Source organism: Paracoccus sp. 08 (genome assembly GCF_024105395.1).
In the GTDB taxonomy this organism is placed as follows: Bacteria; Pseudomonadota; Alphaproteobacteria; order Rhodobacterales; family Rhodobacteraceae; genus Paracoccus; species Paracoccus marcusii.
The window spans coordinates 1-49,088 of sequence record NZ_WEKR01000027.1; the positions used below are offsets into that span (position 1 = coordinate 1).

Here is a 49,088-nt window from a genome sequence, read left to right on the forward strand (position 1 = left end):
ACCTTCACGGCGCTCGATCTCTCGCAACAGCATCAGCCCGGCATCCGAACTCATCCTGGCACCGTCAAATCCGAGCAGGACCTGCTTGCCATCGACCGGTGACAAACACAGACGAGAGGGTGTAGAAACATCCATGGTGAGGCGCGGCATCCTGATAAACTGCGGTTTTTGGCGTAGGAACCATAAAACTACAGTTCTTCAAGTGGTTAAGCCAGCCTCACCAACCCCTCACGAATAATCCGGGTTAAATCAAGCTCTCTTCCACAACCGTTACTTCATCTACTCATAAAGCTGCCTTGATAAGCGGCCGGATCTGGCTGAGTGAAACAGCGGTTGCCCTTGATCTGCTATTCTCCTGGATAAAGAATAGCAGTGACGCCGGTTTCGACTTGCTCGTAAAGATCGTTGATATGCGCCATCACCATGCGAACGCATCCCGAACTTGCTCGACTTCCAATGGACGTGGGGACTGGCGTCCCGTGAATGCGCAAATAGGTATCACGGTTTCCGACATAAAGATAAAGCGCCCGCGAACCGAGCGCATTTGAAGGTCCGGGCTCCATGCCATTGGCGTATTGCGCGTAAGCTTCCGGTTCCCGTGCGATCATACTTGGCGTTGGAGTCCAGTGCGGCCACTTTGCTTTGCGCTGGACCGTGTAGGTTCCTGGCTCATAAAGATCGCCACGTCCAATGGCTACTCCGTAACGCATTGCCGTGCCATCATTTTGAATATGATAAAGATAGCGCGCGACCGCATCGACGTGAATGTCACCGGGCGTTAGACCGTCATTGGCTTCGACACGCTGCGGCAAGAACCTCGGATGCAGTCCCCAAGGATTTGAAGTGGCTGGATCATAGGCTGCCGGGGTGATCTCCGCATCCCAAGCAGCCATTTGCGCCTCGCTCGGCCACGACATTGCAAAGCCGGGTGAAGCAATTGCCGGCGAGAACAGGGCGCCGGTTGTCAGGATGAAATGGCGACGTGTCAGCATTCTTCTCTCGCGATTATTCTTGAGACGGTCTTCCGTTCCGTGTCTCTGATATCATGAGAAGACACAAGCTTGGGTGGGTAAAACCTAGGTGTTAAGCAGCCATGCTCTCTTCCACTTGCTCAACCATGACCTCGCATAAGGGCACAGCACCTAACAAGCCCGTGAACTCTGAAATTGTGACTTGAACCTCTAGCAGCTTGAGGTTGCTTGTTGTCACAAGCATCAATCCGGCAAGTGCCGGAAGAGGGACGGATCATGATGGAATTGACACGGCGAGCCGTGCTTCTTGCCGCTGCCGCAAGCGCACTGCCGACACTCGGACTGTCGGAAAATGCCCCCACGATCCATGTTGTCGAGGGAAGCGGCTGCGAGTGCTGCAAGCAGTGGACGAACTATCTTCGAGAGAACGGCTTCCAGGTGACGAGCGAAGAGCGGTTCGGCACCCTTCTCATGCAGCACAAGATCGATCTTGGCGTGCCTGTCGAACTGACGTCCTGCCATACCGGATCGATTGAAGGGTACTTCCTGGAAGGGCATGTTCCGGTCGCCGATATCCGCAAGCTGTTGCAGGATCGTCCGGACGCTTTGGGGATCACTGTTCCGGGAATGCCTTTCGGAAGCCCGGGAATGGGTCCGGAAAGCCAGCGCGTGGCTTACGACGTCCTGCTGATCGGCAAGGACGGCAGCAGTGAAGTCTTCAACAGCTATCCCGCTGCATAAATCAGCCGAACGCCTTCTGCAGGAACCCTCGTCATGTCCCATTTCACCCGCCGCCATGCCTCACTGGCCATGATTGCAGCTTTGGCAGCCTGCGGACGTTCCGGCTCATCCGGCGTGAACACTCAAGCCGCAGCCAGACCGATACCGGAGTTCAAGCGCTATTTCGGACCACCCGTGACGCAGGTGGTGGTCTACAAGAGCCAGCGCAGAATGCATCTCATCAGCGGCACGACCCTGCTGAAGTCGTATGACTTCGGGTTGGGCAATCAGCCGATCGGCCACAAGCAGTTCGAGGGTGACGGGAAGACCCCTGAGGGTCTGTATTTTGTTGACCGCTTCAATCCACGCAGCCGCTATCACCTGTCGGTGGGCATTTCCTACCCGAACGATCAGGACAAGGCCTACGCCGCACAGTTCGGCCGACAGGCAGGGGGAGACATCATGTTCCATGGCCGGGGGCCTGAAGGAAATGTCTTTGCCCCCAAGAACCGAGACTGGACGGCAGGCTGCCTTGCGCTGACAGACCAGGAGATCGAGGACGTCTACGCCATGCTCCAGCCAAGAACGCCGGTGATGATCTACGCGTAGTTCCGGGGGACTTCCTTTTTATCTGAGAGGCCGTGGCCTGTTGCAGATTGTCCGAAACGAACCAAAAATTCTCTGGATCATCTTGGTCCAAGCCCGGCGCTCGGTTATTGCTTTGGGAAAAGCTGTCGAAAACGAAAAGAGGGAGGCAGGAGCATGTCCAGGGACCGCAGAACCTTTTTGCAGGGGCTTGTTGCAGCAAGCGTCATCCTCCCGACCACCTCTGCCCTTGGGCAGAACCTGCAGCCCAACGCAGGCCAAACCTCTCTGAACGGTGGACCGCAGCGCAACCTTTCCTCGTTTCGGGAACGGCATTGGCGCGACTACTACCCGTCGCTCGGTAAGGGCGTCATCCTGGCCGATGTCACCTCCCGCGCAGTCCATTACTGGTCGGGCGATGAGAGCGTCCATTTTGTCTTCCCGTGCTCCATTCCGATGACCGAGGATCTGACGCGCCGTGGCCAGACCGAGGTTGTCAGGAAAGTGAAGCACCCGCCTTGGACGCCCACGCCAAGCATGCGTGAAAAGGACCCCAACCTGCCGCAGCGCGTGGAAGGCGGGGCTCCCGAAAATCCGTTGGGAGAGTACGGCCTGTACCTGGCCTGGCCTGCCTACCTTGTTCACGGCACCCATGACACCCGCAAGATCGGCCGTAAATCCTCGTCCGGTTGCTACGGACTTTACAATGAGCATGTGGCTCGGCTGTTCGCGGTGGCTGAAATCGGAACACAGGTCACTGTGTTCTGATCGACCGGGCCGTGTCCCAACGATTGGTGTAGGAGGCCGCGCGCGGAGCCCCCGGCGTAGCGCGAGCCGCGCGGCCGGTGGTGAGGCTGGCGGCCTTCAAGTCGATGACCCTGCGCCGCGTCCTTGGCCGCTTTGCGGGACATGGACGAAGCGGGCTTTCATCGGACTTGGGCAAATGGCGGCCTAACCGTCTCGTCCGGGATCGTCTGGATTGTTGGAATAAAGCGCGATCTTGTTTCCCTGAGGGTCCCGGAGATAGCCAACGTAGAAATGAGGGCCATACGCATCGCGGAAACCAGGTTGTCCTTCGTCCCGGCCGTTAGCAGCGAGCGCTGCCGAATGAAGTTCACGGACTTCTTGTTGGCTCCGTGCCTGGAACGCGACCATCGAGCCATTGCCGACCGATGCCGGACGTCCGTCAAATGGGGGTTTGACGTAAAATGCGGGCAAGACGGCAGGTTCATCAAGAAGCTCGGGGAGCTCGTAGCTCAGACCTTCCTGGCCTTCTACCAGTTCGTAGCCGAGGGCAGGCAGGAATGCAGAGTAAAATCGCTTCGCGCGCGGGATGTCATCGGCACCAATGGTGATATAGCTGATCATACGACAGGTCCATTGTCAGAGGATGATAGGCGATTGTGCCGAGTTTCATCTGCGATCCATAGGACAGAATACTTCACGGCTTCCAGAAATTGGGGCGCGATTTTACAAAAATTCAGTGATTTAGGCATAGCGCGCCATTTAGAAGTAAACGCTCGCCCCGTCGATGCCTGCCTGATGCACGGGCGGTAGCTATGGGGGACGGAGCTGCCGTTGAATCTTTCTCACTGTTGGCTTCTTATCTCCGCATCACAGGAGGGTAGGACCGTGAAACTTTGGCCGGACATCTCGGATGAAGAAGACTTCGAGCGATGGCGGTCCGGCTCACACCGCTGGTTGCCCCTCGTCATCGAGATTGCGCGAAGGGCAAATATGGATGCCATCTCGCCTACCTCATTTAAGAATGGCACCAACCTCGTCGTCGACTTGAATGGCAGCGCCATCTTAAAGATTTTCCCGCCGATTTACGCTGCACAGTTCGCAGTCGAACGACTTACGCTGCGCCAACTCGATGGCCGTTTGTCCGTCCCAATCCCTCGGATACTGGCAGAAGGGGAGGACAGCGGATGGTCATGGCTGATCATCACCAAGCTGCCCGGGACAGTAGGGTCCGAGGTCTGGCCGGTATTATCTGAGCAAGAACGCCTCGCCATTCTAGGCGACATCGGGCGCACGATTGCAGAGGTCCAAGCCGTCGATCCCGGAGAGTTGCTTGAGATGCAGCCGGCCTGGCCAGACTTCATCAAGCGTCAGACCGAAGGCTGCATCGAGCGGCATAGACGTCAGGGCTTAGAGGAGTCCCTGTTAGCCGATCTGCCAGCCCTTCTACACGTTGCGCCCTCAGTGCTGCCCGCGGAAGTGCAGCCTGTTATCCTGACCGGGGAATGGATTCCAGAAAATTTGCTTCTGACAGAAACGTCCGATGGCTGGCAGTTGGCGGCGGTCATCGACTTCGGTGACGTGATGACGGGCTGGCGCGAATACGATCTCTTGGGCCCAAGTACCTTCATGTGCGCAGGCGTCCCCGACCGCCTCCGGGCATTTCTTGAAGGCTATGGTGTGCCCGCAGAGGACTATAACAATGCAATGCGCCGACGCTTGACGACGCTGATGATGCTCCACGGGGCGAGTGACATGCGCGGCATCGCCATCTGCGACTGGCAGGCTTCCGTCAGAAAGCTAGAGGATCTTGAAGACCTGATCTGGCCCAAAGCCCTATAGGACTCGATCCTCACGAAAGGCAGCTTTGGGATCTCCGCGTCGATCTGCGGTATGGCGGTAGGGGTAGCTATCTGACGCGGGGAAGTCGTCTGCAAAGCAGAAAAACTGGCTTTCTCTGCGGTATCATATGTTGTCACCAAATTAAAATGTCGCGTGTTCCGCCATTTAGAAATGTCGCTTGCCGTGCAGCGAGGCGGCGAGCCGGCCTCGGCCCGCTCTCTCCATCAAGGGCCGTAGGGACGGGGCCGGCGGCTTTGGTCTTTGTCGCGTTACCCCTAATTCCGGCACACGGCGCATTGGGCAGCGTTTGTTGCCCTTAAATATAACATTCAGACGCCAGCTCGTGGAAGTTATTCCCTTTCCGCAGGACAATACGATCAACCGCTGCAAGAAGACGGGGCTACAGTTCGAACGCACGAAGCATGGCAACTCTGGCGTCCCAATCGAGACCAGTGCTGAACATTGTCGCCTTGACCAGTGGACGTAACTTCGCCACGGCGAAGGCAGAAAGGCAGAAAGGCAGAAAGGCAGAAAGGCAGAAAGGCAGAAAGGCAGAAAGGCAGAAGAGTTTCACGTCGGGTTTGAGCCTATAAAAGGCAAAGGCCGTATGCGCGTGAACGGACTTAAGCGCGTTGGCGTAGACAGCTTTACAAGCGATCAAGGGACCGATGCCCGGCGCAGCGGCTCAGCACCAGCACCGCCACAGTCTGCGTCATTACCTTCCATCGCTGCCAACCGTCCAAATCCGCGCACCCTATGTCAGATTTAACAGCAAGAATGTCGAGTTTAATGGCAAGATACCGTTGTTAATGGCAAAGCCGACCCATTGATTTAGTTGACTTTTCTATACCGCATTTAAGGGCTACGCGACAATATGATTGAACCCTGTAATAGGTTTTATCGGCGTGGCTACAGGCGCTGGCACGGATCGGTTCGGAATTGCAGCGTTTCACCGGCTGTCCCTGATCATGATGGGCCTTGGGCTTGCCAGCCTCGCGGCAGGATCCTGGACGCCGATCCTGCCGTTTCTGGCGATGGGGGTGTTCGGGGCCGGCTATATCATCTCATGCGGGGCCTTGCTGTTTTGGGGCATCACGCTGTTTCCAGAGCGTTCGGACCTAGGGCTCGGCCTGCCCTTCTGGATGATTGCGGTCCGTGAGGCTCTACACGCCTGATACCTCACTACAGGTCGCATATGCCCATAGCGGTGTCGAACGACGTGTCTGATGCCGACAGCTCTCCACTATCGATGTCGATTGGCCGAAACGGCGGAAGTTCTTGGGCGGCGGGTTGGACCTGGCTGAGACGATAGCAGCCGGTGTACACGGTGGTCCCGTCGGTGATCACCGCTTCGATCGCAACTGGAACAGCGAAGTGCAGCGTACCAGCAGCCCCATCGGCGATGACCTCTCCCTGGCGCAGACGGACGCTTTGGGTGGTGGCGTAGCCCTCACGGAAGGCGGCCAGGTCCGGAGCAGTTCTGGGATCAAAGTAGCTGTGCGCGCGAAGGTACTCCTGCCTGTTTATGGCATTATAAAGCGACGCCACCACCCGGTCTGCAGTAGACCGATCATCGAGATAGGGGGCGACCTCTTGCGTATATGAAAGCGTCGACGGCAAGGCAGCAAGCACTGCGAAGGTAAGGGTGCGGATCATGCCAAGAGCCTCGATCTGATACTGATGATAAAGAGGTGGATTGCTTGGTGTCGCGGCAGTGCAGCGCGGTGTGGCTACACCTCTTCCACTGAACTGGTGCGCGCGATGTTCATCAGCGGCAAGAGTAGCTGAACAGGTACCGCCCATCGCCTCCTGGACGACCGGGGCCAACCGAGCATACGCGCTGATTGCTGAGGAGGTAGTCGCGGGCAGCCCCTCGATACTCGGTCTCCGGATCCTCGATGCTGGCAGCCATCAAGGCGACCTCCAGTTGGCCGCGGCGATCGGCGATGTACCAGGCATTCCCCTTGTAGAAATGTTCATCGGCAGTGCCGAAATCGGAGACGGGCGGTGTTGCGCATCCCCCGAGAACAAGTAAGCCGATCAATGCGTATTTCATGCCGAGCTCAGTCCCTTACGATCACGCAGTCATGCCGCGCCTTTGATATAAAGACGAACCTTCGTTGGCAGCGTGGGTTCCGCGGCAAGCATCGGTCTTCTTGTTCTACCGGCGCGCGTTCTCCGGTGAGAGATCATTGATGCCGGCAAACTTACGGTCAGGGGTGCAGGCGAACGGATCAAGAAGCCAGGCCTCCAGACCGAGCACGTCTGGCACTGCGATTTCCGATAGGGCCTGGATGCAGAAAGATACCGGGCAAATGTCAGGATAATAGTCGGACTAAGCAAACCACCTTGCGGAACACTGGATCCTGCCAGCGGTTAAGGTCCAGGAGGACCATGTCATGACGCAAGACCAACCGAAACCAACCCCCACCAATCAGGTTCAAGAGGCCGCGAAAACAGAGCGACACCCTGAAGTGCCTGACCATGCCATAGATAAGAAGAACCCAGCTGTCCCCGGCGGCAACCGTCCTGACGCCGCAGTCGCGGAAGACCCAGCCAAGCCCGGCCTTATCGACAAGAGCAAGACTTGACCTGAGCGACAATGCATTGACGTCAAGGCCCGCCCGCTCGGCGGGCCTTCGAGTAGGAAAGCGTGTCGATACAATTTAAGGGATCGCGGGATTGTCGATGCTCCTATAGGTTGAATCCAACAGCATTCCCTGTTGTCACTTGGCCCCGCTCGGCAACTCCCTCCAGTCGAGCGGGGCATTTTCCCTCAATAGCTGTTCCGAAACCGTCCGCTACCAAGGCTGACAGATGAGCGTCCTCTAGAACACCGACGCGTGTCGACGCTTCTGATCTGAAGGTGGGAGTTCGCGCAGTTCAACGCAAACTTCAGACTCTGGATCTTACACCATTGTTCGAAGTCCTTGCGCGTTGCGATGCGGTCGGTCGCCCGCCCCAGATCTATCCACTTTGGCATCAATCGCAGTTCGCGACGCCTCGGTTCAGGCCGGCGGCGAAATCGGTAGCTTGCCCGATCGCGCGTGATCGCCGAATGTCGCCGCATCAGAAATCGTCTTGGAGAATGAAATGCCCAGAGGAACGGTCAAGTGGTTCAATGCGGACAAAGGCTTCGGCTTCATCCAACCGGAAGGCGGCGCGCAGGATGTCTTCGTCCACATCTCGGCCGTTGAGCGCGCCGGCTTGCAGACCCTGAAGGACGGTGCAGCCGTGTCCTACGAACTGGAAACAGGTCGCGGCGGCAAGACCAGCGCGATCGACCTTCGGTTGGTATGAAGACTGCCGACCACACCGGTGGGGTATTAGCTAACTTTGCCGCTCGGCTGAAATCGCTTGTAGGCGACCCGTGTTCGGGTCGCCCCTTTGTCTGCACCGGGTCACCCCTGGCCTGTCGCGTGTTTATTGTCGGCCAGAACCCGGCCAGGGAGACTGCCAACTTCTGGCGCTATTGGTCGGATGATGATGGTATGAACCGCGCCGCGTGGCGCGAGCGCTACCTCGCCAAAAATGCATTGAGCCCCACCAGAAAGCGGATCGAGCGCCTGGCCGACCTCATCAGTGCACCTGTTCTTGAGACAAACATCTGGTGCGTTGAGGCTGGGAGCGGCAAGCACCTGACACGCGCGGACAGAAGCACTGCCGTCTTTGAAATGTTGCTCGAGCAGATCCGACCGGCTGTCGTCGTCGCACATGGATCGAAGTCGATCTCCCTGCTTGATCAGTTAAGCACCGGCGCGCAGGTGATCGCCGTGCCTCACCTGTCCGGATTGGGAAGCCCGAAAGGCTTCGGCTGGAACGACGAAAGGCTCCAGCAACTGGCGGCACGCGTAAACGGTGCAGTATCATGACCAGGTGGCACGCCGCGCCATAGAAGAGCCTAATCTCATGGGCCTCAGCCAGGTTCAGATCATCCGCTCGCTGGCAGAAGCCTTGCAATGGTTCGAGAAGGAGCTGTCCTGGGGCGCCGAAGTTGCCGAGTTGCGCCACCTGACGGGCCGCATCGGCGAGCTATACACCGCGATGATCACCCGCGGGCAGATGGCGGTCGCCGTGAACCAGGTTGGCTAAGATGTCGTCTCGGCCGAGGGCGACAAGATTTCGGTTAAGACGTTTACCACGTCCACAAGGGTCGACTTCAAGGCGAGCACCTTGCACCACGCGACCCGGGTCATGGTTCTGCAGATCCTGGTCGAGGAGGGTGAACCCTCGATACGAGAGGCGCTCGACTGCTCGGTCGAGGAGTTGAGGCCAATGTTACGCGACGTCGGCGGCCAGCTGTATCTGCCGGTGAACAGGATCCGTGCATCGCCTGAGGAGCTTCCAAGGAACCTGGCTGATCTACAGGTCGTCGCGTCCGCCAACTGGCGCAACCTCCAAATCGTTCGTCTCGTGAACGGCACAATCCTGGTCAAGGACGAAGGCGGGACGCTCCCGCAAGCTCTGCCCGTGCTCCTCCAGGTCGCTCGCGACCTTAATGTCGATGTTCTGAACCCGATGGGCAACCCAAAGAACACCAGGACCCTCGGTGCGGATATCATCAAGTCGCTAGCCTGATGTAACTGCCTGACTCGACGCAACTGTCGCGTAGCCGTTAAGGCGGAGACGCCAAGGCAGACAGCTCAGGACGTTTCAGCACTTCGCGCTATTGCCCGGCGCCGGATGAGCGGCTCCAGTATTGCGGCGAAGACGTGGTCCCGACACTGGAACAGATCTTCGCCAAAATCAGCTCCCTGCCGCCTGTGTCGCGGAGCTGTCAGTTCCGGTGAACTAAAGCTGGTATAATTGATGACATATCCACAGTGAGACAGACCATGTGCGCCGTTGCGGTAGTCCCTGTCCCATTTCCGCTCGACTTCGATGTCGAGGAAGATCCCTGTCTGGTCTGCAAAAGCGAGCTCAACGCCGACTGGATCTGTACGAGGTGTCATGCCGATCACTTTGAGGGCGTTATGCTCCTGATCGGATATGGATCGCCGAGGAGGGGCGCGCCGGGCATCCAAGATTTCGCGCAAGGTGCCGGTAGAACGGGGCCCAGCTAATTCGTCTTGCCCCCGCTTCACCGGACACGCGGGCAGTTGTAGTTCGAGGCGCCTTACTCCTCTTTCCGCTGCCGGCCTCCCGCGCGGCGCACGACATCATCCACGCCCGACATCGCGGTATCTAGATCGGCCATGATCCGGTCAAGTTGGCCCTCGTCTCGCTCTTCCATCAGACGATCCAATTGACCGCTTGGCTTCAGGTTTCCGCGTGGTCCTTCCCGGCCAGCGAACACACCGCCACGAACGGCCCCTGCCCTTCCCGCATGGCCCATCCGCGCGGCGAGGGAGGGCAGCGCCCAGAACCGGGAGGTGCTGCGGGCGGTGAGGTTGCTGAGGCAGCCGGCATCGACCAGCTCGCCGATCAGCGACAGGGCCGTCCGGCGTGTCACGCCCAGATGATCCATGACCATCGCCGAGCTGACGACCGGCTGCGCTCTCAAATAGGTAATCAGATCGGCAAGGCGCGACCGCCCATGCGCAGAAGACGTCATGGTCGTGAGACGTGCCAGCTCATGGCGCAGAGTCCCCAGGTGGCCGAGATCGTGAGAGAGGCTCCGCGTGGCTGCTTCCAGGAACGTGGCCAGCCCGGTCATCGGCGACCAGATCCGGAACCCATTGCGGGTCAGCGACACGGATGGCGGTACGATCCATCCAGCGGTCGCCGGCATCAGCAACCCCCCTGCCCTCTCGTCCAAGTCATCGCGGCCATCCTTCTGAGCGGGAGACAGTCCCTGCAGGTGCCGCGCGGCACCTTTCACGGCCATGAAGACGAGCCGCTCGGCCACAGGGCTACTGCGCCGGGAACGGAAGGCATAGCTGGCCGCCGCACGCCATCCTGCCAGGATCGGAACATGGGACCAGGTGCGACCGGCCTCCACGACCAGGGGCAGCTCCGCATCCTCGAGACGATCGCCCTCGTCGCGTGTCTGGCCGATGGGTGCAGAGGCCGCTTCGATCCGGCGCAGTGCCGCGACCGGCGCGCCGAACGGATCTCCAGGCCGCCGGATGACGGTCAGAACCTTCAGGGCCATCTCGACCGCCCGGGCATCCTCGTCCATCGCGGTGCCGCCGCTGGTCAGACGCAGCACCATCCCCTACGTCGATGTACCCTGCGTTGATGCAGCCCTAATTATGTTGCCAGAAACCGATAACTAAAATGGGGCAAACTCAACCTTGATGCGCCCTGCACTCCGGAAACGCCTCAGTTGCTCCAGCTTCTCTGCATTGTCCTCAGCCTCCTTAGACAGGCGATCGATGACCATGCGGTTAAAGGTGTCCGCACGTGCGACAAGACTGGCGAGCTCGGCATGAAGCGCTTCGGCCTCGTCGCGTTCCTGTAGGGTGTATGGCTGGGTATCCGCGTCGAAAAGCCTGCGCTCCTGATAGGCGGCCTTCTCCAAGGCGTTTTTGACCCGCATCCTGACAGAGTGCCCGACAGGAATTTCGTCAGTCACAAAGCATCCCCTTATCGCCAATCATACCAGGCCTCCAGCAGCCACCTGCTCGTAGGGGATTATCCGGAGCGATCAGGCATCGCAACTATGGGTCGGGAGGCAGACGAAGTTCCAATAGGACCTTACTGCCCTGCATATGCGCCATTATTAATACCGCATGCTTAGGGAGCCTCTCTCTGCCGATGATTCATCCACCGCGCTTTGCTCCTTAAAGGAACATAGAAGTCATCATCTTTGTGTGGGGTATCACATTAGAGGGTGTGAATGGTTTCGATGATAGCACGCAAGTATGATCTGGCAGAGAAGGATTACCGCAAGCAAGATGGCCTTCTTGGCGGCAGGGCATTGGAGATTTTGGCGCTGTTCGCCAATCCATTAAAGCAGGCGAGAGACTGGACGATGAATGTTCGGATCTCGGTGTTCAACTCGGCTTGTGCCATGATGCGATAGCCTCAGTTGGAAAGGACCAGCCATGCCAGTCGAAGAACATCCTGCGTATCCCGAATGGCGCCACGCAATCGACGAACTAAAGAAGGCTGCAGATGCGTATGACACCTGCTGTAGGCAGAATGCCCCGGACGCAGAAGTTGCCACAGCGAGGCGTCAGCTGGCCAAGGCGCAAGCCCTGTACGACAAGGCCCGTGACAAGATTGGCCTTGTTGCCGACTAGGTCGCTCCCCTGCAGGTCCCGCAGCATTGCGCGATGCCCACGGCTGCAATTTCCGGCTCGGCCTCGGCAGCCTCGATTAGCGCACGTATCCCGGCCGCATCGGCCCCATAGTGCCGCACCACACCAATGAATTCCTCGATGTCGTACCCACGCATTGTAAAGACAGGCCGCCCGGTCTGCCGATTGAACTTCGGCGCGCCGTACTCGTCCCTGTCTTGGGCGCGATGATAAAGCTCGTGCTCGATCAGCGCATAGGCCTCTGCGTCGGAAGCCTGTAGCCACCAGTTGGCGTCGAGGGTGATAATGAAGTCAGGGACTATTCCGAACCAGTCCGTCACCTGCAGCGTGGCCTTGGCGCGGCCCCATTTGCCCATCGCCCCCTGCGGTGCGCCCGGCTCGGCCGTGCCGATCACCATGCGACCCTTTTTCGCATTCGACACATTGGTCCAAAGGAAGCCGATCGAGGCTGAGTGCAGATGCGCGTGATCCGGGTTCCGCAGCGGCGCGGCGGCGTCGGTGAAGAAGGCCGACGCCCCTTCGGCTAGGTCGGCGGCGGAGCCGAACCACATGCCACAAAGCCTTCGGACTGGTGGCATTGGGTGGTTAAATTGGTCCGTGGGGGCCATGCTCCCTTCGTCGAATTACGTATCTATTCGCTGTGAAAGGTCTAGGGTGCCGAGTCCGTCGAAATTCCGGCGGCTATACAGGAGCCAGAACATGGCCAAGGGCATGAACAAGCGAAAACGCGATGAGAAAAAGCCCAAGAAGGAAGCGCCGAAGGTAATCGCGGCCGCTCCGAGCACGAAGATTTCACTGGTCGGCGCGGCACTGAAGGTGGCCAAATGACAAAGGCACCGCAGATCGCTTCCTCTGGCTCCATCGATGATGCCCGCGATGCGCGCGACGTTTTAGCCCTTTACGTGGTCAGTCGAGATCTAGGCATGGGGGCCACGCAGGCCGAGGCTTTTGCCATTCAGTCCATCGCAAACAGACGTACATCGCGTCTCTGATGCACTGAAGGGTGCGGGTTTAGTCGTTCGCACCTTTTTTGTACTCCACGACGCATCCACTTCTCCAGTACTGTCCCATGTCGAACAGGTCTGCGCACAGTCTACAAGGCCAATATCCGCACTTATCTCACGTTCGAGCAACACTTCCGGATACTTACCTCGCGCCACGACCAATGCTGCCAGTGCCAACGGCCAATGCGTGAGTGTCCAACAAACCAGCATCAGCTCTGACGGCCCAGACCGATCAAAAGCCGCCTTTGCGAAAATATCTGCTGCAACGCAAAGGTCTAACAGGAGGACACCATGGATCCTTGCGATAGCAACCCCCTGAGCCGGAAGCTTGGGGCATTTGTGGTCCTTTCTGGCGATGAGCTTTCTATTCTTGCAGCCCTGCACCAGCGCAGACGTTGCTTCGTCGCAGGGCGGGACCTGGTGCGGCAAGGTCAATCGCAGCACGCCGCCTATATTCTCGCTTCAGGCTGGGTCTGCTCCTACAAGATCCAAGCGGACGGCTCGCGCCAGATCATCGACTTCCAGATACCAGGAGATTTTTTAGGTCTGCGCAGCGTGCTCCTGCGGACGTCAGATCACAGCTTCGAGCCGATCGTCGACTGCGAAGCGGCAGAGGTGTCGGCAAGTGATCTGATCGTCGCGTTCGAGCAGGCGCCTCGGCTTGCAGCTGCAGTTCTTTGGGCTGCCTCCCGCGATGAGGCTATGCTGGTAGAGCATCTCGTCGGGGTTGGTCGCCGCGCCGCAGACGCGCGTGTCGCGCATTTTCTGCTGGAGCTATGTTCCAGGCTGGCGCTGGTCGGCCTTGGGAACCGCGAGGGATTTGACTGTCCTTTGACCCAGTATCATCTGGCGGATGCGCTTGGGCTGAGCGCTGTTCACGTGAACCGGGTGCTGCGCTCTCTGCGCGAACAAAAACTTGCGACTTTCCGCGACAATCATGTCTGCTTCCACGATTATGATCAGTTAGCCAGAATGGCCGGTTTTGACGACACCTATCTCGACCAGTCTTTACCGCTATTGCGGCGGCCATCATAGCGTCGGCACCAGCTTCGCGAGCAAGTCGACCAGTAGCGCTGATCAGGAGGCTAGTGCGGCAATGGCGACGTCAGTGTGTTGATCCACTGCTCTACTCGCTGTTCCACTGTCCGGCCGTCCTGCACCTGAGACGCCAACCTGGGGCCGTTCTTGATGTCTCGGCTCACAGACGGCATAACGTCAAGCCCGCCTGCCTTAGTTGCCATTTCCGTGTCATTCTCCAATGCGGCCCGCACGTCTGCCTGTGTCGTGCGTCGCATCTCCCTTGGTCCCGATCCTGCGCTCGGACCATAGATCAGCAGGAAAGCAGCTGCCTCCCGGAATGCTGGAAAACTGAGGCCATCAAGCAGTTCTTCTTCAACCAGCAACTCGTATTGCCCGGCAGGAAACTCGTCTGGGGATCCACGAAGAACGAACGGATGCTTGAAGACGATAACCGACGTGAAAGATCGCATGTACATCAAGTTCTCCTTGGATGAAGGCCTCATTGGATTTTTGCAGGCAGGGTTTGATAACGCAAAGGCGACTTATGGCTTGCCAACGTCACGTGAGCAAAAGTGACGTGAGGGCTGAGCGGCCGCCGCCGGACAAGCCTCACGCCCTTAACTCAGAACTTACACCACACCTCTCGTCAAACGAGAGCCTTATTTTTTTAGCAGGGTTTCACCATAGATGTGCTGATGTAGATCAGTGACGTGCCGGGCAAAAGAAAGACCAACGCTGGTAGCAAATTGACGTCTTGCACCCTATCTAACTTATGCAGGCAGGAATTTCTTGGTTGCATTATGGAGGACCCGATAATGGGTGCCGAAAAAACAACCCTCGACAATTACGTTCGCACCAATCGCTCGGCTCCGAAGCGTGAACCGATGCTCGATCGGGTGAAGGGTGAAAAGCAAGACCAGGCCACGGAAGATGCGAAATCCAAAGGCGACATGCAATCTGAAGGTGGTTCGCAAAGACCACACGACAGTCTGTCTAAGCGATAAGCATAAAAGGCATAAAAAGCGGCGGTATTTCCGCCGCTTTTCCCGCTTCTGAAGGCAATCGTTCCGTCTTGTACATCCCTCAGCACTAGCTTCTATGCGGGGACAAAACGACGTACGCGCCTTAATGCGTCCCATGCAGCCGCGATAGAATTTTAATTTTGATGCATTTCTATCAGAGGGGAAGGAACTACAATGATCGAGAGAAATACCCGTCAGCGTCAACAGGCAGAAGATGCCTTTAAAATTACCAGAACTCTCCGCAATACGCGCCACCGGGTATTCGAAGAGATCGATGCAAGCAAAGTCGTCGCAGAAGAAAAGACCTCTAGATTGCGTGAGGCTCGCTTGATTAAAGAAGCGAGGGTAAAAACTGAAATGATCGGTAAGCCAGCGCGCAAGCGCGTCCGGAAGCTTTGATCCCGTTGGTGTGGATGCCTGGTTCTCTATCGTCTTAAATATTATTTTCGATCAATTTAGTTTTTTGACCTGCGCCAAAACCTGCGCATGTCATGATGCATCTACGAAGTTGACTCTCGATCGTCAGCTGAGCTGGCGTTGATACCGGCCAGTGCCACTAACGCCAGTACTCTCCAACCGCTCATCTTGCTCCTTCCGGTCTTTCAGGCTGGTTCTCAAGGAATGTTTTTGCACATGTTCGATCAAGCTGTCAGTCCCGGGCCGCTGTGGTCCGATGCTACTCCCATCAGGTCGGAATTGTTCAGCCTCGAGCGGCTGGAACAGCATGCCATGACGCTTGCGGCGCGTCAGACCGTTATTGCGTCTCCGCCAAAGGTCTCGTCGCTCCACAAGCGCCTGGCGGACAACGCGCGAGCGCTGCGTCAGGCATATCACGACAACGCAGACGATGCCGCGAGCGGGCGACCGACGGTCCCCGCAGCGGACTGGCTTTTGGACAACTATCATCTGGTCGAAGCGCAGATCCGCGAGATCCGCGTTGACCTGCCGCCCGGCTACTATCGGCTGCTGCCGAAACTGCAGTCGGGGCCATTTGCAGGCTACCCCCGCGTCTTCGGGATTGCTTGGGCTTTTGTTGCGCATACGGACAGCCACTTCGATGCCGAGACACTGCGCCGCTTCCTAATCGCCTATCAAACGGTCCAGCCCTTGACGATCGGCGAATTATGGGCCGTTGCCATCACCTTGCGCATCGTTCTGGTCGAGAACCTACGCCGTCTGACCGACCAGATGGCCCTGGGCCGGCAGGACCGCAGCCGTGCGGATCAACTGGCCGACCGTATCCTGGCGCCGGGAGGGGGGCATCCCGACCTGCTGTCCGGTGCAATTGCGAACCCAATGTCGGAATTGTTCGCGGCTCAGTTGGCCGGACGGCTGCGACTGCTGGACCCTGACGTGACCCCCGCAGTGGGCTGGCTCTCGGAGCGATTGGCGACACAGGGTGCCTCAGTCGACAGCGTTGTGCGCCATGCGCAGGAACGGCTAGGCGCGTCGAACGTGACGCTGCGCAACATCATCACCGCCTTTCGAGGCTTGTCCGCCACCGACTGGAGCACGCTGTTCGAGGATGTCAGCCTCGTCGAAGCGCATCTGCGCCGCCATCCCGGCCATGCCCGCATGGATTTCGCCAGCCGCAACCTCTACCGCAGTGCAGTTGAGGAGCTGTCGCGCGGTAGTGGCCGGAGCGAGACGCAGCTTGCCGACATGGCGGTGACCCTGGCGGCCGACAGCACGCGCGATACCCCGGCCGCCGATCCCGGCTGGCACCTGATCGACGCGGGCCGCCCGGCGCTGGAACGGGCGGTGGGCTTTCGCCCGCCGCCTCGGCTGTGGCTGCGAAGGCTGGGTATATCCGCGGGCCTGTCGGGCTATCTGGGGCTGATCGCGGGTACCACCGTCATACTGACCTCGCTGGCCGCGTGGCTGACCGGATCAGGCTGGCCTTGGCTGATCGCGATGATCATACCTCTTTCTGCGCTGTCGATAGTGATGGTTGATGTGATGGTCGCGCGGTCCGTGGGGGCCGCGTTGCTGCCGGGCCTGGACCTGCGCGAGGGTGTCCCGCCCGCGATGCGCACGCTGGTCGTCGTGCCGGTGATCATGACCGACGCCTGCGACCTGCAGCGCCAGTTCGACAGCCTGGAGATTCACCACCTGTCCGGGACCGGCGGCGATCTGACCTTTGCGCTGCTGACGGACGGGGCGGACGCGCCGCAGCAGGACATGCCGGGCGACGCCGATCTGCTGGCACTGGCGGCGCGGCGGGTCGCGGCGCTAAACGCTGCCCATGCCCCCGGTCCCGCGACGTGCGCTTTGTCATCACGCTGGACGCCGATACGCGGCTGCCGCGCGACGCGGCGGCGCGGCTGATCGGCAAGATGGCGCATCCGCTGAACCGCGCGCGTCTGGACGCGGCGCGGGGCATGGTGGTCGCCGGATACGGCATCCTGCAACCGCGGGTGACGCCCGCGCTTGGGTCGGGCATGACGGCCTATCTGGCCGCGACGTCGGGGCCGGGGGGGATGGACCCCTATGCCTCGGCCGCGTCCGATGTGTTCCAGGACCTGTTCGGCCAGGGATCGTTCACGGGCAAGGGCATCTATGACGTCGACGCATTCGAAGCCGCGATGGCGGGCCGCATCGCGCCGGGCACTGTCCTCAGCCACGATCTGCTGGAGGGGGTGTTCGCCCGCGCGGGCCTGGCCTCGGACATCGAGGTGGTCGAGGCGTTCCCCGCCCGCCACGACCTGGCCGCCGCCCGCCAGCACCGCTGGACCCGCGGCGACTGGCAGTTGGCAGGGCGCGTGACGGACGCGGCCACGCCCATGCTGGGACGCATCAAGATCGCCGATACCCTGCGCCGGTCGCTGCTGGCGCCCTTCACGCTGGCCGCGCTGCTGGCAGGCTGGCTGTCGCCGCAGCCGGTCGCGGCGACGGCGCTGCTGCTGGTCGTGCTGGCCCTGCCCTCCATCCTGCCCATGCTGCTTGGCATGATGCCGCGCGGCCCATCCCCAGATATGCGCAGCCACCTGCGCCAATCGGCGGGCGATGCGCGCGCGGCACTGGCGCAGCTGGCGCTGACGCTGGCCATGCTGCCCGACACCGCGTGGCGCATGGGCGACGCGATCCTGCGCACCGCATGGCGCATGCGCGTGTCGCGCCGCCACCTGCTGGAATGGACCACCGCCGCGCAAGATCAGGTCGGGCCGCGCCCGGACCTTGCCGCGCTGGCGCGCCGTATGGCGGGCGGTCTGGCGCTGACCGTGATCGTCGTGGCGATTGTCGCGGCGATTGCCCCGGCCGGGATGCCGCTGGTCCTGCCCTTTGCCCTGCTGTGGCTGGCCGCACCCCTGATCGCGCAGCGCAGCGGGCGGGTGCAGCCCCCCGATGCGCGGCCCCTGTCGCCCGAATCCGCGCGGGCCCTGCGCCTGACCGCGCGTCGGACCTGGCATTTCTTTCAGACCTTCGTGACGGCCGAACACCGTCACCTGCCGCCCGACAACCATCAGGAAACGCCGGTGCCGCTGACGGCGGCCCGCACCTCTCCCACGAATATCGGCCTCTATCTGCTGTCCTGCGTCGCCGCGCGGGATTTCGGCTGGATCGGCCTGCCCGAGACGGTGTCCCGCCTGCAACAGACGCTGGAATCGGTCGCAGCGCTGGAAAAGCTGAATGGCCACCTGTTCAACTGGTACGATACGACCGATGGCACGGTGCTGGCCCCGCGCTATGTCTCGACCGTGGACAGCGGCAATCTGGCCGGGCATCTGATCGCGCTGGCGCAAGCCTGCCAGGACTGGGCCGACGCGCCGGACCAGGACGTCCGCCCCGGCCTGCTGGACACGCTGGACCTTGCCCGCCCGGATGGCAACCCCGAGCTGATGGACCGGATCGCGGTCGCCATCACCGCGCCGCAGCCCGAATGGGCCGCGATCGCGCGCCTGACCCGCGGGGCCGGCACGGATTGCCCGTGGCTGGCATCGCTGCATCATCAGGCGGCGGCGCATCTGGCCGATCCCGACCCCGACCAGTTGGACGCCCTGCGCGCATTGGCCGTGCAGGCGCATGACATGGCTTGGGCGATGCAGTTCGGCTTTCTGCTGGACCCCGACCGCAAGCTGCTGTCGATCGGCTTTGCCCAGTCCGAGAACACCCGCGACCGCAGCTGCTATGACCTGCTGGCGTCCGAGGCGCGGCTGGCCAGTCTGTTCGCCATCGCAAAGGGCGACATTCCCGCAACCCACTGGTTCCGGCTTGGCCGCCCGGCCGTCCCGATGGCGGGCGGCGCGACTCTGGGGTCGTGGTCGGGGTCGATGTTCGAATACCTGATGCCGATCCTGGTCATGGACGAACCGCCGGGCAGCCTGCTGGATCAGTCGAATCGCCAGTCGGTCGTGGCCCAGCAACGCTATGGCCGCCGCCGCGGAGTGCCGTGGGGATTGTCGGAATCCGGTTTCAACGCGCGCGACCTGCAGATGAATTACCAGTACTCCAGCTTTGGCGTGCCCGATCTTGGCCTCAAGCGGGGGTTGGAGGCAGATCTGGTCGTGTCGCCCTATGCCAGCGCGCTGGCCGCGATGGTCGATCCGCAGGCGGCGGCAGACAACCTGGCGCAACTGGCCGATTTGGGCGCGGTGGGGCCCTTCGGCTTTTACGAGGCGCTGGATTTCACGCCCCTGCGCCGCCCCACCGGGCAGGCCGTGGCGCTGGTGCGCAGCCACATGGCGCATCACCAGGGCATGACCATCGTCTCCATCGCCAACGTGCTGCAGGACGGGCGCATGCGCGCGCGGTTCCACGCCGAACCCGCGATCCGCGCGGCCGAACTGCTGCTCCAGGAACGCATCCCGCGCAATATTCCCGCCGCGATCCCCCGCTTGGACGCCAGTGCCCCCCGCCCGGCCTCGACCGAGGACATGCAGCGCATGGCCATGATCGAGGGGGCGCCCCACAGGCCGCCGATCGCGCATATCCTGTCGAATGGCCGCTATGGCGTGACCCTGACCGCCACGGGCGGCGGCACCAGCCGGTGGGGGCCGCTGGCGGTCACGCGGGCCGAGACCGATCCCGCCTGCGACGAGGGCGGCAGCCGCCTGTGGATCCGCGATCTGCGCACGCAGGCCCTGACCCGGATCGGCGGCGCGGACCCCACCGATCACGCCCGCGTCGAGTTGTTCGAGGATCGCGTGCTGTTCCAGCGCCAGGACGGCCCGCTGTCCACCGCGCTGGAGGTGCTTGTGTCGGGCGAGGACGATGCCGAGGTGCGGATGCTGACGCTGACCTCGACCGCCCGCGTGCCGGTGTCGCTGGAGCTGACCTCCTATGCCGAGCTGGTCCTGACCACGCCGCAGGCCGAGGCCGCGCATCCCGCCTTTGCCAAGATGTTCGTGCAGACCGAATACCTGGCCGAATACGGCGCGCTGATCGCGACCCGCCGCCCGCGCAGCCCGGGCGAGCCACGCATCTGGGCCGCCCATTTCACGGTGGTCGAGGCCACCCAGTCCGCGCCCATGCAGTTCGAGACCGACCGCGCCGCCTTTCTGGGTCGCGACAATGATCTGCGCCACGCGGCGGCCCTGGCACCGGGGGCCACGCTGCAGGGCGGGGTCGGCACCGTGCTGGACGCGGCCTTCGCGCTGCGCCATCGCATCACCATCGCGCCGGGCGGGGCGGCGCGGCTGGCCTTCTGGACGGTGGTGGCCGACACGCGGGCGGGCCTGATCGACCTGATCGACAGGCATCATGACCGTAACGCGGTCGACCGCGCGCGGACCCTGGCCTGGACCCAGGCCCAGGTGCAACTGCGCCATCTGGGGATCACCACAGCCCAGGCCGCGGCGTTCCAGGCGATGACCGCGCCGATCCTGTGGCCGGACGGCCGGTTCCGCGCCCCGGCGGGAACCGGGGCGCCAGGCAAGCAGTCCGTGCTGTGGTCGCAGGGCGTCTCCGGCGATCTGCCCATCGTGCTGATGCGCATCGCGGATCAGCACGACATGGCGCAGGTCGAACAGGTCCTGCTGGCGCAGGAATACTGGCGCATGAAGGGCCTGGCCGTGGACGTGGTGATGCTGAACGAACACCCGGCGTCCTATGTCCAGGGCCTGCAATCGGCCATCGAGGCCGCACTGCGCGGTGCCCGTCCGCGGGCGCAGGCCGAGGCGCCGGGCGGTCAGGTCCATGCCCTGCGCCGCGACCTGCTGCCGCCCGAGGTCACCGCGCTGCTGCTGGCCACTGCCCGTGTGGTGCTGATCGCGCGCAACGGACCGCTGGCCGATCAGGTGGCCGCGATGGCCGCACCGCTCGCCAAGGCCGTCCGCATGCCCCGCGTGCCGCACGGCGCGCCGCCCCGGACCGACGCGGCAACCGGCGTGGCCGAGACGCTGGAGTTCTTCAACGGCACCGGCGGCTTTGCCCGCGGGGGGCGCGAATACGTGGTGATCCTGGACCAGGGCCGGACCACCCCCGCGCCCTGGATCAACGTGATCGCCAATGACGGCTTCGGCTTTCACGTCTCGGCCACCGGCGCAGGCTGCACCTGGGCCGAGAACAGCCGCGAAAACCGCCTGACCCCCTGGTCCAACGACCCGGTGACGGACCCCGCGACCGAGGCCTTCCTGATCCGCGACGACGACACGGGCGCGGTCTTTTCGCCCACCGCCCGCCCGCTGGCGGGTCCGGGACGGCACGTCGCCCGCCACGGCATGGGCTATAGCCGGTTCGACCATCACGCAGGCGGTTTGGCGCTGGAGCTGCTGCAGTTCGTGCCGCTGGAGGGTGCTGTGCGGATTTCAACCCTGCAGATCCGCAACCTGGGCACGCAGCCGCGGCGGCTGACCGTGATCGCCTGCACGCAGCCGGTGATGGGTGTCACCCGCGCCGGGTCGGCGCAGCATCTGGTCAGCGAACGCGATGCGGACACCGGGGCCCTGCTGGTCCGCAACCCGTGGAACGTGGCCTTTCCCGACCGGGTGATGTTCGCCGACCTGATGGGCGTACAAACCGCCGTCAGCGGCGACCGGGCCGAGGTTCTGGGACCGGACGGTGCGCTGTCACCCCCGACCGCCCGCCTGTCGGGGCGCGCAGGCGCGGGCCTGGACCCCTGCCTGTCGCTGGAAACGCCGGTGCTGTTGGCGCCGCGCGCCACGGTGCAGGTCGGGCATCTGCTGGGACAGGCGCCCACGACCACCGAAGCACAGGCGCTGATCGCCCGGATGCGCGACGCGGACCCCGCAGATCTGCTGGCGCAGGTCGAGGCGCATTGGCAATCGGTCACAGGCACCATCCAGGTGTCGACACCGGACCGGGCCATGGACATCATGGTGAACGGCTGGCTGCCCTATCAGACGCTGGCCTGCCGCATTCAGGCCCGCGCGGCATTCTATCAGGCCAGCGGCGCATACGGCTTTCGCGATCAGTTGCAGGACGGCATGGCGATGACGCTGGCCCAGCCCTTACGGGTACGCGCGCATCTGCTGCACGCAGCATCAAGGCAGTTTCCGCAAGGCGATGTGCAACACTGGTGGCTGCCCCATTCGGGTCAGGGGGTACGCACCCGCATTTCGGACGATTGCGTCTGGCTGGCGCATGCGGTGGCGGATTACGTGGCGGTGACCGGCGATCTGGACGTGTTGGACCACGACCTGCCCTATCTGGACGGTCCCGCCGTGGCGGCGGGTCAGCACGATGCGTTCTTCCTGCCCGACCTGTCCGCACAGCGCGGCACGCTGTGGGATCACGCCGCCTTAGGGCTGTCCCGCGCCATCGCGCAGACCGGTGCCCTGGGCCTGCCGCTGATCGGCACGGGCGACTGGAATGACGGTATGAACCGCGTCGGCGAAGACGGACAGGGAGAGAGTGTCTGGCTGGGCTGGCTGCTGCTGGACGCGCTGCGCCGCATGGCGCGGCTGGCCGATGCCCGCGACCCCGTGATCGCGGTCGAGTGGCGCGACCATGCCGACAGGCTGGCCGCGGCGCTGGAGACGCATGGCTGGGACGGCGACTGGTACCGGCGCGCGACCTTCGACGATGGTAGCTGGCTGGGATCGGCGGCCTCTCCGGCCAGTCGGATCGATTCCATCGCGCAAAGCTGGGCCGTGCTGTCCGGCGGCGCCGACCCCACCCGCGCCGCCCGCGCCATGGGGTCGCTGGAGACGCAGTTGGTCGTGCCCGATCCGGGGCTGGTCCTGCTGTTCACGCCGCCCTTCGACGGGGCGGCGACGGGCAACGACCCCGGCTATATCGCGGGCTATCCGCCGGGCCTGCGCGAGAATGGCGGTCAGTACAGCCATGCCGCCATGTGGGCGATCCTGGCCCATGCCAGGATGGGCAACGGCACGGCGGCCGCGCGGCTGCTGGCGATGGTGAACCCGATCAACCATGCGCTGACCCCGCAGGACGCCGGACGCTATCGGGTCGAACCCTATGTCGTGGCGGCCGACGTCTATTCCGTCGCGCCCCATGTCGGGCGGGGCGGCTGGACTTGGTATACCGGTTCCGCTGCCTGGATGTACCGGGCCGCGACCGAGGGCATCCTGGGCATCCGGCGCCGCGGCGGCCATTTGGTGATCGCCCCCTGCCTACCGCAGGACTGGCCTGGCATCACCGCGCGCCTGCAGGTCGATGGAACGACGATCACGGTCGAGGTCACGCGCGGCGGCGATGCCGATCGCTGTCCCTGCGCCTTTGTCCCGCTGGACGGGGGGTGTCACGCCATCACCCTGACCCTGTCGTGAGGTTCGGTCGCCTGATCTGGATCAAGGCGCGCCCTGCCCTGGCGTGCGATGATCGGGGCCAGACAGACCGCACCGGAACGACCCCCATGCACGCCGCCCTGCCCCTTGCCGCCCCACGGCACGCATGACCCGCCTGGCCCCGACACTGACCGTCGATCCGCAGGGCCCGCGCCTGGTCCTGTCGGGCGATCTTGTCGTCTGGACCCTGGGCCAGCTGCCCCCACAGGACGCGACCGGGATCGACCTGGCCGCCCTCGCCCGCCTGGACACCGCCGGCGCGTGGGAGCTGGCGCGACGACGCGCGGCGGGGGCGGCCCTGACCGGCCTGTCCGCGCGGCATGCCGACCTGTTGGCCACGGTGACGGCCGCGCTGCCCGTGGCCGACCCGCCGCCGCCCTTCGTGCCAGCATGGCAGCGCATGCTGCAGGCGACGGGAAAACGGGTCACGGGCGCGGGCCTGTACCTGGTCCAACTGGCCGAATATCTGGGCCGCACCTTGGCCGCGCTGGCGCGCGCGTTGCGCCATCCGACGCGGTTTCCGCTGACGGCTCTGGTCCATCACGCGCAGGAAACCGGCCTGCGCGCGGTGCCCATCGTCACGGTCATGTCCTTTCTGATCGGGGTGGTGCTGGCCTTTCAGGGGTCCGACCAGCTGCGCCAGTTCGGGGCCGAGGTCTTTGTCGTGGACCTGATCGCGATCTCCATCCTGCGGGAACTGGGCATCCTGCTGACCGCGATCGTGGTCGCGGGGCGCACGGCCTCGGCCCTGACGGCGTCCATCGGATCGATGAAGATGCGCCAGGAGATCGATGCCATGCGCACCCTGGGGCTGGACCCCGACATGGTGCTGATCCTGCCCCGCATCCTGGCGCTGGTCATGGTGCTGCCGATCCTGGGGCTGATCTCTGCAGTCGCGGGGCTGCTGGGCGGCGCGGTGATGTCCTGGGTCGAGCTAGGCATATCCCCGGCCGTGTTCCTGGCCCGGCTGGCCGATATCAGCGTGACCCATGTCATCGTCGGGCTGACCAAGGCGCCGGTCTTTGCCCTGATCATCGGCGTGATCGGCTGTCACGCGGGGATGCAGGTCGGCAAGGACGCGGAATCCCTGGGGCGGATGACCTCGTCCGCGGTGGTCAGCGCGATCTTTGCGGTCATCATCGCGGATGCGGCATTCTCCATCTTCTTTGCTCGGGTGGGGCTGTGAACGAGGCCGTTGTCCAGGTGCGGGGCCTGCGCACGCAATTCGGCAGCCACGTCGTCCATGACGGCCTGGACCTGGACCTGAACCGGGGAGAGATCCTGGGCGTGGTCGGCGGGTCGGGCACGGGAAAATCCGTCCTGCTGCGGGCCATCGTGGGGCTGGACGCGGTCCGGGCCGGGACCATCGACGTGCTGGGCAACCGCATCGGCACGCTGTCCGGCCCCGACCGGCGCGCGTTGGAACAGCGGTGGGGCGTCATGTTCCAGGACGGCGCGCTGTTTTCGTCCCTGACCGTGCGCGAGAATGTCGAGGTTCCGCTGCGCGCCGTTCCCGGCCTGACCAACGCGCAGTGCCGCGGCCTGGCCGAACTGAAGATCGGCATGGCGGGCCCGCCGTGGAAGGCCAATGACGACATGCCCGCCGATCTGTCGGGCGGCATGCGCAAGCGCGCCGGACTAGCCCGCGCCCTGGCCCTGGACCCCGAGATCCTGTTTCTGGACGAACCCACCGCCGGGCTGGACCCGATCGGGGCGTCCGCCTTTGACCGGCTAATCGTCACGCTGCGTAACGCGCTGAACCTGTCGGTGTTTCTGGTCACCCATGATCTGGACACGCTGCATGCCTGCTGCGACCGGGTCGCGGTTCTGGCCGAACGCCGCGTGCTGACCACCGGCACGATGGCCCAGATGCTGGATGTCGATGACCCCTGGGTCCACGAATATTTCCACGGACCGCGTGCGCGCGCCGTCACCGGCAAGGATTAGGCGCATGGAAACCAAGGCCAATTACGCGCTGATCGGCGCCTTCACCATCGCGGGGTTCCTGGGGATCTTGGGGTTCGTGCTGTGGTTCGCGCAGCTGCAGCTGGACCGGCAGTTCGCCTATTACGACGTCTATTTCCCCGAGGTGTCGGGCCTTGGCCCCGCATCCGAGGTCCGCTTTGCCGGCCTGCCGGTCGGGCGGGTCGTGGACATGCGGCTGGCGCCGGGGAACCCCCTGCCGGTGCGCGTCCGCATCGAGGTGATCCTGGACACCCCGATCCGCAGCGACAGCCTGGCCGCGCTGGAGGTGCAGGGCGTCACCGGCGTGGCGCTGGTCGCGGTCACGGCCGGGTCGGCCCGCGCGCCGCTGCTGCGCGTCGCGGACACGTCCGAGGTGCCGGTCATCGCCTCCAGCCGGTCGGCCCTGCAGACGCTGACGGACGAAGGGCCGCAGATCATCGCCCGCCTCAGCCTGGTGGCCGAACAGCTGACCCAGATCCTGGGGCCGCAGAACCAGGGGCGGGTGGCCGCGATCCTAGACAATGTCGAACGCTCCAGCGGCAATCTGGATCAGGCGCTGGCGGATGTGGCGGCGGCGACTGATGCAATCGCGGTCGCGGCAACGGGCATCGCGGCGTTCGGGGACCAGATGGACGGCTTGGGCGGCAGCGCGGCGATCACGCTGGACCGCTTTGCCGACGCCGCCGTGCAGGCGCAAGCGACGCTGGACCGGGTGGACGGCTATGTCCAGGGCGACCTGGCCACGCTGACGCAGGAGGTGCAGCGCGGCGCGGCGGGGCTGGGCGATCTGGCCGATCGGGGGCGATCCAGCCTGGACCGGCTGGACACGACGCTGGCCGCCGGGACCGGGGCGTTCGACACCGCGCAACGCGTGATGGGCGATCTGACGCCCGTCGCCGCCGACCTGCGCACCACACTGAGCGCGGTCACCACCGCCATGACCGGCCTGCCGGAGGACCTGCCCCGCATCGGCGCCAGCCTGCGCGCGGCATCCGACAACGCGGCGGCGGCATTCGCGTCGCTGCGGGGCGTGCTGGACGGCGCGCGCGGACCGGTTCAGTCCTTTGCGGGCGACACGTTGCCCCAGATCACCCGCCTGTCGCAGGACATGCGCACGCTGGTCCAGAACATGGATCAGCTTGTCTCGACCCTGCGGCGCAACCCGGCGCAGCTGCTGTCCGGCCCCCGCACCCCCGAATTCCGCAGATGAGGTTCCCCATGCGCCTGCCGACCGCCCTTTTGATCGCCGCCACGGCCACCCTGCCCGGCTGCGGCGCGCTATCCGCGCTGCAGGGCGAACCAGAGCGCGACCTGTTCGAGCTGCGCGCCCCGGCAGCGCTGTCCTGCCCGCGGTCCCGCATTGGCGAATTGGTGATCGAACCGCCCAAGGCGCGCGGGACGCTGGACAGCAACCGCATTATGATCCGCCCTTCGGCCCTGCAGACGCAGTACCTGCCGGATGCCGAATGGGGGGACACGGTGCCCGCCATGCTGCAACGCCTGCTGGTCGAAAGCCTGAGCGCGACCGGCAGCTTTGATCAGGTCGGTCGCGCGCCCCTGGGCCTGTCGGGCGACGTCGCGATGATCAGCGAAGTTCAGGATTTCAACGTCGATATGTCCGCCGACGGCACGCTGATCCGCCTTGGAGTCGGGGCGCAGCTGGTCGATGAGATGGAGGCGAAGGTCATCGCTCGTGGCCGCTTTGCGGCGACCGTGCCAGCCGCCGGCACCCGCACCGCGGACCTGATCCCGGCCTTTGACGCCGCCACGCGTCATCTGATCGGCCAGATGACCGCATGGACGCTGGACGCTGCTGGTGTGGATCCCGGCGCATGCCGCTAGGCGCCCTACCGACACCTACCCCACATCCTGCAACAGGAGATGCGACATGACCGATGTTCGGTTCGATTTCACGGGAAAGACTGCACTGGTCACGGGTGCCGGGTCCGGCATCGGCCGCGCCATCGCGCAGGAGCTGGGCGCATCGGGCGCAACCGTCGTCGTCAGCGACCTTGACGACGACGCATGCCGGACGGTCGTCGACACGATCACCACCGCGGGCGGGACGGCATGGCCCTGCGCCGCCGATGTCGCCGACGAGGACGCAATGAAAGCGCTGGTTGATTTTGCCCGGACCCGCGGCGGCGGCCTGCACATGGCTGTCAACAATGCCGGCATCGGCGGCCCAGACCTGCCCACGGGCGCGTATCCGTCGGACGCCTGGCGGCGGGTGATCGACGTCAACCTGAACGGCGTCTTTCATGGGATGCGCTGGCAGATCGCGGCGATGCTACAAACCGGGGGCGGGTCGATCGTGAACATGTCCTCGATCCTGGGCGCGGTCGGGTTCGCGCATGCGGCCCCCTATGTCGCCGCCAAGCACGCATTGTTGGGCCTGACCCGGACCGCGGCGATCGAATATGCCGCGCAGGGCGTGCGGATCAACGCGGTGGGCCCTGCATTCATCGACACGCCGCTGCTGACGGCGAACCTGACCCCCGACGTGCTGGCCGCGCTGGCAGCCCGGCACCCCATCGGCCGCATCGGCACCCCCGAAGAGGTGTCCGCGCTGGTCTGTTTCCTGCTGTCGCGCCGGGCGTCCTTCATCACCGGCAGCTATCACCTGGTCGATGGCGGCTATACCGCCGTCTGATCTAATCCATCATTGCGCATGATGGCCCTGTCGTAGGCCATCCGGGCATTCCCGGTCACCCATGGGATACCAGTCTTAGTCCAGCGAGAAAGGTGCCGTCATGTCATGTGATTCCTGCAGGCGACCCGACCGAATGCGTGTTGGCCGCGGCACGGCGATGCAGAGATGCTGATCATGGCCCAGGATCGTCTGAAAACCGCCCTGTTGGCCATTGCCGCGCTTGGCCTGACGGCCGGCCTGGCCCTGTGGGCGGCGGGGCGGGCCGATCTGGCGACAATGGCCTGGTCGGTGGGCGTCATTCCCGTGCTGGCAGCCCTTGTGGCCGAAATCATCGGCAGCCTTGCGCGACAAGAGGTCGGCCTGGATATCGTGGCCGCGCTGTCGATGTCGGCGGCGCTGGTCTTTGGCGAAACGCTGGCGGCAGCAGTGGTCGCGCTGATGTATTCGGGCGGGACGTTTCTGGAAAGCTTTGCCCAGGGCCGCGCCCAACACGAAATGTCGGCGCTGCTGTCGCGCGTGGCCCGCACCGCCACACTCTACCGCAACAGCCGGTTGACCCAAGTGCCGCTGGACGACATCGCCCCGGGCGACCTGCTGCTGATCAAGCAGGGCGAGGTCGCGCCCGTGGACGGCACCCTGGCATCAGGCAATGCCATGCTGGACCAGTCCGCGTTGACGGGTGAATCCCTGCCCGTCCGCCTGTCTCAGGGTGCCGATGTCATGAGCGGCGCGACCAACGCGGGCGAGGCGTTCGATCTGCGTGCGACCCGCCGCGCGGCCGACAGCACCTATGCCGGGATTGTGCGGCTGGTTCGCGCGGCGCAGAATTCGCGCGCGCCGATGGCGCGGCTGGCGGACCGGTATTCCCTGTTGTTTCTGGGTTTGACGGTCGCTTTGGCGACGGCCGCGTGGTGGTTCACCGGCGATCCGATCCGCGCGGTGGCCGTCCTGGTCGTCGCCACCCCCTGCCCGCTGATCCTGGCGGTGCCGGTGGCGCTGGTGGCGGGGTTGTCACGCGCGGCGCGCTTTGGCGTGCTGATCAAGGGCGCGAAACCGCTGGAGGCGATGGCCCGAATCAGGACGCTGATCGTGGACAAGACCGGCACCCTGACCGATGGGCGGCCCAGGATCGTTGCGGTCCATGCGACGGGCGAGATGCCCGAGGACCGGGTCCTTTATTTTGCGGCCGCGCTGGATCAGTTTTCCCAGCATCCGGTTGCCCAGGCCGTGGTGGCCGCCGCCCGTGCCAAGGGGGCCACGCTGCCCGTCCCGACCGACGTGGTCGAAACCCCGGGCGAGGGCGTGACCGGCACCGTTGATGGCCGCGCCGTGGTGGTCGGCGGCACGGGCTACGTGGCCGCGCGGTCGGGATCTGCGGCTTGGGACATGGCGGCGCAGGAACCCGGCGCGGTGCTGGTCGCGGTGGCGGTGGACGGGCAACCGGCCGGCTGGCTGGTCATGTCCGACAGCCTGCGGGCGGGCATCGGCGACCTGCTAGCGGGCCTGCGCGAACAGGGCATCGCACGCATCGTGCTGGCCACGGGGGACCGGCACGCTGTGGCGATGGCCGTCAGCCGCGGCCTGTCGCTGGAGGCGGTCCATGCCGATCTGACGCCCGATCAGAAGGTGCTGCTGGTGCTGTCTGAACGCTTGAACGGGCCGGTGATGATGGTGGGCGACGGCGTGAATGACGCGCCCGCGCTGGCGGCCGCCGATGTCGGCGTGGCGATGGGCGCGCGCGGCGCCGCCGCCAGCGCCGAGGCGGCGGATGTCGTCCTGCTGGTCGACCATCTGGACCGGCTGCTGCCGGGCCTTATGGTGGCACGCGGCGCGCGCCGCATCGCGCTGGAAAGCGTCGTGGCCGGGATCGGCCTGTCGGTCATGGGCATGATCGCGGCGGCGCTTGGATATCTGACCCCCGTGCAAGGCGCGCTGCTACAGGAGGCAATCGATATTGCCGTCATTCTGAACGCGCTGCGGGCGCTGACGCTTAATGCAGGAAAATTCGCCGGAGCGAACTAGGGTCGTCGAGGACTGAATAACCCGATGTTTTGTGGGCACTTTCATTGCTCGGTGTTTGATTCCGCGGTTTGATGGCGCGATCCTTATCCTAGCAATTGAAGAATACCCTATGAGACGAGCTCGTCACTGAAGCGCGACGACCACGCATGCTGAGGCAGAGGTACTATGTGCCCAGATGGTTTCGAGAAAGAAAAGTGCTGGCCTAACCCCAACTTTACCTAACACCTAGGCGCTTCGGTCCCAACTGCTCACTCATCTTTCCGCTCCCGACCCCCCGCCCGACGCACGACATCATTGACCCCCGACATCGCGGCATCGAGATCCGCCATGATCCGGTCCAGTTGGCCCTCGTCGCGCCCTCCCTTTATCCGCTCCAAGGCACCGGTCGGCTTTATGCGTTCGCTCGGGTCCTCGCGGCCGGCAAGCGCACCGCGACGAACCGCCCCTGCCCCTCCCGCATGTCCCATCCGCGAGGCCAGGGAGGGCAGCGCCCAGAACCGGGAGGTGCTGCGGGCGGTGAGGTTGCTGAGGCAGCCGGCATCGACGAGCTCGGCGATCAGCGACAGGGCCGTCCGGCGCGTCACCCCCAGTTGATCCATGACCATCGCCGAGCTGATCACCGGCTGCGCCTTCAGATAGGTGATCAAGTCGCCAAGGCGCGACCGCCCGTGTGCAGACGACGTCATGGCCGTGAGACGCGTCAGCTCATGGCGCAGGGTCCCCAGATGACCGAGATCATGTGAGAGGCTCCGCGTGGCGGCATCCAGGAACGAGGCCAACCCGGTCATCGGCGACCAGACCCGGAAGCCGGTGCGGGTCAGCGACACGGATGGCGGCACGATCCACCCGGCAACAGCCGGCATCAGCAGGCCCCCTGCCCTCTCGTCCAGCTCATCGCGGCCGACCCTTCGATCAGGAGACAGCCCCTGCACGTGCCGCGCGGCACCCTCCACGGCCATGAAGACCAGCCGCTCGGCCACCGGGCTGCTGCGCCGGGAGCGGAAGGCATAGCTGGCCGCCGCGCGCCATCCCGCCAGGATCGGAACGTGGGACCAAGCGCGAGCGGCCTCCACGACCAGGGGCAGCTCCGCATCCTCGAGACGATCGCCCTCATCGCGTGTCTGACCGATGGGCGCGGCGGCCACTTCGATCCGGCGCAGAGCCGCGACCGGCGCGCCGAACGGATCCCCGGGCCGCCGGATGACGGTCAGGACCTTCAGGGCCATCTCGGCCGCCCGGGCATCCTCGTCCATCGCGGTGCCACTGGTGAGACGCAGCACCATCCCCTGTGTCGAGATCCGTTCACCTTCAAGGCCGACCGAGGCGGCAGCCTCCAAAAGGCTCGTCTCCATCCGCCACAGTGCAGCCAAGGCGGGGTCAGCCAAGAGAATGCCCTCGACCCTCGCAGCCTGGGTCTCGGCACTCAAAAGCAGCGATCCGACATCCATCTGATAATCCATGATTATGATACCAACAGTTTAGCATATTTCCAGCATTCTACAGTTGCCTAGTACTTTCAGAAATGGGCCGAAGTCACTGCCATCCCGCCACTCAGGCAGATGAAATCCCGAAGGCGTTGGAATACGGCCTAGAGAGCGCAGGAAGGCGCCCATTTCCGTCCCGTGCTGGGCGCAGAGGATCTGCGCAACCGTACGGCAGACGCAGACATCGGCGTTGCACCTGTTTGCAAACGGTCATTTATTGGCGTCTTCAAATATTGGAAGATGGTCTCACATGCCGCTGATTGGCTATGCCCGCGTCTCTACGGATGATCAGACACTGCTGCCGCAGGCCCAGGCCTTGAAAGCCGCAGGCTGCTCAGTCATTCGCGAGGAGCACGGCTCCGGAGGCAATCGCGCCCGCCCCGTCCTGACGAGCGTCCTGGACGGTATCCGCAAGGGAGACACACTGGTCGTCGTTCGGATCGACCGACTGGCCCGGTCCCTCTCGCATCTGCTGGAGATCATCGAGCAACTCGAAGCAAAGGGCGCATTCTTTCGTTCGATCGAGGATCCGATCGATACGGCATCGCCCCAGGGAAAGTTCACGCTTCAGGTGCTGGGGGCTGCGGCAGAGTTCGAGCGGGCCTTGATCCGCGAGCGCACGAAGGCGGGACTGGCCAGCGCACGTCTTGAAGGGCGGATCGGTGGAAATCCCGGGCTGCGTGCCCGAAACCCTGACGCGCTGCGCAAGGTACGCCTGGCGCGGCATGACGGCTACATGGAACGCGTTGCCCAGACCGCAGGGGACTGGGTTCCCCATGTACGCAGGATGCGCCCACACATGGCCTGGGAGGATATCCTGCGGATCATCAATGCATCCCTGCCCCAGAACCGACAATGGACACAGCCGCGGCTCCTGAGGGCTGTGCGGGCCTATGTTCGGGACGGCTTCCTGCCCGAGGAGGTCCTCGGGCGTGCCGCCCGACGCGTAGGCGACGACCGTCTGCCGGCGATCGTGGCTGCGATAAAGGGGGCGGACCCGCACATGACCCTGCAGGCCATCTGCGATCGCCTGGAGGCGATGCGCGAGCGCACCCCCCGCGGGCGGACGACGTGGCAACCCTCATCGGTCAAGATGCTGCTGGCACAGGCTGAGAAGTTGGGGATACTGTCGCTACCAGCTCAGGACATACTTCCACGCGAAGTATGAGGTCTTGGCTAGTTCCGCACGTGCTGTAAGCTCATATTGTGTGATTGCGACAACATTAGCCTACCAGACGACGCCCCCTGCCCCACCGGATCAAGACCGTCGACGCAGCGAGCCCTACTAGGGCGGCTGCAGTTGGCCCTCCAAGGCATGGCAGGCCACGCAACGAAACTATCGGGGGCGCGGTATGGGTATAGGCCGCGAACCAAGGTGCAGGTGGAGCGGGAACATGCGGTAGTGGGGGATCTGCCGCTGTTTGGCGGACATCTGTTGTTTATGGATTGCAACCCAACCCCTGCAGATATGATTGACAGGTCCCTAACGGACCTCATCATCTGTGCTTGCCTCATTAACACGGTTTCGGAATTTACCGCTCTCTTAATTTTCAAAAATTCAGCGCTGAAAATTTTTAAAGCTTGTCGCCTTTCACTAGATCGCGGATGTGCTTCTCTAGATAGTCCTGCATCGAGACCCCGCGACGCAGCAACCAGATCTTGAACAGCGCGTGCGTCTCCGGATCGAGACCAAAGCTTGGCCGAGCTTCCGTCGCGGTACGAGGCTTCGGCGGGCGCCCTCGGCGCGCCGGCGCAGCCTTCTCGAGCGGTTTAGGTTCGCGTTTAGGTGTCTCCCCTGCCCCGCGCTGCTCAACGCCCTCGATCGGCGCTGGCTCGTCTGCTCCAGGATCGACCATGCCATCGAATGAAAAACCGCCTTTCTTAGCCATTGAGCAGCCCCTGTACGTAAGCCCACAAGTTGCGCGCTTCCTGCGCCGCCTTGGCATCCCCCGCTTCGGTGACCCCCTGCCCCGTCGCAGCGGTCTCAGCATAGATTACGCGCATAGCAGAATTCACCGGCGCGACCTTTCCATATTGCGCCAGCACGCGCCCAGCCTCGTCCGTAACCTTCGCCCGCGGCGTCTGAGAGAGGACAAAGGCGAAGTCCGACCCTGCGGCCTTGGCGGCCTTCAGCGTGGCACCTACAGCCCGTAGATCATGAGGCGAGGGACGGACGGGGATCAGTACCAAGTCAGCAGCTGCCATGACGCTTTCTAGCCATTCCGGGGCAGCTGGTGGCGTGTCGACTACGAGCAGGTCGAAGTGCTTCGCCAAAGCAGGTAGCGCCGCTTTCACTTTTTCAGGCGCCGGGTCGCTATTAGGCATGCTGGGCCATTCGCCGTCCCTGCCCTCCCACCATCCGCGCAGGCTGCGCTGCGGGTCGAGATCGATCATCGCAACCTTCATTCCATCCTGTGATGCGGCGACAGCCATATTGATGGCCGTTGTGGTTTTCCCAGCCCCGCCTTTCTGCGAAGCGATAACGATCGTTTTCATTGTCAAATTAACCCACTTTCTACGGTTTCAATTTTCAGCGCGGAAAATTTTAATAGCGACCAATTCCCCGCTTGCCCACGCGACCAACTAAGACCAACTAAGACCAACTAAGACCAACTAAGACCAACTAAGACCAACTAAGACCAACTAAGACTAACTAAGACTAACTAAGACCATACCAGATAAGGCCCTCAATTTACAAAGCCTCCGAGCGATAACTTTTCCAATTTTAAAATTCATAGCGCTGTAAATTTACCGCGCTATGAATTTGCTGCGTAAAAACGTGTACGCACGCCGGCGCGTCTAATTTTTCAAGCGTCAACGTGCAGAATTTACCGCTCTGAAAATTTATCGAGCCTTTACTCTAACAAGCCGGGAATTGAGAGCTGTCCATTCTTCTGCGAAGGGGCAGGACCTCCATGAAGCTCAGTATAAGCTAGCTTTTGTGCCTCCGGGCTCTTGATGGCCCATGCAATTTTGATCGCTCCTACTTTGCGGCCGACCTTTACCGGCTCGAACGCTGCATGGAATTCTGCTAGCCGATTCACCTCTTCAAAAGCAGGCCGAATGGCGAACTTTAGTAGGTTGGAATAGGTGCCCAGCTTGCCAGCTTCGACACCCAGCATTGAACGGAATTGGTCAATGTCGAACGTCTCGGAACGAATGTACGACAGCCGCGCACGCTTAGCGACGATCTCATAAAGGGCGAGGGCATACTTGCTGGACACCGCATGGATCACGTCGAGCTGCAGCTTGGCGAAGATCTGGCTGTCGCGCAGCAGCTCGACCAGAACCGGGTCGAACTCGTAGGTGAGATAGCCGCGGTCGTTCTTGCGATCAGCGATGGTAGTACGGCCGAGCAGGGGCACTAGCTCGACCCTGTCAGGGGAACGAATGGTGACGATAGTCCGCATAAGTGACTTGATCGCCTGCGCCAGGCGCTCGTTGCCTGCGTGTGAGAACTTGAGCGCACTCAGGGGAATGGTGAAGCGCTGATGGGGGATCGCCATGTCCGGTCCATGAGCATTGTGGAGCAACAGATTGAAAGCACGGCGGGCATTCAGCGTCAGCTTCTCGGCGCCATCGACCTCTACCAGTTCGGCAGGCTTGAGCATTTCTCCACCGAAGGGCCGTAATGCAAGCGTTGAAACCGTAGTTTTCGGGTCGTTTTCCATGCCAAACCGTAGCTGTGCTTCCTGTCTTTAACTACGGCTGAACGTTAAGGGTCAAACGAAAGCGGCAAAGCCGTAGTTTTTGGGTCGCTTAGAAGGGCAGGAGGCTTAAAATGCTAGCTTTGGCGCGAAACGACCCAAAAACTACGGCATTTCGACCCAATTTCTACGGCTTCGGGGATCTGAACGACCCCATTTCTACGGGATTTGCACCCAATAGCTACGGGTCGTTGATGTATTTTGGCCTCTTATCAATGCTTTAGATGCCAAAGAAGAAGAAGAAAGAGAAGAAGAGAAGATTACCCAAATGGGAGACAGCTTGCATGTCCCCAAACGCGAAAAGAACCACCGCACCTTATGAGCCGAAGAACGGTGATGACAGATGCTAGTGAGAAGGGCAGGGGGCTTTCAGCGATCGTCAGACCAGCCAATCTGGGCACAGCACGGCATCGACCGTCTCCTGCAGCTTCATCCGCCATGTCCTCGAACTGTGCCCCCAGGCCAATGCCTGCGAACCTCCTCCTGATTGACCGCTTCAGCTGCCGCCGCTAGCCTGATCCAAGGCGCGGAGGAGGCGCCTGGCTGCGGCGCTCATCGCCGCGGCTACGCAATTCGGGGCGGATGCACGGCACCGAACGGGGAGGAAACCGCATGAAGCTGATGATGGGTCTGGCGATCTGGAGTGCTGCGGCACTCTCGGCTGCAGGAGCATGGGCACAAGCCCTTCCAACCGCCGAGCCGGACATGGTAGGTATGTCTTCCGAGCGCCTCGACCGCATCGGTACAGCGTTCGAGGCCGAAGTTGGCCGCGGCGAATTGCCCGGTGCGGTGATCATGGTCGCCCGCGACGGACAGCTTGTCTACTCGGCAGCCGTCGGCGAACTCGCACCTGAGGCCGATACAGCAATGGTCGATGACGCGATCTTCCGGATCTACTCGATGACCAAACCGCTGACGTCCGTCGCTGCCCTGATCCTCATGGAGGAAGGCAAGCTGCAGCTCTCCGATCCGGTGCACAAGTTCCTGCCTGAGTTCGAAGGGCTGGAGGTCAGTGCCGGTGACGATGCGGGGCAGGGGGCCGAGCCCACCGACCGCCCGATGACGGTTCAGGACCTGCTGCGCCACACGTCGGGCCTCGCCTACGGCGAACTGACCCAGAACGAAGCGGTCAAAGCTGCCTATGCCGAAGCGGGTGCCTTCAATCCAGATGGCATGGCCTTCGACGCACGGGGACTATCCGGCGACGAGCAGGTGGCGGGCTTGGGCCGTGCGCCCCTCGCGCGGCAGCCCGGGACTCAGTGGGAGTACAGCCTTTCGACGGACGTGCTGGGTCGGGTCGTCGAAAAGGTCTCTGGCCAGCGGCTTGGCGATTTCCTCGAGGAGCGCGTCTTCGGTCCTCTCCAAATGGAAGACAGCGGCTTCCACGTGCCCGAGAACGCCGCGACGCGGCTTGCCGAACCCTTTGCTACCGATCCGGGAAGCCAAGAGCCCTTGCCGATGATCGACGTGAGCCAGCGGCCCGCCAATGACTCCGGTGGCGCAGGAGCCGTCTCTTCTGCCGGCGACTACCTTCGCTTTGCACAGATGCTCGCCAATGACGGTGAACTTGACGGCGTGCGGATCCTGAGCCCCACCACGGTGCGCCTCATGGCCTCAGACCACCTCGGCGAGATCGATCCGGGCGCAGGTCCGGGCCAGCTTCTACTAGGATCGCCCGGCTACACGTTCGGCCTTGGCGTCATGGTGCGCGAAGACGACGGCATCGCCAGCGTCCCCGGCGCGCAAGGCCAATTCATGTGGGCAGGCTACGGGGGGACCTATTTCTGGGTCGACCCAGAATACGATCTCGTAACCGTGTTTATGTCCCAACGCGCGGGCCCTAGCAGGGCATACTATCGCCGTCACGTGATGCAGCTCGTCTACCAGGCGATCACGGGTGAAGCGCCGAATGAAAGTCAGGAGGCCGCTCTCCAATAAGCGGTAATGATTGTTCAGACCTTTTGACATGGCACAGAAAGCTCGATGGGTCGGGGTCCATCAAAAACTCCGACCATCGTTGGCGCCTTGTTTGGAGTCGGGGACAAAAAACCGCAGCTCCAACAGTTGCGGGAGGAGGCACTGCCGCAAGTCGTTATCGGTGAGCAGCTCACGGGCTCTGTTCGGAACACGCATGCGGTTCATCGGCATCAACGCACTTTGGGCCGTGCGGATTTGATCAGCGCCGCGAGCATGATTATGCTTGCGGCACCGATGCCACAAGAACTCTAGAAGCGGAGATTGGCAGCCTGGACGCCTGGATGGTCCGGAACTGGTGGGCCGTTGCCAACCAGCAGTATGGCGGGGACCTCTACGGACTGAAAAAGATTGTGGCCCGTACGGCACAACGCGGTCTCTGGGGGAGCGACTTCGTGATGCCGTGGGTCAGGCGCAAGGGGGGGAGGTAGGCCTTGCCGGTCTCTCCATCTCTATATCCTCCCGTCGCGACCCGCCCAGCCCGCTACGCCCAAGTCGGAATGGCACAAAAATCAAGGTGCCTTTTGATAACCTTCCTTTGGATCTGTCATGGCAACAGATCCTTTCTGCGAAACTCCGTTAGGCCCTTCACCAGCATGTCGTAAGAGCGAGCTGCGGCCGTTTCAGCAGTTCTGTCAGCTCACCGCTTGAAGCCGAAGAAGTCACCAACCCTCTGCGTCACGCCCGAGGGTTTTCGACAGAACCGTCCATGGCAGCTGCTTTGCCTGTTGAATTTGCCGAGTTGAACCAAATGTCCGCAGCCAGTGCACAAGCCACATAAACCACGTTTGTAATAAATCGGAGTGGGCACCTGTAAAAAGCGCTACATTTTCAGCTTGAAGAAGCAGATCATGTCCCGTCGCTCATATGCCATCAAGGTAATCGCATGAGAATCATTTCTGAAACAGCCTCTGAAGATTTGTCTGGAGGCACGTTGTTCCCAAACCTTTACCCGCAATACGGAGATTTCGATACCATCCGCTCAAGTGGTGAGTATTTGGTGTCCTCCTTGACCCTGGGCACGATGACTGAAGCATTTCTTCAAGTTTCTGAGGAAGAGAGCCAAGACGTCGACTCCTTTGTGATGCAACTTGATGCCGGCGATACTTATCAGGTCGTATTCTCGTCTGCAGAAACCGAGCAATTTCTCAGCAATCGTGGAATGACGGTGTTCGGAACGGACGGACGCTTTGTAGACCTGATCCTCAACGACTATGGCAACACGTTCAGTCCTTCCGGAACTCTGACGTCCTTGACGTTTACTCCCGAGAAGAGTGGCGAATATCTGTTGTTTTCAAGCTTCAGTAATTGGGGTGGGCCCGTAACGGCATCATATGGACTGACACTGGAGAAAGTTGACGATGTAACGCCTTGGGACATATCGCTCAGCCGAGACGGCATGGGCGCCAAGGCTGTCATCGCGTCGGGTGATGAGATGATCCGAGCCGGGACAGCGGTCACCATCTCCCTGACATTCGATACTTCTAACATAACATTCGATGACGTCAGGATGCTGGTTTCGGGCAGTATGTCGACATCCATATCGTCGAGCAACAATGTAACGACCCTTTCAATCACACTGGCCGCCTCGCAGGCAGTCACCCTGCAGGAACTGGTCGAGGTCAGTTTCTACGGGACCGGCAACGCTGGTACCCTTGAGGTTTCCCACGGGTCCGTTCGCGTCGGCGGTACATCTGCCATCGTCGATATAGGAGATCCTATCTCCACGCCCGGCAACATGGTTTTGTCTGGAACTGCCGGCAGTGACCTTCTGACTGGCGATATCGGCAATGACAGGCTCTCGGGCCTGGCTGGCGACGACACCATTGTTGGAAACGCTGGCGACGACGTGCTTGATGGCGGTGCCGGGGCTGATGAGCTGATCGGTGGTGCCGGCAACGACACCTACATCGTCGACAACGTCGGCGACAAAGTGATCGAGGCCCCAGGGAATGGTACAGATACAGCACGTGTGTCGACATCTCAGGCGCTGACGAGCAATGTCGAAAATCTGGTCCTGACAGGCAGCTCAAACATTAACGGCACCGGCAACGCGCTCGCCAACCGCTTGACCGGGAACACTGGCAACAATGTCCTCGACGGCAGAATTGGGGCGGACACAATGGAGGGCGGTGTAGGCAACGACACCTACATCGTCGACAACGGGGGCGACCGGGTGATTGAGGCTGCAGGCGGCGGTACGGACACGGTATATGCCTCAGTGTCCTACACCTTGGCTGATCATGTCGAGTACTTGGTTCTGACAGGAACTGGGCAGCTGAACGGCACCGGCAACGCGCTAAACAACCGACTGACCGGTAACGCCGGCAACAACGTCCTGAATGGCGGCCTCGGCGCTGACATGCTGGAAGGCGGTGCAGGTAATGACACCTACATCGTCGACAAGGTAGGCGACCGGGTGATTGAGAACGTAGGCAGCGGTACGGACACGGTGCGTGCGTCGGTGTCTTACACGCTGGCCGCCAATGTGGAAGATCTGGTCCTGACAGGCAGCGCAAACGTCAACGGCATTGGCAATGTGCTGAACAACCGCCTGACTGGGAACGCCGGCAACAATGTCCTCAACGGCGGCCTTGGCGCGGACATGCTGGAAGGCGGTACTGGCAACGACACCTACATCGTCGACAACATCAGCGACCGGGTGATCGAGAACGTAGGCAGCGGCACAGACACGGTGCGTGCGTCGGTGTCTCACACGCTGGCAGCCAATGTGGAGAACTTGGTCCTGACCGGGGGTGTTCATCTCAACGGCACCGGGAACGCAATCGCCAACCGCTTGGCCGGGAACGCCGGCAACAACGTCCTCAGTGGCAATCAGGGTGCCGACACCCTGATTGGGAACGCCGGCAACGACAGCCTTTTCGGTGGTGACGGAAACGACAGGCTTCTGGGCGGGTTCGGTTTTGACCGCTTGTTTGGAGGCACAGGGAACGACTTTCTTGACGGGGGCCTCGGCGGCGACCGACTGGAAGCTGGTGCCGGCAATGACACACTTGCAGGCGGCGCCGGCAACGATGCGCTCTTTGGTGGGTTGGGCAACGACAGGCTGGTCGGCGGCTCAGGCAAGGATCAGTTGACCGGAGGCATGGGCGCAGATCAGTTCGTGTTCACCAATCAACTCGACTCCGGTGCAGGGGCGGCCGGACGGGATGTCATCACCGATTTTAATCGGGTTCAGGGAGACAGGATCAATCTGGCTGCGATAGACGCGAACTTACCCCTGGCAGGCAACCAGGCGTTCGAGTTCGTGGGTACTGACGGCTTCTCAGGGTCTGCAGGCGAAGTGCGCTACCAGCACGGCAACGGAACAACGTTGATCTCTGCCGACCTTGATGGTGATCGACGGGCAGATTTTTCAATCGAGCTGTCTCGTCAGGTTACCCTGCACGAGAACGACTTCTTCCTATGATCCTGGTGTTCCTCCGTGCGTGATACCTTGTGCTCATGCACGGAGGAACACTTGCCGTGTAGCAAGAAAAAGCGATTTTAAAACATTATGAAACTCAACGGCACCTGGCATCTCTGTCTTAAAATCTGCCAGTCACCACCTTGGCTACAATAGCTGAATTCGGTCGTTGCTCAATGTGGTTCTACGCGCCATGTCAGATCTACCGCCCCATTTGTAAGAACTTGCCTGCAAGCTGGCCGGGTCATAGCACTAGACCTAGGAGACTCACGACAGGGCGGTTTCTAAAAGCCATCGCGCCTCGTATCAGCTGCCCTGAGGATCGATCGCTTTCACCGTATTGGCGGTGGCGGCATGGCTGTCGATAGCCGCCTTGCGGCGAGAGGCGTATGCCAGCGATTTCGACCAAATGACGGCTGCCATGACGCGCTGATGAGTCTCAGCTCTTCTGTTGGTGCCTGCGTGAGCTGATCAGCGGGCGAGCAGGTGAAAGTTTGTATATCAACTGGGAGCTTATGACGGCACGGGTCCTCTCAGTCTGCCTAGCGAGGGGGCCGATTGCGTTACACCATAGGAATCAAAACAAACTTGTAAAGCAGGTGCAGGGCTATTGCGCGCCCTGCCCATATTATACACCCTCTTTATAGTTAAAACCTATTTTATGGGTAACAATCCCGGTCTGCGATACTCCTTGAGACCCACTACCAGCATGTCATGCGGGCACTCTTCGAGCATAGTGTTATTGATAACCTCCTCCCAACTGGTCAAGGTGTACTTGGCGAGGGCTTGGTCGATGACCCAGTTGACGTCAGACTGCGTCCAGTTGGCTTCCAGAGCCGCCAGGAATGCCTCCTCATGTGGGAACGGGACAGGGTCAGGTTCCCCATGCACCAGCCAGTGCATCGGGTTGCAGCAAAGCGTGTTGCCGCAGTGGTTGCGCATCGTGAACTCGTAGAAGGGCTTCTTCAGGAGCATGAAGATGTAGCGATGCACGAGCAGCCGCTTCCCCTCGACGATGATCAGACCGTAAGGGGTTTCGGGGACCAGGTCCTTGTAGGGACGCTTGTTGTGGTCACGGACGATTTTGGCTCGCAGGCGAGACTTGCTGATCGTCTTGCGGCCCGTCCAGGGCATGCACTCGGCCGGCAGATCTTCCATTTTCCGCTTCCCAAGAACGATCTCCTCAAGCACGGGGGTTCCGGTCTTCTTTGCCAGCCGTCGGGCATACTGTTCGAGTTTCATGCGTCGATCCTCCAAGCCAGCCCGCGCTGCGCCATGCTAGTTTTGCAGATACTCATGATCAGCAATTGAGGAAATATAGTTTTGTATTTGAACATGGCTCTCATCTTTCTTGATGAGGCTATGCATAAACTAGTTTGAAAGAGAAGACTTTCCAAGTTCGCGAACTATAGGACAACTTCCAGAAGTTGGACCTATCAAATGACTTCCATGACAAACTTGGTCTCTCAGGCCATAGCGATGACGGTCAAGAAAGCACCGCCGCTTAAATTATCGGAAGCGTAAAAAAACTTTTTCTTGGTCATTGGTGCTCTTCTGCCGACAAGAGAACGGGTTATCTCCAGCCTGAACATTGGTCAGCGCTACCACTACCTGACTTCGCGAAGTTTAAATTTGCATATATTTAGCAAGTACTTGAACGTTGGGTAAGATGTAGAGACAATGCTCGGAATAGTGTTTGACCCCCAGGACGCTATAAAAAGAAGCAGAGGAAAAACTTTTCCAAATTATAAATATATAAAATTAACTTCTGGAACTTCAATTTTCTAAAGTCTAAACTATTCTTTCTTTTCCTTGACTTCTTTTAGAGAAAAAAAGAGTTCTCAAGTTCTAGAAGTTAGCTTCGGGGTCGCCGACAGCGATACCCCTGGCCGAACCCGAACCTATTTTAGATTCAGTCCCCAGTCCCTGGGTATCTTAGATCTGGATCTGGTCAAGGGGCTGATTTGGGAAACTGGTTCTCAGAACCAGATGCCGATACATGCCCAGATGCAGGTTCCTGAGAGGATGGAGACGGGGAGCCAGTTGCAGATCATGGTTTCAGTCCTTGCATAGGGCCGCTGAGGGCCTGTTACTGTTTCAGGTAGGGGGCAATCCAAATTGCGGCTTCACGCGGTTCTGGAGCTTCTATCACCGCTCTACGGGCATCCCCGCGCGAAAAAAGAGATGGGCCCCCCGTAGGGGGGCCCGATCAGGCCGCGTCGTCCAGTTTCTGGTCCATCTTCCCGTCGATCAGTTCCTGCGCCCGGTTCTGGATCGCTTTTAGATCCGCAAGGTTCATGTCCGCCATTTAGACCAGAACCAGATCCAGAACCGAATTCTGGAGCACTTGATTCAGCGTGTCAGGACTAGCTCCAGGTTTCGCTTCGCGGCCAGAATAATCGTGTGTCATCGCGAGGACGGTATCTTCCTTGGTTGTCTGCAGGTCGAGTTGGCTTACTCGCACGCAATGCGGTTAGGTGAATGCGCTTCCGGGAGGATAATTCATACAGCCACTGGTAGTGATCTGCCCCAAGAGGTTATCAGGAGGCTACAGGAGGTCCCAAACAGGTGCGGCGGCGTGTGGGGTAGCGGCCAGTGCAAGTGGCCGCGGGTGGGTCTTGCTATGGCTCTGGGGGAGCCTCTGGTAAGGTAGCATGCTTTCCTCATCGTGTGCCCCGCTGTTCTCTCACGCGGATGTTCCTTTCGAGACTGGTGACCTGTCAATCTGCGAACCGTGCAACAATTCCTTGGCGACAATTTCTCGACGCATGTTCCTGATGCAGTCATAGTGTCACTCCAAGAGGGTTCGTCACGAGGATCTGGAGCCATGACCAATCAAAGATCTGCAGCGCGGGACACCCAACCGTCTGATGAAAACGATCATCGACTTGCCGACCTTGAGACACGGCTAGCCGATATCCATGCCCTGGTCGCCGAAACGCACAAGCTAACCGCGGCTACGCATCGCCAGGTGACAACAAGGCCTATCGGGTTTCCCCACAGAGCCAAGTCTCCGGAAGACGGATGGCGCTTCTGGCTGACGTCCCTCCTTTTTCCGATGCTTTTGGCCATCGTTCTGATTGGGGGGACGGCCTATATCGTAAAGACGTTTTCCTGAAAGACGAGTCCTCTGCTTGTTGAAGACCACGTTCCTGGATCACCCATTGCAAGATCCAGTGTGCCTCCAAAGGCCGCGACGGCAGGGTAAACAACTTAGGAGAAAGACGCTTTTTGCAGCCTACTTTGCGCTTTTGTGCGCGTTGGCAACACTTGTGGTCTGGTTGGACGACAGCAGCGTGAGCGATCCGACGTAACCCTTATGGGCTGTGGGAAGAGCGCCGGAAGAACGATTGTCATGGCGATGCATATGTCTCCCATGACAGGGCTAGTGGGGAGACTTGGCTTTAGAAGGGGCTATCCGAGGCTTACCGTTCGTCCAGACAGCGCATGAACGCGTCGAACATGTCAGCCGCCGCATCACGTATAATGCACGGGCTGGCATGCCTCACGCTGGTAAAAATCGGAATTTTTTGCGCACGCAGATCATAGGACGGTTCGACAGGGGAGGTGGGACCCTTTTTTTACGCATTGGGCCATGGGACTTTTGACGGATCGCCTGACGGCTCCCAGAAAATTTCTGATTTCCAGGCGCACCAAAGTGCACCGCGCCGATCCATTCAGGGTCGGGTCTTCTCCCGCTCTGGGACCTCCAGGCGACTGGCGGTCGTGTTTCCGGGTCTTCGAAACGGGTTCGCGCCCCTATCGTTGCCGCAATGTTCAAAAGGAAGCGCCTTACCTGCCGAAGCCCCTAGCACGGTGGGGTGCCGGCAAGCGGTTCAAGCCGCCGCAACTGTCAGAGCGGCGGTGATGACCTGTTCCGGCAAAGAGGCAGAAGCGGAAACGCCGCTCTTTTCCGCACAGTTTGCTTCCTAAAGGATTCTGATAAAGAACCACACCGTGATACTTTGTCTGCCAAAAAAGTTTTGCGATCTGCGCGGTGGCGCTACCTCAGGTCGTGCTCCATCCGCCCTTGCGTCGCAGGTACGGAAACCCGTGCTTCGGACCCCAGTCAGACACCGTCATGTAGATCGTAGTTGCACCGACATCAAAGGCCGAGGCCAGGGCAGCGATCACCTCGCCACCGTTGTAGCGCGCAATGATTGTCATGCGGTCCTTGTCGGTCAACTTCGCACGATGGTCAGACGCGGCTACGACGCGCAGGAACGGGTAGCCGTTGAGCGGCCCCCAGTGCAGCACCACTGCCCGGACACCGGTCAGTCCCAGAGAAACGCCCTTGGCGATTGCATTGTAGCTCTCACCGGCCGCGCGGCGCCGGCAGATTTCGGCCCGCTGATGATCTGTCACCTTGGACGCCCGTGCCTTCTCACCCTTGAAGCCCCCCGCGGCTTTTTTTGCTGCCTGCGCTGCACGTCGGGCCTGCCGCTCGTCTTCGTAGCGGCGCAATGTTTCCCTGCGCTGCCCGGCAAACAGTGCGACCCGTGTAGCCGACAGCTTCGCGCGGGCTTCGCGCGACATCTTCTTCCCTTTATGGGCCCGGGAGATGGCCGCACGTGCTTCGGGGGACTTGATGTGCCCATAGGCGGGATGCGCCTTGCCGAACTTGCCCCAGCCCGGGTTTCCTTTGCCGGACGACCGAAGACTGATGCCGGCGATCTGCTGGGGTGACAACTTGCGCCCGGCCCCGCCATCGCCGCCCGGCGTCATGTTGTAGCCGATGGAGCGGTCCCGGTAGCTTCCGGTCTGGGCGATCCATGCCCGCTCGAGTGCTTGCAACTCCGTGTCATTCTCCCCCTGGTCGATGATCTTCCAGTCGAAGGCGCTCCAGCCATGCTTGCGGATCGAGGCATAGAAATAACTGTCGCTGCCGTAGAGATCGCGGCGCATCGCCCGTTGGCGGTGGCGGGCCTTTGCATGGTAGAGGTGCCGGACGGTCTTACCGATGTAGATCTTTCCGGTTATCCGGTTCGTGGCACGGTAGATGATCATCGACGAACCACGGGGGACGGACTTCTCTTGCAGGATGACTCTTTCCAGGCCGTCAGACGGCCGGCAGTCGCCACGACCGTTCGGCGCAGGCTCATCACGATGGCGCGCATGAGCTTCGGTTGCGTGATGCGGGCGATCCGATTCAGAATGACCCATTTGGATACCAGTATCATCGCACGGGGCAGGGGTGTCGGAATGCGCTTCCGGCTCGTCTTCAGGTCTGTTGGTCATACGGCCTCTCGAAGGGACATGAAAGAAGAAACTTTCAAAATGAAAGATTATTGGCCGTGGTGAGGAAGAGGAACCTGTCCTTTGGTTGGGTGGAGGCGGCAATCCGGTATGGCGGGGTCTTCGGTGCGGCCGAGAAACTCGTCTATCGGGAGATCTTCGGCCTGTCGGAGCCGACCGTCTCCCGGCATCAGGCGGAGTTCGAGATGCTGTTCGAGCAGGCCTGCGGACCGGTCTTCCTGCGCGACGAAGAGGGTCGGGTGCAGGGCGGCAGGCTGACGCTGGACGAGAACGCCACGCTGCCAGAGGCGCCGGTCTTCTCTTCCATACCGCGTCTGGAGCGGTGGTTGGACGACATGCTGGGCAGCAGGGGGTACGTCGAGGCGGATCTCCGGCAGCCAGATCCGAACCTTGCCGTCGTGCGGACGGTGGTCCGTGCGATCCGCACCGAAACGCCCCTTCTCGTCACTGTAGATGGCGGGGGACGAGAGCAAGGTCGCCTGGTCTCGCCTCACGCCATCTTCCGCATCAAGGGACGGTTCCTCATGCGGGGATACGAACACCTGACGATGCAGTACCAGGACACTGCACTGGCGCGGATCACCCGGGTCGTCCTTGCGCCCGGGACCGAACCTTACAGGGATGCTCGGCTTGACGAGGCATGGAAGCGGTTCAGCACCGTGGTGACCCGGAGGCGCGATGCCGGGCCGGACGATGAAGCGTGTGCGTTCAGCGACAAAGAGGACGAAGACGAAGGCTACGGCGAGATCCAGGTCCGGGAGGCATTCCTTCCTTACCTCCGCGATGAGGTCGTCGGGAGCTATCTGGACCCCGACCCGGTCAGCAAAGAGGATCCAGGTCGGAAGTCCAAGCCCGGGCGGTCCTGACCCAAGGACATGGGAACCTCCGCATGCAGGAGACGCAATTTTCCTGACCGCCTTATGTTCAGCCTGCGTTCGGAATGAAGGTCCGGAACATGCCCCAGACGGTCACAAAGTGCATGCTGTTGCAGTACTTGAACGACATGGAGAGTGCTTTGATAGGCCGGGAGCCGCAAAGGCGGCGACGGCGTCAGAGACACGAGAACTGAACGAAGAGATAGCGTCAGTCCTCTGCGCTCGCCTCGGCGACGACCGAACAGTCTTCCGCAGATAGAAGACTAGCCGAAAAGCATGCTACGCCACCGCCCCAGGGGCCTTGGCCAGCAAAGACGGCAGCCACCGGGCTGACAAAGCACCAGGATACGATGACTAAAAGGATCTGCTTTAGGCATCCATTTCGTCTAGGCGGGAAAGACGTTCACATCTAAGACGTGTATCAAAAGTCATGCGGTTTAAGACATGTCGCAAAAGGGCGTTCTACGACGCCTTTGCAGCACGCTGGACGATATTGCACCAACGATCGTTTTTGAACATGAGGCGAGGACGGACATGGAACCAAATGAGAACGGTGAAGCTGATCCGGGTCTTCTGACGGTGATTTCAAGCGAGATAAAGACGAAGAGGGTTTTTAACCAATTGGACAGTCCTAATGGTCAAATTAACGTTTTAGCTTGACTTTAAGAGAAGCCGATTTGGTAAGCGGCATCGAAAACTAGCAGCAATGCTGACGGGCAGGGAACTAGTGCATGTGCAATCTACAGCGCGACAATGCCTCAGGACCCCGCATCTGATTGAGCATGTCCTTGCGGGACAGGCGTAGCTGATAGCGGACCGACAAAAGCGACCGGACATACTGGGTATGGGGACTACGGACATTGGCCTCCTTGAACCAGCCGATCCGCCTAAGTTCTGCCAGCCCTTGCGCGTCGTTCTTGTCCGTCTTGTTCTTGCGCATGGATAGCGCACGGTTCGCATGCCTTGCGTCCATGCAAATGATCGGCAATCCCCGTGCCCGCAACGCACGCCACAACCACAGCGTCGTCGAACCCGTTTCCATGCCAACGCGCAGGCAGTTGGGTGCCTTCTCCTGAATGATGCAAGTCAAGGCATCGGGATCCGACGCCACAGCACCCTGAAACAAGCGCTTTCCATCATTCCTTGTGCATCACCAACCATGCGATTGAGGATGCCGAACCTTGATAGCCGCTGCGCTAAGCGTTCCTGAGCTGCAGCCCTTGGACACGCAGGCACACAAGGTGCTTTGCAGGTATGGATGTTGAGCGGGATCTTCAGATCACGCGTGCAGGTATGGCTCTGCAGCTGGCTTGTATCCGACTACGAACTGCAATAGCGGGTGTTAAGTCATTCCCAGAAGGAAAGATCATGGCGTCAGGCTCACAAATGAGAGCAAAGCTTTGGGTGGCGATGCTCACAGTCTCTCTCCTCGGGGGATGTTCCTCGATGCTGACTGATGCCCTTGGGGGCACGCAGGAACTTCCGGAGGAGGTGATCGCATTGGCCGCTCCAAACCAGAATATTGCGACAGCACGTCTCCAACCAGACGATAATTGCTACTGGTATGAGCACGTAGGTCCGGTCGAAACGACACTTTTGCCGCTTGCATCAAAGCAAGGTGGCCCCATCTGCCTCGCAGACGGATGAGAATATCCTTTAACCGGAACAATTCATGAAGCCGTCGTTTCGCACCGTATTGGCATGACGTCGCCCATTCTGGTTTGACCCGCACAACGGACTTTGACGCCCGGTTTTTTGTCCCTGGCGTTGATGTGAGTAAGGTTGTGCGGGTTGATGTTTCCGGGTGAGCGGGGCGCTTGGCGTCAGGCGGGACACGGTGGTTCGAGGGCGCGGAATAGCAGAGTGAGAAGCTTCCTGCGCGGACAGCAGGTCGGAAGCGTGAT

General features: G+C 61.5%; 44 protein-coding genes and 1 pseudogene. 30 read left to right on the forward strand and 15 right to left on the reverse strand.

The genetic code is table 11. The features are described 5' to 3' along the window. Window positions 1-347 precede the first annotated feature (347 nt). Entirely contained in the window at window positions 348-992 is a 645-nt protein-coding gene (locus GBO37_RS10595; RefSeq protein ID WP_252928886.1) for a L,D-transpeptidase, read from the reverse strand. A gap of 258 nt (window positions 993-1,250) precedes the next feature. Here GBO37_RS10595 and GBO37_RS10600 point away from each other — a divergent pair, with 258 nt between their 5' ends. The 3 genes from GBO37_RS10600 to GBO37_RS10610 all read left to right on the forward strand — a co-directional run bounded on the left by GBO37_RS10600 (window position 1,251) and on the right by GBO37_RS10610 (window position 3,044). Further along, window positions 1,251-1,712, forward strand: a complete 462-nt coding sequence (locus tag GBO37_RS10600) for a DUF411 domain-containing protein (protein WP_252928965.1) — start codon at window positions 1,251-1,253, stop codon at window positions 1,710-1,712. A gap of 33 nt (window positions 1,713-1,745) precedes the next feature. After that, complete coding sequence (locus GBO37_RS10605; protein WP_252928888.1) at window positions 1,746-2,300, forward strand: murein L,D-transpeptidase family protein; 555 nt, start codon at window positions 1,746-1,748, stop codon at window positions 2,298-2,300. 153 nt (window positions 2,301-2,453) lie between these two features. Further along, window positions 2,454-3,044 (forward strand): L,D-transpeptidase, encoded by a 591-nt coding sequence (locus GBO37_RS10610; protein WP_252928891.1) that lies wholly within the window; start codon window positions 2,454-2,456, stop codon window positions 3,042-3,044. Between the two features lie 183 nt (window positions 3,045-3,227). On the opposite strand, the gene GBO37_RS10615 is transcribed toward GBO37_RS10610, so the two are convergent. Beyond that, the gene (locus tag GBO37_RS10615; protein WP_252928893.1) at window positions 3,228-3,644 is read right to left on the reverse strand and encodes a VOC family protein; all 417 of its coding nucleotides are present in this window, start codon (window positions 3,642-3,644) and stop codon (window positions 3,228-3,230) included. A gap of 264 nt (window positions 3,645-3,908) precedes the next feature. On the opposite strand from GBO37_RS10615, the gene GBO37_RS10620 reads away from it, so the two are divergent. After that, entirely contained in the window at window positions 3,909-4,862 is a 954-nt protein-coding gene (locus tag GBO37_RS10620) for a phosphotransferase (protein ID WP_252928895.1), read from the forward strand. Window positions 4,863-5,830: 968 nt separating this feature from the next. Further along, a complete protein-coding gene (locus GBO37_RS10625; protein ID WP_252928897.1) occupies window positions 5,831-6,037 on the forward strand; it encodes a hypothetical protein in 207 nt (68 codons plus the stop codon). Window positions 6,038-6,044: 7 nt separating this feature from the next. Here the strand turns inward: GBO37_RS10625 and GBO37_RS10630 are convergent, their stop codons facing one another. After that, a complete protein-coding gene (locus GBO37_RS10630; protein WP_252928899.1) occupies window positions 6,045-6,518 on the reverse strand; it encodes a hypothetical protein in 474 nt (157 codons plus the stop codon). A 112-nt stretch (window positions 6,519-6,630) separates the two neighbouring features. After that, window positions 6,631-6,918: a hypothetical protein gene (locus GBO37_RS10635; RefSeq protein WP_252928902.1), complete on the reverse strand. Its 288-nt coding sequence runs from the start codon at window positions 6,916-6,918 to the stop codon at window positions 6,631-6,633. A 343-nt stretch (window positions 6,919-7,261) separates the two neighbouring features. Between GBO37_RS10635 and GBO37_RS10640 the strand changes: the two genes are divergently transcribed. From GBO37_RS10640 to GBO37_RS10660, 5 genes are all read left to right on the forward strand, one after another. After that, the gene (locus GBO37_RS10640) at window positions 7,262-7,453 is read left to right on the forward strand and encodes a hypothetical protein (protein ID WP_252928904.1); all 192 of its coding nucleotides are present in this window, start codon (window positions 7,262-7,264) and stop codon (window positions 7,451-7,453) included. A gap of 502 nt (window positions 7,454-7,955) precedes the next feature. Beyond that, window positions 7,956-8,162, forward strand: a complete 207-nt coding sequence (locus GBO37_RS10645; RefSeq protein WP_045999875.1) for a cold-shock protein — start codon at window positions 7,956-7,958, stop codon at window positions 8,160-8,162. After that, complete coding sequence (locus GBO37_RS10650) at window positions 8,159-8,734, forward strand: uracil-DNA glycosylase family protein (RefSeq protein ID WP_252928905.1); 576 nt, start codon at window positions 8,159-8,161, stop codon at window positions 8,732-8,734. The genes GBO37_RS10645 and GBO37_RS10650 overlap by 4 nt, the downstream gene beginning before the upstream one ends. A 37-nt stretch (window positions 8,735-8,771) precedes the next feature. Next, entirely contained in the window at window positions 8,772-8,954 is a 183-nt protein-coding gene (locus tag GBO37_RS10655; protein ID WP_252928906.1) for a hypothetical protein, read from the forward strand. Between the two features lie 81 nt (window positions 8,955-9,035). Continuing rightward, window positions 9,036-9,440 (forward strand): hypothetical protein, encoded by a 405-nt coding sequence (locus tag GBO37_RS10660; protein WP_252928907.1) that lies wholly within the window; start codon window positions 9,036-9,038, stop codon window positions 9,438-9,440. A gap of 538 nt (window positions 9,441-9,978) precedes the next feature. On the opposite strand, the gene GBO37_RS10665 is transcribed toward GBO37_RS10660, so the two are convergent. Next, the gene (locus GBO37_RS10665; protein ID WP_252928908.1) at window positions 9,979-11,016 is read right to left on the reverse strand and encodes a helix-turn-helix domain-containing protein; all 1,038 of its coding nucleotides are present in this window, start codon (window positions 11,014-11,016) and stop codon (window positions 9,979-9,981) included. A 60-nt stretch (window positions 11,017-11,076) separates the two neighbouring features. Continuing rightward, entirely contained in the window at window positions 11,077-11,379 is a 303-nt protein-coding gene (locus tag GBO37_RS10670; protein WP_252928909.1) for a hypothetical protein, read from the reverse strand. Between the two features lie 273 nt (window positions 11,380-11,652). Between GBO37_RS10670 and GBO37_RS10675 the strand changes: the two genes are divergently transcribed. Together GBO37_RS10675 and GBO37_RS10680 are read left to right on the forward strand one after the other, a co-directional pair. After that, complete coding sequence (locus tag GBO37_RS10675) at window positions 11,653-11,829, forward strand: hypothetical protein (protein WP_252928910.1); 177 nt, start codon at window positions 11,653-11,655, stop codon at window positions 11,827-11,829. A 22-nt stretch (window positions 11,830-11,851) separates the two neighbouring features. After that, window positions 11,852-12,049, forward strand: coding sequence for a hypothetical protein (locus tag GBO37_RS10680; RefSeq protein WP_252928911.1), 198 nt, complete (start codon window positions 11,852-11,854; stop codon window positions 12,047-12,049). Here the strand turns inward: GBO37_RS10680 and GBO37_RS10685 are convergent. Beyond that, window positions 12,046-12,618, reverse strand: a complete 573-nt coding sequence (locus GBO37_RS10685; RefSeq protein ID WP_252928912.1) for a putative metallopeptidase — start codon at window positions 12,616-12,618, stop codon at window positions 12,046-12,048. The genes GBO37_RS10680 and GBO37_RS10685 overlap by 4 nt on opposite strands. Before the next feature lie 148 nt (window positions 12,619-12,766). Here GBO37_RS10685 and GBO37_RS21470 point away from each other — a divergent pair, with 148 nt between their 5' ends. The 3 genes from GBO37_RS21470 to GBO37_RS10695 all read left to right on the forward strand — a co-directional run bounded on the left by GBO37_RS21470 (window position 12,767) and on the right by GBO37_RS10695 (window position 14,106). Next, window positions 12,767-12,895, forward strand: coding sequence for a hypothetical protein (locus GBO37_RS21470; RefSeq protein WP_256480605.1), 129 nt, complete (start codon window positions 12,767-12,769; stop codon window positions 12,893-12,895). Further along, window positions 12,892-13,059 (forward strand): hypothetical protein, encoded by a 168-nt coding sequence (locus GBO37_RS10690; protein WP_252928914.1) that lies wholly within the window; start codon window positions 12,892-12,894, stop codon window positions 13,057-13,059. The genes GBO37_RS21470 and GBO37_RS10690 overlap by 4 nt, the downstream gene beginning before the upstream one ends. A gap of 303 nt (window positions 13,060-13,362) precedes the next feature. Then, window positions 13,363-14,106 carry a Crp/Fnr family transcriptional regulator gene (locus GBO37_RS10695; RefSeq protein ID WP_252928916.1) on the forward strand — a complete coding sequence of 248 codons (744 nt, stop codon included), beginning with the start codon at window positions 13,363-13,365 and terminating at the stop codon, window positions 14,104-14,106. Window positions 14,107-14,156: 50 nt separating this feature from the next. Here the strand turns inward: GBO37_RS10695 and GBO37_RS10700 are convergent, their stop codons facing one another. After that, the gene (locus GBO37_RS10700; RefSeq protein WP_252928917.1) at window positions 14,157-14,561 is read right to left on the reverse strand and encodes a hypothetical protein; all 405 of its coding nucleotides are present in this window, start codon (window positions 14,559-14,561) and stop codon (window positions 14,157-14,159) included. Between the two features lie 345 nt (window positions 14,562-14,906). Between GBO37_RS10700 and GBO37_RS10705 the strand changes: the two genes are divergently transcribed. The 10 genes from GBO37_RS10705 to GBO37_RS10750 all read left to right on the forward strand — a co-directional run bounded on the left by GBO37_RS10705 (window position 14,907) and on the right by GBO37_RS10750 (window position 30,461). Then, window positions 14,907-15,095, forward strand: coding sequence for a hypothetical protein (locus GBO37_RS10705; protein WP_252928919.1), 189 nt, complete (start codon window positions 14,907-14,909; stop codon window positions 15,093-15,095). 192 nt (window positions 15,096-15,287) lie between these two features. Next, window positions 15,288-15,512 carry a hypothetical protein gene (locus GBO37_RS10710; RefSeq protein ID WP_252928920.1) on the forward strand — a complete coding sequence of 75 codons (225 nt, stop codon included), beginning with the start codon at window positions 15,288-15,290 and terminating at the stop codon, window positions 15,510-15,512. Window positions 15,513-16,004: 492 nt separating this feature from the next. Beyond that, window positions 16,005-17,441 carry a hypothetical protein gene (locus tag GBO37_RS10715; protein ID WP_252928922.1) on the forward strand — a complete coding sequence of 479 codons (1,437 nt, stop codon included), beginning with the start codon at window positions 16,005-16,007 and terminating at the stop codon, window positions 17,439-17,441. Beyond that, on the forward strand, window positions 17,378-23,803 hold the full coding sequence (locus tag GBO37_RS10720) for a GH36-type glycosyl hydrolase domain-containing protein (RefSeq protein ID WP_252928924.1): 6,426 nt from the start codon (window positions 17,378-17,380) through the stop codon (window positions 23,801-23,803). Before GBO37_RS10715 ends, GBO37_RS10720 begins: the two co-directional genes overlap by 64 nt. Window positions 23,804-23,927: 124 nt before the next feature. Then, complete coding sequence (locus tag GBO37_RS10725) at window positions 23,928-25,007, forward strand: ABC transporter permease (RefSeq protein ID WP_252928926.1); 1,080 nt, start codon at window positions 23,928-23,930, stop codon at window positions 25,005-25,007. Continuing rightward, window positions 25,004-25,768 (forward strand): ATP-binding cassette domain-containing protein, encoded by a 765-nt coding sequence (locus GBO37_RS10730; protein WP_252928928.1) that lies wholly within the window; start codon window positions 25,004-25,006, stop codon window positions 25,766-25,768. The genes GBO37_RS10725 and GBO37_RS10730 overlap by 4 nt, the downstream gene beginning before the upstream one ends. A gap of 4 nt (window positions 25,769-25,772) precedes the next feature. Next, window positions 25,773-26,996 carry an MlaD family protein gene (locus tag GBO37_RS10735; protein WP_252928930.1) on the forward strand — a complete coding sequence of 408 codons (1,224 nt, stop codon included), beginning with the start codon at window positions 25,773-25,775 and terminating at the stop codon, window positions 26,994-26,996. A gap of 8 nt (window positions 26,997-27,004) precedes the next feature. Then, the gene (locus GBO37_RS10740) at window positions 27,005-27,628 is read left to right on the forward strand and encodes an ABC-type transport auxiliary lipoprotein family protein (protein ID WP_252928932.1); all 624 of its coding nucleotides are present in this window, start codon (window positions 27,005-27,007) and stop codon (window positions 27,626-27,628) included. Between the two features lie 46 nt (window positions 27,629-27,674). Further along, on the forward strand, window positions 27,675-28,439 hold the full coding sequence (locus GBO37_RS10745) for an SDR family NAD(P)-dependent oxidoreductase (RefSeq protein WP_252928934.1): 765 nt from the start codon (window positions 27,675-27,677) through the stop codon (window positions 28,437-28,439). Between the two features lie 174 nt (window positions 28,440-28,613). Next, window positions 28,614-30,461 (forward strand): heavy metal translocating P-type ATPase, encoded by a 1,848-nt coding sequence (locus tag GBO37_RS10750; protein ID WP_252928936.1) that lies wholly within the window; start codon window positions 28,614-28,616, stop codon window positions 30,459-30,461. 248 nt (window positions 30,462-30,709) lie between these two features. Here GBO37_RS10750 and GBO37_RS10755 read toward each other — a convergent pair whose 3' ends face one another. Next, a complete protein-coding gene (locus GBO37_RS10755) occupies window positions 30,710-31,921 on the reverse strand; it encodes a helix-turn-helix domain-containing protein (RefSeq protein WP_252928938.1) in 1,212 nt (403 codons plus the stop codon). A 274-nt stretch (window positions 31,922-32,195) separates the two neighbouring features. Between GBO37_RS10755 and GBO37_RS10760 the strand changes: the two genes are divergently transcribed. Continuing rightward, a complete protein-coding gene (locus tag GBO37_RS10760; protein WP_252928941.1) occupies window positions 32,196-33,113 on the forward strand; it encodes a recombinase family protein in 918 nt (305 codons plus the stop codon). A 406-nt stretch (window positions 33,114-33,519) separates the two neighbouring features. Here the strand turns inward: GBO37_RS10760 and GBO37_RS10765 are convergent, their stop codons facing one another. The 3 genes from GBO37_RS10765 to GBO37_RS10775 all read right to left on the reverse strand — a co-directional run bounded on the left by GBO37_RS10765 (window position 33,520) and on the right by GBO37_RS10775 (window position 35,616). After that, window positions 33,520-33,834, reverse strand: a complete 315-nt coding sequence (locus GBO37_RS10765; RefSeq protein WP_252928943.1) for a hypothetical protein — start codon at window positions 33,832-33,834, stop codon at window positions 33,520-33,522. Then, window positions 33,827-34,441 carry a ParA family protein gene (locus GBO37_RS10770; RefSeq protein WP_256480610.1) on the reverse strand — a complete coding sequence of 205 codons (615 nt, stop codon included), beginning with the start codon at window positions 34,439-34,441 and terminating at the stop codon, window positions 33,827-33,829. The genes GBO37_RS10765 and GBO37_RS10770 overlap by 8 nt, the downstream gene beginning before the upstream one ends. A 359-nt stretch (window positions 34,442-34,800) precedes the next feature. Continuing rightward, a complete protein-coding gene (locus GBO37_RS10775; RefSeq protein ID WP_252928945.1) occupies window positions 34,801-35,616 on the reverse strand; it encodes a replication initiation protein in 816 nt (271 codons plus the stop codon). A 648-nt stretch (window positions 35,617-36,264) separates the two neighbouring features. On the opposite strand from GBO37_RS10775, the gene GBO37_RS10780 reads away from it, so the two are divergent. Then, complete coding sequence (locus GBO37_RS10780) at window positions 36,265-37,590, forward strand: serine hydrolase (RefSeq protein WP_252928947.1); 1,326 nt, start codon at window positions 36,265-36,267, stop codon at window positions 37,588-37,590. A gap of 922 nt (window positions 37,591-38,512) precedes the next feature. Continuing rightward, entirely contained in the window at window positions 38,513-41,056 is a 2,544-nt protein-coding gene (locus GBO37_RS10785; RefSeq protein ID WP_252928949.1) for a calcium-binding protein, read from the forward strand. Between the two features lie 651 nt (window positions 41,057-41,707). Here the strand turns inward: GBO37_RS10785 and GBO37_RS10790 are convergent. Continuing rightward, the gene (locus tag GBO37_RS10790; protein ID WP_252928951.1) at window positions 41,708-42,295 is read right to left on the reverse strand and encodes a hypothetical protein; all 588 of its coding nucleotides are present in this window, start codon (window positions 42,293-42,295) and stop codon (window positions 41,708-41,710) included. A gap of 1,585 nt (window positions 42,296-43,880) precedes the next feature. On the opposite strand from GBO37_RS10790, the gene GBO37_RS10795 reads away from it, so the two are divergent. Continuing rightward, window positions 43,881-44,171, forward strand: coding sequence for a hypothetical protein (locus GBO37_RS10795; protein ID WP_252928954.1), 291 nt, complete (start codon window positions 43,881-43,883; stop codon window positions 44,169-44,171). An 890-nt stretch (window positions 44,172-45,061) separates the two neighbouring features. Here GBO37_RS10795 and GBO37_RS10800 read toward each other — a convergent pair. Then, window positions 45,062-46,060 carry an NUMOD3 domain-containing DNA-binding protein gene (locus tag GBO37_RS10800; protein WP_252928956.1) on the reverse strand — a complete coding sequence of 333 codons (999 nt, stop codon included), beginning with the start codon at window positions 46,058-46,060 and terminating at the stop codon, window positions 45,062-45,064. 281 nt (window positions 46,061-46,341) lie between these two features. Between GBO37_RS10800 and GBO37_RS10805 the strand changes: the two genes are divergently transcribed. Then, window positions 46,342-47,175, forward strand: a complete 834-nt coding sequence (locus GBO37_RS10805; protein WP_252928958.1) for a hypothetical protein — start codon at window positions 46,342-46,344, stop codon at window positions 47,173-47,175. Between the two features lie 733 nt (window positions 47,176-47,908). On the opposite strand, the pseudogene GBO37_RS10810 reads toward GBO37_RS10805, so the two are convergent. Continuing rightward, window positions 47,909-48,316: pseudogene (locus GBO37_RS10810) on the reverse strand (transposase); the annotation flags it as partial. Window positions 48,317-49,088 lie beyond the last annotated feature (772 nt).

What these genes read in the sequence shown, in the direction of transcription:
- GBO37_RS10685 (WP_252928912.1), bottom strand. Translation starts at nt 12,618, where the DNA reads ATGTGGTTCGGCTCCGCCGCCGACCTAGCCGAAGGGGCGTCGGCCTTC.
- GBO37_RS10770 (WP_256480610.1), bottom strand. Translation starts at nt 34,441, where the DNA reads ATGAAAACGATCGTTATCGCTTCGCAGAAAGGCGGGGCTGGGAAAACC.
- GBO37_RS10635 (WP_252928902.1), bottom strand. Translation starts at nt 6,918, where the DNA reads ATGAAATACGCATTGATCGGCTTACTTGTTCTCGGGGGATGCGCAACA.
- GBO37_RS10755 (WP_252928938.1), bottom strand. Translation starts at nt 31,921, where the DNA reads ATGGATTATCAGATGGATGTCGGATCGCTGCTTTTGAGTGCCGAGACC.
- GBO37_RS10625 (WP_252928897.1), top strand. Translation starts at nt 5,831, where the DNA reads ATGATGGGCCTTGGGCTTGCCAGCCTCGCGGCAGGATCCTGGACGCCG.
- GBO37_RS10775 (WP_252928945.1), bottom strand. Translation starts at nt 35,616, where the DNA reads ATGGAAAACGACCCGAAAACTACGGTTTCAACGCTTGCATTACGGCCC.
- GBO37_RS10795 (WP_252928954.1), top strand. Translation starts at nt 43,881, where the DNA reads ATGACCAATCAAAGATCTGCAGCGCGGGACACCCAACCGTCTGATGAA.
- GBO37_RS10605 (WP_252928888.1), top strand. Translation starts at nt 1,746, where the DNA reads ATGTCCCATTTCACCCGCCGCCATGCCTCACTGGCCATGATTGCAGCT.
- GBO37_RS21470 (WP_256480605.1), top strand. Translation starts at nt 12,767, where the DNA reads ATGGCCAAGGGCATGAACAAGCGAAAACGCGATGAGAAAAAGCCCAAG.
- GBO37_RS10640 (WP_252928904.1), top strand. Translation starts at nt 7,262, where the DNA reads ATGACGCAAGACCAACCGAAACCAACCCCCACCAATCAGGTTCAAGAG.
- GBO37_RS10735 (WP_252928930.1), top strand. Translation starts at nt 25,773, where the DNA reads ATGGAAACCAAGGCCAATTACGCGCTGATCGGCGCCTTCACCATCGCG.
- GBO37_RS10695 (WP_252928916.1), top strand. Translation starts at nt 13,363, where the DNA reads ATGGATCCTTGCGATAGCAACCCCCTGAGCCGGAAGCTTGGGGCATTT.
- GBO37_RS10630 (WP_252928899.1), bottom strand. Translation starts at nt 6,518, where the DNA reads ATGATCCGCACCCTTACCTTCGCAGTGCTTGCTGCCTTGCCGTCGACG.
- GBO37_RS10700 (WP_252928917.1), bottom strand. Translation starts at nt 14,561, where the DNA reads ATGCGATCTTTCACGTCGGTTATCGTCTTCAAGCATCCGTTCGTTCTT.
- GBO37_RS10600 (WP_252928965.1), top strand. Translation starts at nt 1,251, where the DNA reads ATGGAATTGACACGGCGAGCCGTGCTTCTTGCCGCTGCCGCAAGCGCA.
- GBO37_RS10595 (WP_252928886.1), bottom strand. Translation starts at nt 992, where the DNA reads ATGCTGACACGTCGCCATTTCATCCTGACAACCGGCGCCCTGTTCTCG.
- GBO37_RS10705 (WP_252928919.1), top strand. Translation starts at nt 14,907, where the DNA reads ATGGGTGCCGAAAAAACAACCCTCGACAATTACGTTCGCACCAATCGC.
- GBO37_RS10740 (WP_252928932.1), top strand. Translation starts at nt 27,005, where the DNA reads ATGCGCCTGCCGACCGCCCTTTTGATCGCCGCCACGGCCACCCTGCCC.
- GBO37_RS10650 (WP_252928905.1), top strand. Translation starts at nt 8,159, where the DNA reads ATGAAGACTGCCGACCACACCGGTGGGGTATTAGCTAACTTTGCCGCT.
- GBO37_RS10680 (WP_252928911.1), top strand. Translation starts at nt 11,852, where the DNA reads ATGCCAGTCGAAGAACATCCTGCGTATCCCGAATGGCGCCACGCAATC.
- GBO37_RS10760 (WP_252928941.1), top strand. Translation starts at nt 32,196, where the DNA reads ATGCCGCTGATTGGCTATGCCCGCGTCTCTACGGATGATCAGACACTG.
- GBO37_RS10785 (WP_252928949.1), top strand. Translation starts at nt 38,513, where the DNA reads ATGAGAATCATTTCTGAAACAGCCTCTGAAGATTTGTCTGGAGGCACG.
- GBO37_RS10615 (WP_252928893.1), bottom strand. Translation starts at nt 3,644, where the DNA reads ATGATCAGCTATATCACCATTGGTGCCGATGACATCCCGCGCGCGAAG.
- GBO37_RS10750 (WP_252928936.1), top strand. Translation starts at nt 28,614, where the DNA reads ATGGCCCAGGATCGTCTGAAAACCGCCCTGTTGGCCATTGCCGCGCTT.
- GBO37_RS10690 (WP_252928914.1), top strand. Translation starts at nt 12,892, where the DNA reads ATGACAAAGGCACCGCAGATCGCTTCCTCTGGCTCCATCGATGATGCC.
- GBO37_RS10725 (WP_252928926.1), top strand. Translation starts at nt 23,928, where the DNA reads ATGACCCGCCTGGCCCCGACACTGACCGTCGATCCGCAGGGCCCGCGC.
- GBO37_RS10800 (WP_252928956.1), bottom strand. Translation starts at nt 46,060, where the DNA reads ATGATCATCTACCGTGCCACGAACCGGATAACCGGAAAGATCTACATC.
- GBO37_RS10780 (WP_252928947.1), top strand. Translation starts at nt 36,265, where the DNA reads ATGAAGCTGATGATGGGTCTGGCGATCTGGAGTGCTGCGGCACTCTCG.
- GBO37_RS10675 (WP_252928910.1), top strand. Translation starts at nt 11,653, where the DNA reads ATGATAGCACGCAAGTATGATCTGGCAGAGAAGGATTACCGCAAGCAA.
- GBO37_RS10645 (WP_045999875.1), top strand. Translation starts at nt 7,956, where the DNA reads ATGCCCAGAGGAACGGTCAAGTGGTTCAATGCGGACAAAGGCTTCGGC.
- GBO37_RS10790 (WP_252928951.1), bottom strand. Translation starts at nt 42,295, where the DNA reads ATGAAACTCGAACAGTATGCCCGACGGCTGGCAAAGAAGACCGGAACC.
- GBO37_RS10765 (WP_252928943.1), bottom strand. Translation starts at nt 33,834, where the DNA reads ATGGCTAAGAAAGGCGGTTTTTCATTCGATGGCATGGTCGATCCTGGA.
- GBO37_RS10745 (WP_252928934.1), top strand. Translation starts at nt 27,675, where the DNA reads ATGACCGATGTTCGGTTCGATTTCACGGGAAAGACTGCACTGGTCACG.
- GBO37_RS10710 (WP_252928920.1), top strand. Translation starts at nt 15,288, where the DNA reads ATGATCGAGAGAAATACCCGTCAGCGTCAACAGGCAGAAGATGCCTTT.
- GBO37_RS10655 (WP_252928906.1), top strand. Translation starts at nt 8,772, where the DNA reads ATGGGCCTCAGCCAGGTTCAGATCATCCGCTCGCTGGCAGAAGCCTTG.
- GBO37_RS10610 (WP_252928891.1), top strand. Translation starts at nt 2,454, where the DNA reads ATGTCCAGGGACCGCAGAACCTTTTTGCAGGGGCTTGTTGCAGCAAGC.
- GBO37_RS10665 (WP_252928908.1), bottom strand. Translation starts at nt 11,016, where the DNA reads ATGGTGCTGCGTCTGACCAGCGGCGGCACCGCGATGGACGAGGATGCC.